Origin of the sequence: Microbacterium sp. H1-D42 (assembly GCF_022637555.1) — a bacterium.
Lineage (GTDB): Bacteria > Actinomycetota > Actinomycetes > Actinomycetales > Microbacteriaceae > Microbacterium.
Window position 1 is genome coordinate 1,070,406 of the sequence record NZ_CP093342.1, and the last position, 57,671, is coordinate 1,128,076.

At 67.9% G+C, this 57,671-nt stretch carries 46 protein-coding genes (2 of these 46 cut by a window edge); 28 read left to right on the plus strand and 18 right to left on the minus strand.

Annotation, left to right across the window (positions count from 1 at the left end):
- The 4 genes in view from MNR00_RS05105 to MNR00_RS05120 are tightly spaced (at most 1 nt apart) and all read left to right on the plus strand, a layout consistent with a single transcriptional unit that may run on beyond the window.
- Window positions 1–149, plus strand: the final stretch of a protein-coding gene (locus MNR00_RS05105) for a spermidine/putrescine ABC transporter substrate-binding protein (protein ID WP_241928087.1). 1,033 nt of this gene lie to the left of the window's left edge; only the last 149 of its 1,182 coding nucleotides appear in the window; its start codon lies off the left edge, out of view; its stop codon occupies window positions 147–149.
- Window positions 142–1,026, plus strand: a complete 885-nt coding sequence (locus tag MNR00_RS05110; protein ID WP_241928088.1) for an ABC transporter permease — start codon at window positions 142–144, stop codon at window positions 1,024–1,026. Before MNR00_RS05105 ends, MNR00_RS05110 begins: the two co-directional genes overlap by 8 nt.
- Window positions 1,023–1,886, plus strand: coding sequence for an ABC transporter permease (locus MNR00_RS05115; RefSeq protein WP_241928089.1), 864 nt, complete (start codon window positions 1,023–1,025; stop codon window positions 1,884–1,886). Before MNR00_RS05110 ends, MNR00_RS05115 begins: the two co-directional genes overlap by 4 nt.
- A 1-nt stretch (window position 1,887) precedes the next feature.
- The gene (locus tag MNR00_RS05120) at window positions 1,888–3,543 is read left to right on the plus strand and encodes an amidohydrolase (protein WP_241928760.1); all 1,656 of its coding nucleotides are present in this window, start codon (window positions 1,888–1,890) and stop codon (window positions 3,541–3,543) included.
- A 79-nt stretch (window positions 3,544–3,622) separates the two neighbouring features.
- Here MNR00_RS05120 and MNR00_RS05125 read toward each other — a convergent pair whose 3' ends face one another.
- The 3 genes from MNR00_RS05125 to MNR00_RS05135 all read right to left on the minus strand — a co-directional run bounded on the left by MNR00_RS05125 (window position 3,623) and on the right by MNR00_RS05135 (window position 7,528).
- On the minus strand, window positions 3,623–4,993 hold the full coding sequence (locus MNR00_RS05125) for an aspartate aminotransferase family protein (protein WP_241928090.1): 1,371 nt from the start codon (window positions 4,991–4,993) through the stop codon (window positions 3,623–3,625).
- Between the two features lie 96 nt (window positions 4,994–5,089).
- On the minus strand, window positions 5,090–6,265 hold the full coding sequence (locus MNR00_RS05130) for an acyl-CoA dehydrogenase family protein (RefSeq protein ID WP_241928091.1): 1,176 nt from the start codon (window positions 6,263–6,265) through the stop codon (window positions 5,090–5,092).
- Window positions 6,266–6,319: 54 nt separating this feature from the next.
- Window positions 6,320–7,528 (minus strand): MFS transporter, encoded by a 1,209-nt coding sequence (locus tag MNR00_RS05135; RefSeq protein ID WP_241928092.1) that lies wholly within the window; start codon window positions 7,526–7,528, stop codon window positions 6,320–6,322.
- Between the two features lie 421 nt (window positions 7,529–7,949).
- Between MNR00_RS05135 and nrdH the strand changes: the two genes are divergently transcribed.
- From nrdH to MNR00_RS05165, 6 genes are all read left to right on the plus strand, one after another.
- Window positions 7,950–8,183 (plus strand): glutaredoxin-like protein NrdH, encoded by a 234-nt coding sequence (nrdH, locus tag MNR00_RS05140; RefSeq protein ID WP_241928093.1) that lies wholly within the window; start codon window positions 7,950–7,952, stop codon window positions 8,181–8,183.
- A 22-nt stretch (window positions 8,184–8,205) separates the two neighbouring features.
- Window positions 8,206–8,640 (plus strand): class Ib ribonucleoside-diphosphate reductase assembly flavoprotein NrdI, encoded by a 435-nt coding sequence (gene nrdI / locus MNR00_RS05145; protein ID WP_241928094.1) that lies wholly within the window; start codon window positions 8,206–8,208, stop codon window positions 8,638–8,640.
- On the plus strand, window positions 8,622–10,781 hold the full coding sequence (gene nrdE, locus MNR00_RS05150) for a class 1b ribonucleoside-diphosphate reductase subunit alpha (RefSeq protein WP_241928095.1): 2,160 nt from the start codon (window positions 8,622–8,624) through the stop codon (window positions 10,779–10,781). Before nrdI ends, nrdE begins: the two co-directional genes overlap by 19 nt.
- Window positions 10,782–10,819: 38 nt before the next feature.
- Window positions 10,820–11,800, plus strand: coding sequence for a class 1b ribonucleoside-diphosphate reductase subunit beta (nrdF, locus tag MNR00_RS05155; RefSeq protein ID WP_241928096.1), 981 nt, complete (start codon window positions 10,820–10,822; stop codon window positions 11,798–11,800).
- Between the two features lie 213 nt (window positions 11,801–12,013).
- Entirely contained in the window at window positions 12,014–13,147 is a 1,134-nt protein-coding gene (locus MNR00_RS05160) for an acyl-CoA desaturase (RefSeq protein WP_347271932.1), read from the plus strand.
- 110 nt (window positions 13,148–13,257) lie between these two features.
- Window positions 13,258–13,761 (plus strand): GNAT family N-acetyltransferase, encoded by a 504-nt coding sequence (locus MNR00_RS05165; protein WP_241928098.1) that lies wholly within the window; start codon window positions 13,258–13,260, stop codon window positions 13,759–13,761.
- A 69-nt stretch (window positions 13,762–13,830) separates the two neighbouring features.
- Here MNR00_RS05165 and MNR00_RS05170 read toward each other — a convergent pair whose 3' ends face one another.
- Window positions 13,831–14,442, minus strand: coding sequence for a TetR/AcrR family transcriptional regulator (locus MNR00_RS05170; RefSeq protein ID WP_241928099.1), 612 nt, complete (start codon window positions 14,440–14,442; stop codon window positions 13,831–13,833).
- Window positions 14,443–14,509: 67 nt separating this feature from the next.
- Here MNR00_RS05170 and MNR00_RS05175 point away from each other — a divergent pair, with 67 nt between their 5' ends.
- Together MNR00_RS05175 and MNR00_RS05180 are read left to right on the plus strand one after the other, a co-directional pair.
- Window positions 14,510–16,945: a glycoside hydrolase family 3 C-terminal domain-containing protein gene (locus MNR00_RS05175; protein WP_241928100.1), complete on the plus strand. Its 2,436-nt coding sequence runs from the start codon at window positions 14,510–14,512 to the stop codon at window positions 16,943–16,945.
- Between the two features lie 3 nt (window positions 16,946–16,948).
- Entirely contained in the window at window positions 16,949–19,690 is a 2,742-nt protein-coding gene (locus MNR00_RS05180) for a glycoside hydrolase family 3 protein (protein ID WP_241928101.1), read from the plus strand.
- 87 nt (window positions 19,691–19,777) lie between these two features.
- On the opposite strand, the gene MNR00_RS05185 is transcribed toward MNR00_RS05180, so the two are convergent.
- A complete protein-coding gene (locus tag MNR00_RS05185) occupies window positions 19,778–20,158 on the minus strand; it encodes a VOC family protein (RefSeq protein WP_241928761.1) in 381 nt (126 codons plus the stop codon).
- Window positions 20,159–20,234: 76 nt separating this feature from the next.
- Complete coding sequence (pgi, locus tag MNR00_RS05190) at window positions 20,235–21,914, minus strand: glucose-6-phosphate isomerase (RefSeq protein WP_241928102.1); 1,680 nt, start codon at window positions 21,912–21,914, stop codon at window positions 20,235–20,237.
- A gap of 61 nt (window positions 21,915–21,975) precedes the next feature.
- Here pgi and MNR00_RS05195 point away from each other — a divergent pair, with 61 nt between their 5' ends.
- The 5 genes from MNR00_RS05195 to MNR00_RS05215 all read left to right on the plus strand — a co-directional run bounded on the left by MNR00_RS05195 (window position 21,976) and on the right by MNR00_RS05215 (window position 26,196).
- On the plus strand, window positions 21,976–22,905 hold the full coding sequence (locus MNR00_RS05195; protein WP_241928103.1) for an aldo/keto reductase: 930 nt from the start codon (window positions 21,976–21,978) through the stop codon (window positions 22,903–22,905).
- A gap of 28 nt (window positions 22,906–22,933) precedes the next feature.
- A complete protein-coding gene (locus MNR00_RS05200) occupies window positions 22,934–23,761 on the plus strand; it encodes a sulfurtransferase (protein WP_241928104.1) in 828 nt (275 codons plus the stop codon).
- Window positions 23,762–23,803: 42 nt separating this feature from the next.
- A complete protein-coding gene (locus MNR00_RS05205; RefSeq protein ID WP_241928105.1) occupies window positions 23,804–24,205 on the plus strand; it encodes a PLDc N-terminal domain-containing protein in 402 nt (133 codons plus the stop codon).
- Window positions 24,206–24,328: 123 nt separating this feature from the next.
- Window positions 24,329–24,943, plus strand: a complete 615-nt coding sequence (locus MNR00_RS05210) for a helix-turn-helix domain-containing protein (RefSeq protein WP_241928106.1) — start codon at window positions 24,329–24,331, stop codon at window positions 24,941–24,943.
- Window positions 24,940–26,196: an MFS transporter gene (locus tag MNR00_RS05215; protein ID WP_241928107.1), complete on the plus strand. Its 1,257-nt coding sequence runs from the start codon at window positions 24,940–24,942 to the stop codon at window positions 26,194–26,196. The genes MNR00_RS05210 and MNR00_RS05215 overlap by 4 nt, the downstream gene beginning before the upstream one ends.
- 9 nt (window positions 26,197–26,205) lie before the next feature.
- On the opposite strand, the gene MNR00_RS05220 is transcribed toward MNR00_RS05215, so the two are convergent.
- The 3 genes from MNR00_RS05220 to MNR00_RS05230 are packed head-to-tail and all read right to left on the minus strand — an operon-like array spanning window position 26,206 to window position 29,005.
- Window positions 26,206–27,168, minus strand: a complete 963-nt coding sequence (locus MNR00_RS05220) for a DUF1731 domain-containing protein (RefSeq protein ID WP_241928108.1) — start codon at window positions 27,166–27,168, stop codon at window positions 26,206–26,208.
- Entirely contained in the window at window positions 27,165–27,782 is a 618-nt protein-coding gene (locus tag MNR00_RS05225) for a DUF4166 domain-containing protein (protein WP_241928109.1), read from the minus strand. Before MNR00_RS05225 ends, MNR00_RS05220 begins: the two co-directional genes overlap by 4 nt.
- A 35-nt stretch (window positions 27,783–27,817) precedes the next feature.
- Window positions 27,818–29,005: an ROK family transcriptional regulator gene (locus MNR00_RS05230; RefSeq protein ID WP_241928110.1), complete on the minus strand. Its 1,188-nt coding sequence runs from the start codon at window positions 29,003–29,005 to the stop codon at window positions 27,818–27,820.
- A gap of 114 nt (window positions 29,006–29,119) precedes the next feature.
- Between MNR00_RS05230 and MNR00_RS05235 the strand changes: the two genes are divergently transcribed.
- The 9 genes from MNR00_RS05235 to MNR00_RS05275 all read left to right on the plus strand — a co-directional run bounded on the left by MNR00_RS05235 (window position 29,120) and on the right by MNR00_RS05275 (window position 38,852).
- Complete coding sequence (locus MNR00_RS05235) at window positions 29,120–30,226, plus strand: Gfo/Idh/MocA family oxidoreductase (RefSeq protein ID WP_241928111.1); 1,107 nt, start codon at window positions 29,120–29,122, stop codon at window positions 30,224–30,226.
- On the plus strand, window positions 30,223–31,779 hold the full coding sequence (locus MNR00_RS05240; RefSeq protein ID WP_241928112.1) for a sugar ABC transporter ATP-binding protein: 1,557 nt from the start codon (window positions 30,223–30,225) through the stop codon (window positions 31,777–31,779). Before MNR00_RS05235 ends, MNR00_RS05240 begins: the two co-directional genes overlap by 4 nt.
- A complete protein-coding gene (locus MNR00_RS05245; RefSeq protein WP_241928113.1) occupies window positions 31,776–32,888 on the plus strand; it encodes an ABC transporter permease in 1,113 nt (370 codons plus the stop codon). Before MNR00_RS05240 ends, MNR00_RS05245 begins: the two co-directional genes overlap by 4 nt.
- Window positions 32,885–33,970, plus strand: a complete 1,086-nt coding sequence (locus MNR00_RS05250; protein WP_241928114.1) for an ABC transporter permease — start codon at window positions 32,885–32,887, stop codon at window positions 33,968–33,970. Before MNR00_RS05245 ends, MNR00_RS05250 begins: the two co-directional genes overlap by 4 nt.
- A complete protein-coding gene (locus MNR00_RS05255) occupies window positions 33,970–35,181 on the plus strand; it encodes a substrate-binding domain-containing protein (protein WP_241928115.1) in 1,212 nt (403 codons plus the stop codon). Before MNR00_RS05250 ends, MNR00_RS05255 begins: the two co-directional genes overlap by 1 nt.
- Window positions 35,182–35,268: 87 nt before the next feature.
- The gene (locus MNR00_RS05260; protein WP_241928116.1) at window positions 35,269–36,120 is read left to right on the plus strand and encodes a sugar phosphate isomerase/epimerase; all 852 of its coding nucleotides are present in this window, start codon (window positions 35,269–35,271) and stop codon (window positions 36,118–36,120) included.
- Window positions 36,121–36,162: 42 nt separating this feature from the next.
- The gene (locus MNR00_RS05265) at window positions 36,163–37,170 is read left to right on the plus strand and encodes a sugar phosphate isomerase/epimerase family protein (RefSeq protein WP_241928117.1); all 1,008 of its coding nucleotides are present in this window, start codon (window positions 36,163–36,165) and stop codon (window positions 37,168–37,170) included.
- A gap of 52 nt (window positions 37,171–37,222) precedes the next feature.
- On the plus strand, window positions 37,223–37,825 hold the full coding sequence (locus tag MNR00_RS05270) for a TetR/AcrR family transcriptional regulator (RefSeq protein ID WP_241928118.1): 603 nt from the start codon (window positions 37,223–37,225) through the stop codon (window positions 37,823–37,825).
- Between the two features lie 160 nt (window positions 37,826–37,985).
- Complete coding sequence (locus MNR00_RS05275; protein ID WP_241928119.1) at window positions 37,986–38,852, plus strand: sugar phosphate isomerase/epimerase; 867 nt, start codon at window positions 37,986–37,988, stop codon at window positions 38,850–38,852.
- Between the two features lie 76 nt (window positions 38,853–38,928).
- Here MNR00_RS05275 and MNR00_RS05280 read toward each other — a convergent pair whose 3' ends face one another.
- The 7 genes from MNR00_RS05280 to MNR00_RS05310 all read right to left on the minus strand — a co-directional run bounded on the left by MNR00_RS05280 (window position 38,929) and on the right by MNR00_RS05310 (window position 48,210).
- Window positions 38,929–40,710, minus strand: coding sequence for a serine hydrolase (locus tag MNR00_RS05280; RefSeq protein ID WP_241928120.1), 1,782 nt, complete (start codon window positions 40,708–40,710; stop codon window positions 38,929–38,931).
- A complete protein-coding gene (locus tag MNR00_RS05285; protein WP_241928121.1) occupies window positions 40,707–42,011 on the minus strand; it encodes a DUF1343 domain-containing protein in 1,305 nt (434 codons plus the stop codon). Before MNR00_RS05285 ends, MNR00_RS05280 begins: the two co-directional genes overlap by 4 nt.
- Window positions 42,012–42,015: 4 nt before the next feature.
- Complete coding sequence (locus MNR00_RS05290; protein WP_241928122.1) at window positions 42,016–43,803, minus strand: glycoside hydrolase family 3 protein; 1,788 nt, start codon at window positions 43,801–43,803, stop codon at window positions 42,016–42,018.
- 106 nt (window positions 43,804–43,909) lie between these two features.
- On the minus strand, window positions 43,910–44,878 hold the full coding sequence (locus MNR00_RS05295) for an NYN domain-containing protein (RefSeq protein ID WP_241928123.1): 969 nt from the start codon (window positions 44,876–44,878) through the stop codon (window positions 43,910–43,912).
- Window positions 44,879–44,880: 2 nt separating this feature from the next.
- Entirely contained in the window at window positions 44,881–45,870 is a 990-nt protein-coding gene (locus MNR00_RS05300; protein WP_241928124.1) for a Gfo/Idh/MocA family oxidoreductase, read from the minus strand.
- Window positions 45,871–45,898: 28 nt separating this feature from the next.
- The gene (locus tag MNR00_RS05305; RefSeq protein ID WP_241928125.1) at window positions 45,899–47,203 is read right to left on the minus strand and encodes an aminotransferase class V-fold PLP-dependent enzyme; all 1,305 of its coding nucleotides are present in this window, start codon (window positions 47,201–47,203) and stop codon (window positions 45,899–45,901) included.
- Between the two features lie 62 nt (window positions 47,204–47,265).
- Window positions 47,266–48,210, minus strand: a complete 945-nt coding sequence (locus MNR00_RS05310; RefSeq protein ID WP_241928126.1) for an NADP-dependent oxidoreductase — start codon at window positions 48,208–48,210, stop codon at window positions 47,266–47,268.
- Between the two features lie 104 nt (window positions 48,211–48,314).
- Here MNR00_RS05310 and MNR00_RS05315 point away from each other — a divergent pair, with 104 nt between their 5' ends.
- Window positions 48,315–51,338 carry a hypothetical protein gene (locus MNR00_RS05315; RefSeq protein WP_241928127.1) on the plus strand — a complete coding sequence of 1,008 codons (3,024 nt, stop codon included), beginning with the start codon at window positions 48,315–48,317 and terminating at the stop codon, window positions 51,336–51,338.
- Between the two features lie 354 nt (window positions 51,339–51,692).
- Here MNR00_RS05315 and MNR00_RS05320 read toward each other — a convergent pair whose 3' ends face one another.
- Together MNR00_RS05320 and hrpA are read right to left on the minus strand one after the other, a co-directional pair.
- Window positions 51,693–53,195, minus strand: a complete 1,503-nt coding sequence (locus tag MNR00_RS05320) for an HNH endonuclease signature motif containing protein (protein ID WP_241928128.1) — start codon at window positions 53,193–53,195, stop codon at window positions 51,693–51,695.
- 252 nt (window positions 53,196–53,447) lie between these two features.
- A complete protein-coding gene (gene hrpA / locus MNR00_RS05325) occupies window positions 53,448–57,392 on the minus strand; it encodes an ATP-dependent RNA helicase HrpA (protein WP_241928129.1) in 3,945 nt (1,314 codons plus the stop codon).
- Window positions 57,393–57,453: 61 nt separating this feature from the next.
- On the opposite strand from hrpA, the gene MNR00_RS05330 reads away from it, so the two are divergent.
- Window positions 57,454–57,671, plus strand: the 5' portion of a protein-coding gene (locus MNR00_RS05330) for a heparan-alpha-glucosaminide N-acetyltransferase domain-containing protein (protein ID WP_241928130.1). Its footprint extends 874 nt past the window's final position; the window shows 218 of its 1,092 coding nt (coding positions 1–218); it begins with the start codon at window positions 57,454–57,456; its stop codon lies off the right edge, out of view.

A 57,671-nucleotide genomic window follows, 5' to 3' on the forward strand; every position in this document is an offset into this window, starting at 1 on the left:
CCGCTGCAGAGGACGCGGAGCTCGAAATGCTCGACATGGTGTTCTTCACTCCTGAGCAGATCGCCACCATGCACGAGGGCAAGGTCACCGAGGCGCAGGGTCGCATCGTGGAGATGTGGAACAAGACGAAGGCCGCAGCAGGTGCGTAGCCCCCGCTTCGGGCTGGCCGTGCCCGCGTGGGTGTGGCTCGCCATCTTCTTCATCGCCCCGATCGGGATGGTCGTGTGGTTCAGCTTCGGTTACAAACCGGGCATCTTCGGCACCCACGCGAACGACGTGCTCTCGCTCGACCGCTACGCCGAGGCGATGTCGCCGACGTTCTTCGCGACCTTCCAGAACACCCTTTGGGTCGGCGTGCTCGGCACGCTGCTGTGCCTGGTGATCGGTGCGCCGGTCGCGTACTGGATGGCCGTGAAGGCGCCGCCGTCACGGCGCGGTCTGCTGCTGGCACTGGTCATGGTGCCGTTCTGGACGAACTTCCTGGTGCGCACCCTCGGCTGGCAGGTGATCCTCTCGCCCGACGGCTGGCTGTCGTCTGGTCTGCAGGCGATCGGGCTGCTGGACGGTCCGATCGACATCCTCTACACCCGCGGTGCCGTGCTGATCGGCGTCGTCTACAACTACCTGCCGCTGATGATCCTGCCGCTGTACGTCGCGTTCGATCGCGTGGGCACACCGCTGCGCGAGGCGAGCAAGGACCTCGGCGCCAGCTCGGTCAGGACCTTCCTTCGGGTCACCGTTCCCCTGGCGCAGCCTGGCATCATCGCCGGCGTCCTGCTGGTGTTCATTCCGCTGATGGGCGACTACATCACCGCGACCGTCCTCGGCGGCGCGCAGGGCAACATGATCGGCCAGCTCGTGGCCAGCCAGTTCGGCACCGCGCAGAACTGGGCGCTTGGTTCGGCCATGGCCGTGATGCTCATCCTCATCATCATGCTGACGATCGTGGTCGCGGCCGCGATCCTGTGGCTGATCTCGCTGCCGTTCCGCAACCGCAATCGTCTTGTACTGGAGAAGGCATCATGAGCGACGCACGCGTCCGCCGCCGCGGCCCCGGCGCCGGGAACACCGTCCTCACGATCTGGTCGGTGCTGGTGTTCGCGTTCCTGTTCCTGCCGATCGTGGTGATCATCTTCGCGTCGTTCAACTCGGGTCGACTGCTGGTGGCCTGGGAGAGCTTCAGCCTGGCGCCGTTCGCCGCGATCGTCGAGAAGCCCGTCGTGCGCGAGGCCGTGCTGGTCTCGCTGCGCACCGGCCTGATCGCCGCGCTGTTCGCGTCGCTGGTGGGAACGCTCGCCGGCGTCGCCATGGCGCGCCGCCCCGGCAAATGGGTGTGGTGGTTCCTCGGACTCCTGCTGCTGGTCTCGGTGACCCCCGAGATCGTCGACGCGGTCGCGCTGCTGCCGTGGCTGGTCTTCCTCGGTCAGGACCTCGGGATGTCGATCTTCAACGACGGCACGGTGCGGCTCGTGATCGGCCATTCGCTGTTCTCGGTGGCGATCGTCTCGTACATCGTGCGAGCCAGACTGGTCGGGCTGGATGCCCGGCTGGAAGAGGCCTCGGCCGACCTGTTCGCCCCGCCGCTGCGCACGTTCCTGAAGGTGACGCTGCCGCTGGCGATGCCGGCGGTACTGGCCGGCTTCCTGCTGTCGTTCACGCTCAGCCTCGACAACACGGTCGTCTCGGCGTTCGTGCAGGTGTCTGGAACGACCCCATGGCCGGTGTACGTGCTCAGCTCGCTGCGCAGCGGCCTGCGGCCCGAGATCGCGGCCGTCTCGACGATCATGCTGCTGCTCACCCTGGCATCCCTGGCGCTGGTGGCGTACGTCCTCAAGCGCGCCGGCGACTCCGCCTCGGAGATTGCCCGCACGATGGCAGGTGGGTGAGTTGGCGTCCGCGGATCTCGTCTTCACCGGCGGCTCATACGGCGGCCGGGTGTTCCTCTCGGACGCCAGTCGGGGTCGGGCCGACGCCGTCGCCGTCTCCGGCGGACGCATCGTCGCCGTCGGAGCGGATGCTGCCGAGCTGATCGGACCGGCGACCTCGGTCGTGGATCTCGACGGCCGGATGCTGCTGCCCGGCTTTCAGGATGCGCACGTGCATCCGCTCTGGGGCGGCCTTGACCTGCTGCGCTGCGATCTGTCCGACCTGTCGACCGCCGCGCAGTATCTCGAGCGCATCCGCGACTACGCGGTCGCACACCCCGCAGACGAGTGGCTGCTCGGCGGCGGATGGCAGATGTCGGCCTTTCCCGGGGGCACTCCGACGGCGGAGGCGCTGGATTCCGTCGTGCCCGACCGGCCTGCCTTCCTGCCCAACCGCGACGGTCACGGCGCCTGGGTGAACAGCAGGGCACTCGAGCTCGCCGGCATCACCCGCGACACCCCGGATCCTGCGGACGGGCGCATCGAGCGCGACGCCGATGGCAACCCCAGTGGCACGCTGCACGAGGGCGCGATGACGCTCGTGAACCGGCTGCTGCCGACCGAGCCGCACGAGCGGCTGCGCGAAGCACTCGCCGTCGGGCAGCGCCACCTGCACTCGTTCGGCATCACCGCGTGGCAGGACGCCATCGTCGGCACGCAGTACAGCGACGCCGGCGACCCGCTGCCGGTGTATCTGGCCGCGGCCGCCGCCGGGGAGCTGACCGGACGAGTGGTCGGGTCGCTGTGGTGGGATCGCACCCGCGGGCTCGAGCAGATCGACGACCTCGTCGCGCTGCGCGAGACCGGGCGGGTGGGCCGCTTCGCGGCGACGAGCATCAAGATCATGCAGGATGGCGTGGCCGAGAACTTCACGGCATCCATGCTCGAGCCGTACTGCGACGGCCACGGGCATCCGACTGAGAATGCGGGCATCTCGTTCGTCCCTCTGGAGATCTTGAACGAGGCCGCCGCGCGGTTGGACGCGCTGGGCTTCACGCTGCACTTCCACGCCATCGGCGACCGCGCCGTGCGGGAGTGCCTCGACGCGGTCGAGACGGCTCTGCGGCGCAATGGCCCTCGCGGCAACCCGCACCACATCTCGCACATCCAGGTGGTCCACCCCGACGATGTGCCGCGGTTCCGCCGGCTCGGCGTCACCGCGAACATGCAGATGCTGTGGGCGACGCTCGAGCCGCAGATGGTCGACCTCACCCTGCCGTTCCTGGGGGATGAGCGCTCGAGTTGGCAGTACCCGTTCGGCGACCTGTTGCGCGCAGGTGCCGCGCTCGCCGCAGGCAGCGATTGGTCGGTGTCGACGCCTGACCCGATGGCGGCGATTCACACCGCGGTGAACCGGCGCTCCGCGCCCTCGGAATGGGAGGGCGACTACCCGCCGTTCCTGCCCGAGCAGGCGATCGACCTCGGCACGGCGCTGCACGCGTACACCGCGGGGTCCGCGCGGGTGAACTCGCTGCCAGAGACCGGCACGATCCGCGTCGGGATGCTGGCCGACCTCGCCCTGCTCGACCGGGACCCGTTCGAGGGGCCGGCATCCGAGATCGGCGACACCAGGGTGCTCGGCACCTGGGTCGAGGGGGAGCAGGTCTACGAGGCCTGATCGCCGACACCCCGTGTAATCGCCGACACCCCGCGCTGCAGACGACTGCAGCGCGGGGTGTCGGCGGGATCCGGGGGTGTCAGAGGATCGTGGACGCCTCGGTCAGCACACCTCGCAAGATGCTGCCGATCTCGCGGAACTCCGACGCGCCGATGGTCAGCGGCGGCGCGAGCTGGATGACGGGATCTCCGCGGTCGTCGGCACGGCAGTAGAGTCCTGCGTCGTACAGCGCCTTCGACAGGAAACCGCGCAGCAGACGCTCGGACTCGTCGTCGTCGAAGGTCTCCTTGGTGGCTTTGTCCTTGACGAGTTCGATGCCAAAGAAGTAGCCGTCGCCGCGGACATCGCCGACGATCGGCAGGTCGAGCAGCGTCTCCAGCTCAGCGCGGAACAGCGGCGAGTTCTCGCGCACGTGCGCGTTCAGCCCCTCCTCCTCGAAGATGTCGAGGTTGGCGAGCGCCACGGCCGAGGAGACCGGATGCCCGCCGAAGGTGTACCCGTGCGGGAAGTAGGTCTGCCCCTTCGAGAACGGCTCGTAGATGCGGTCCGAGATGATCGTCGCGCCGATGGGGGAGTACCCGCTGGTCATGCCCTTGGCGCAGGTGATCATGTCGGGCACGTACCCGTACGCGTCGCACGCGAACATGTGGCCGATCCGCCCGAACGCGCAGATGACCTCGTCGGAGACCAGCAGTACGTCGTACCTGTCGCAGATCTCGCGCACGCGCTGGAAGTAGCCGGGAGGGGGCGGGAAGCATCCGCCGGAGTTCTGCACGGGCTCGAGGAAGACGGCGGCGACGGTGTCTGGTCCTTCGAACTGGATCATCTCCTCGATGCGGTTCGCCGCCCACAGCCCGAAGGTCTCAGGGTCGCTGGTGGGACCGTTCATCTCGGCTGCACGGTAGAAGTTCGTGTTCGGCACCCGGAACCCACCGGGGGTCAGGGGCTCGAACATCTCCTTCATCGCCGGGATGCCGGTGATCGCCAGCGCTCCCTGCGGGGTGCCGTGGTAGGCGACTGACCGGGAGATGACCTTGTGCTTGCCCGGCTTGCCCTGCAGCTTCCAGTAGTGCTTGGTGAGCTTGAAGGCCGTCTCGACCGCTTCGCCGCCACCGGTGCTGAAGAACACTCGATTCAGGTCACCGGGTGCGTAGTCGGCAAGTCGGTCGGCGAGCTCGATGGCGGCCGGGTGCGCGTAGGACCAGAGCGGGAAGAAGGCCAGCTCCTCGGCCTGCTTCGCGGCGGCCTCCGCCAGGCGACGGCGACCGTGACCGGCGTTGACGACGAACAGGCCCGCGAGCCCGTCGATGTACTTCTTGCCGTCGGAGTCCCAGATGTGGTGTCCCTCGCCCTTGACGATCACCGGCACTCCAGAGGACTCCATCGTCGACTGACGGGTGAAGTGCATCCAGAGGTGGTCCTTCGCTTTCTGCTGCAGATCCGCGTTCATATGTCGATATTGACACCGAACTTATTGTTCCGCAACAGAATTCGTAGGGATCCACGCGGGAACGCTACGGATTCAGCATCCGACCTGTCGCCGGCGTCAGCTCTCCAGGGGGCCGAGCCAGGCGCTCGCCGCCGTCGAGTGCGCCGATTCGGGGTCGGAGGGGTGGAACATGCCGGCCAGCACGTCGCGGTACAGACGCGAGAGTTCGTTCGAGGAGAAGTACGAGCCGCCGCCGGCGACGAGCATCGCATCATCGACAACCTGCTTCGCCATCACCACCGCGCGGTGCTTGACCCCCGACAGCAGCGTGAACCAGCGCGGGCCATGGTCGGCGAGCTCATCTACGTCGCGCGCGAGCATCGCGATCTGCGGCGGCAGGGCGTCGTAGGCGAGCGCCATGTCGGCGATGCGCCAGCGGATGTCTGGGTCCTGACTGTACGTCGTGCCGCTCTTCTTGGACTTGCGCTTCTGCGCTGTCGCCACCGCGAGCTCGAGGCCGCGGCGGGCGATGCCGGTATACACGGATGCCAGCAGCAGCTCGAAGACGCTGAAGATGCCGAACACGATCGGGTCGGGGTTGGGCCCTGGGTCGATGCGTCGGACGATGTGCTCGGGGCTTGCGACCGCGCCGTTCAGCCGGGTGGTGCGGCTCTGCGTGCCGCGCATGCCGAGCGTGTCCCAGTCGTCGCTGGTGACGACGGCATCAGTGCGATCGATGAATGCGAAGACGAGCTTCGGGGCATCCTCGCTGGTGGTGTCGAGGCCGTGCAGCCCGAGCTGCGTCCACACCGGCGCGAGCGAGGTGAAGATCTTGGTGCCGGTGAAGGCGTAGCCGCCGTCGGGCTGAGGGGCCGCGTCCGTGTCGCTGCCGAACAGCACCAGGTCGTTGCCACCCTCGCTGATCCCGAAGGCGAACACGTCTCCGGCCACTGCGCCGTCCTGCACGAACTCCAGCCCTGGCACGCCGCGGTCGCTGAACACCTTGGTGACGCCCGTCCAGACCAGGTGCATGTTGATCGAGAGGGCGGTGGCGGGGGATGCTGTCGCCAGGCGCTGCTGCAGGATGGCCGCCTGCTCGAGTCCGAGGCCGGCGCCGCCGCGCTCGGCGGGTACCAGGATCGACAGGTAGCCGGCTGCGCGCAGCTCGTCGAGGTCATCCTGCGGGAACGTGTTCTCCCGGTCGTGCACGGTCGCGCGCTCGCGGATCCGCTCGAGCAGGTCGTCGGGAAGGTGAACGGTGGGATCGAACTGGGTGGGATCGAGCTGTGGCATGTCGGCGCCTCCTGAGACCAGCGTATGGGTGGGTGAAGACGTCGGGTGGCCGATTCAGGGCATGGCGGTGGTGATGGGCTCGGTGTCGGGGTGCGGCGATGGGTCGCGATCGCGCAGGTCGGGGAACGCGCGGACGAACAGCACCGCGACGACGAGTCCGACGAAGGCGAACAGGGCGGCAGCCAGGTAGGCGCCGGTGGGGCCGCTCTGGTCGATGAGGATGCCGGCGATCGCCGAGCCGGCGGCCGCGCCGATCAGCTGGCCGGTGCCCGCCCAGCCGAACGCCTCGGCGGTCTCGCTGAATTTGACGCTGGCCGTGGTGATGGCGAACAGCACGGCGAGGGCGGGGGCGACGCCGATGCCGGCGAGCAGCAGGGTTCCGCCCAGCCAGAACATGTTCAGGGACACCATCGTCAGGCACAGGCCGACGGTGACGATGAGCATGCGACGCGCCATCGCCCACGGCCCGATCGGGATGTGGCCGAGGGCGAGGCCGCCGGCGAGGCTGCCGACCGAGAAGATCGCGAGCACGAACCCCGCCTCGAGCCCGTCGTGTCCGAACGTGGCGACCACGCCGACCTCGACGGCCGAGCAGGCACCGATCAGCAGGAAGCCGATGACCGTGGCTAGCATCACGGGCGGCTTGAGCACGACCCGACCGAAGGCCCGACGGCTGCGCGGGATGCGCACCCGCCCGACCTCGGGGGAGAGGATGAACCAGGCGCCGCCGCCGGCGAGGATCGCGGCGACCAGCAGCAGCCCCTGCACGGTGCCGACCTGGGTCGAGACGAACGTGATGACCACGGGGGCGACGATCCAGATGATCTCCTGCAGCGAGGCATCCAGAGAGAACAGCGGCGTGAGCTGGCCGGAGTTCACCAGCTTCGGGTAGATCGTGCGCACCGCCGACTGCACAGGCGGAGTGGACAGGCCGGCGACGAGGGCCAGGGTCATGTAGCCGGGAAGGGTCAGCGGCAGCAGCGCGAGACAGAGCACGGCGACCACGCACACCGAGAGGGTGAGGGTCAGCACCCGGCGCATGCCCCAGGCTCCCATCCAGCGACTCGTCACCGGACCGGCGATGGCCTGCCCGACCGATGCCGCGGCCAGCACGAGGCCCGCCGCACCGTATGAGCCGGTCTGCTGCTCGACATGCAGCAGGATCGCCAGACTCATCATCCCGTTGGGGAATCGCGCCACGAGCTGTGCCGCGATCATGCGCGCCACGCCTGGCGTGCGAAGAAGGTCCCGATATCCCGCCACCAGAAGAGGCTATCGGGTCGCGCGCGTGCGCGCGTGAGCGCGTGGAGTGGCGGTATCCGGGCATCCGATCTCGCTCTTCCGGAGCCGACGGATTCCGACACGCCGCGACACGCCGAGGGGCGTTCTCCACAGGAAATCCGATGTCGGTGGCCCGGTTTAGTGTGCTGCCTGTGGATGGATTCCGGAGGGGGCGCCGAAGCCGCGGGAATCCGCGGTTCGGGGGCTCTCGCGGGCCCCGTCGACCTGTGGAAGAAACGGTGGAGAAGCTGTGTTGAAACTGGGGAGGACGGTGGAAAACTACACGGATGTAACTACTAGCCCTTGTGGTCACCCCCAATGTCCGTCCCCATATGTAGTATTGGTACTCCCGGTGGGGGGTCTACCGGAGAACATCGGATCTGAGGGGAAATCAGTCGTCATCATGTCGATCACGGTCTACACAAAGCCTTCCTGCGTTCAGTGCAACGCCACCTATCGCGCCCTTGACGCGAAGGGCATCGAATACGAGATCCACGACCTGTCCGAGGACGCCACTGCACTCGAGCAGGTGAAGGCGCTCGGCTACATGTCAGCACCCGTCGTCGTGACCGACGAGGGACACTGGTCGGGCTTCCGCCCCGACAAGATCGACGAGCTCGCAGCTCGCCTCGCCTGAGCGCAGATGAAGCGGGTGGATCATGAGCGCGGTCGCCACCGAGGTGCCGCTGCTGGTGTACTTCTCGAGTATCTCGGGCAACACCGCACGGTTCATCGAGAAGCTTGATCTGCCCTCCCGACGCATCCCCCTGCACCGCTACGAGGAGCCGCTCGTCATCGACGAGCCGTTCGTCCTCGTCACCCCGACTTACGGGGGTGGTCAGGGGAGAGGCGAAGAGAAGGGCGCAGTGCCCAAGCAGGTCATCCGGTTCCTCAACGATGAGCGCAACCGGCGGAACATCCGCGGAGTGATCTCCGCGGGCAACACCAACTTCGGCGAGGCGTTCTGCCTGGCCGGCGAGGTCATCAGCCGTAAGTGCCGCGTGCCGCACTTGTATCGGTTCGAAGTATTCGGCACGCAGGACGATGTCGATCGCGTGAGCGACGGATTGGAACGATGGTGGAAGCTACAGTGACAGACGCAGTCGAGTTCAAGGTGAACGCCGCGTTCGAGGGCATGGACTATCACGCCCTCAACGCGATGCTGAACCTGTACGACGCGAACGGCAAGATCCAGTTCGACGCCGACAAGCGCGCGGCGCGGGAGTACTTCCTGCAACACGTGAACCAGAACACGGTGTTCTTCCACTCGCTCAAGGAGCGCCTGGACTACCTGGTCGAGAAGCAGTACTACGAGGGTGCCGTCCTCGACCAGTACTCGTTCGAGTTCATCGAGAAGCTCAACAACTTCGCCTACTCGAAGAAGTTCCGCTTCGAGACCTTCCTCGGCGCGTTCAAGTACTACACGAGCTACACGCTGAAGACGTTCGACGGCAAGCGCTACCTCGAGCGCTTCGAGGACCGCGTCGTGATGACCGCACTCGCGCTCGCCGAGGGCGACGAGCAGGTCGCCCTCGACCTCGTCGACGAGATCATCTCTGGCCGCTTCCAGCCGGCCACCCCCACCTTCCTCAACGCGGGCAAGGCACAGCGCGGCGAGCTCGTCAGCTGCTTCCTGCTGCGCATCGAGGACAACATGGAGTCGATCGCCCGTGGCATCAACTCCTCGCTGCAGCTCTCGAAGCGCGGCGGCGGCGTCGCGCTACTGCTCAGCAACATCCGCGAGTCGGGTGCGCCGATCAAGCAGATCGAGAACCAGTCCTCTGGCATCATCCCCGTGATGAAGCTTCTCGAAGACAGCTTCAGCTACGCCAACCAGCTCGGTGCTCGTCAGGGCGCCGGTGCCGTCTACCTCAACGCGCACCACCCCGACATCATGCGCTTCCTCGACACCAAGCGTGAGAACGCCGACGAGAAGATCCGCATCAAGACGCTCTCGCTCGGTGTCGTCGTCCCCGACATCACGTTCGACCTCGCGAAGAAGGGCGAGGACATGTACCTGTTCTCGCCGTACGACGTCGAGAAGGTCTACGGTGTGCCGTTCGGCGACATCTCGGTGACTGAGAAGTACCACGAGATGGTCGACGACTCGCGCATCAAGAAGACGAAGATCAACGCGCGCGAGTTCTTCCAGACCCTCGCCGAGATCCAGTTCGAGTCGGGATACCCGTACATCATGTTCGAGGACACGGTGAACAAGGCGAACCCGATCAAGGGCCGCATCAACATGTCCAACCTGTGCAGTGAGATCCTGCAGGTGAACACCCCGACGACGTACAACACCGACCTGTCGTACGACCAGATCGGCAAGGACATCTCGTGCAACCTCGGCTCGATGAACATCGCGCTGTCGATGGACTCGAACGACCTGGGCAAGACCGTCGAGACGGCGATCCGCGCGCTGACCGCAGTCAGCACGCAGAGCCACATCAACTCGGTCCGCTCGATCGAGGACGGCAACGACCGCACGCACGCCATCGGCCTCGGCCAGATGAACCTGCACGGCTACCTGGCTCGCGAGCACGTGTTCTACGGCTCGGAAGAGGGCATCGACTTCACGAACATCTACTTCTACACGGTGCTGTTCCACGCGCTGAAGGCGTCGAACAAGCTCGCCATCGAGCGCGGCGAGACGTTCGAGGGCTTCGAGGACTCGAAGTACGCGTCGGGGGAGTTCTTCGACAAGTACATCGAGCAGGCGTGGACGCCCGAGACCGAGAAGGTCAAGGAGCTCTTCGCCGGCCACAGCATCCCCACCCAGCAGGACTGGGTGGAGCTGAAGGGCAGCATCCAGCAGCACGGCATCTTCAACCAGAACCTGCAGGCGGTGCCGCCGACCGGGTCGATCTCGTACATCAACAACTCGACGTCGTCGATCCACCCGATCGCGTCGAAGGTCGAGATCCGCAAGGAAGGCAAGCTCGGGCGCGTCTACTACCCGGCGCCGTTCATGACGAACGACAACCTCGAGTACTACGAGGACGCGTACGAGATCGGCTACGAGAAGGTCATCGACACGTACGCCGCGGCAACGCAGCACGTCGACCAGGGCCTGTCGCTGACGCTGTTCTTCAAGGACACCGCCACCACGCGTGACATCAACCGCGCGCAGATCTACGCCTGGCGCAAGGGCATCAAGACGATCTACTACATCCGCCTGCGCCAGATGGCCCTCGAGGGGACCGACATGAGCGAGTGCGTCAGCTGCATGCTCTGATGCGCTGGCCTGAGTTTTTTTAGAATAGGAACTGTGAAATGACTCCCTCTCCGAAGCTTCAGCTGGTCGACCACGTGCAGGCGATCAACTGGAACCGCATCGAGGACGAGAAGGACCTCGAGGTCTGGAACCGTCTGACCGGCAACTTCTGGCTGCCTGAGAAGGTGCCGCTGTCGAACGACATCCAGTCGTGGAACACGCTGACACCAGACGAGCAGCTGCTGACCATGCGCGTGTTCACCGGTCTGACGCTGCTGGACACCATCCAGGGCACGGTCGGCGCCGTCTCGCTGATCCCGGACGCACTGACCCCGCACGAGGAGGCGGTGTACACCAACATCGCCTTCATGGAGTCGGTGCACGCGAAGAGCTACTCGTCGATCTTCTCGACCCTCGCGTCGACGAAGGAGATCGACGAGGCGTTCCGCTGGTCTGTCGAGAACCAGAACCTGCAGAAGAAGGCGCAGATCATCGTCGACTACTACCGTGGTGACGACCCGCTCAAGCGCAAGGTCGCCTCCACGCTGCTGGAGTCGTTCCTGTTCTACTCTGGCTTCTACCTGCCGATCTACTGGTCGTCGAAGGCGAAGCTGACGAACACTGCCGACCTCATCCGCCTCATCATCCGTGACGAGGCCGTGCACGGCTACTACATCGGCTACAAGTACCAGCGCGGACTCGAGACCGAGACGCCGGAGCGCCGCGAGGAGCTCAAGGAGTACACGTTCAACCTGATGTACGAGCTCTACGAGAACGAGGTGCAGTACACGCAGGACCTCTACGACGGCGTCGGCCTGACCGAGGACGTCAAGAAGTTCCTGCACTACAACGCCAACAAGGCCCTGATGAACCTGGGCTATGAGGCGATGTTCCCCTCGACCGTCACCAACGTGAACCCGGCGATCCTCTCGGCCCTGTCGCCGAACTCCGACGAGAACCACGACTTCTTCTCGGGCTCGGGCTCGTCCTACGTCATCGGCAAGGCCGAAGCCACCGAAGACGACGACTGGGACTTCTGAAGCCCATCGGACAGACGAAGAATCCCCCGGTGGCCGCTCGAGAGGAGCGGCCACCGGGGCATTCTTCGCTGAGCGTCGGCCGGCCCGGCGGAGACTGCCGCGGTGTCCCTCGACGTATGCCTTTCGCCGTATGTCGCCCCGCGTACGCTGGGGTCAGCGATCGGCATCTGCCCTTGGCTTCCAAAGCTCAAGGGCTCCGATCGGCAGGAGAACATCATCTCCCAGACGCAAGTCGACGCGACAACTCAGATTGACGCGACGGAAACGACACAAGGTCCGATTCGACAGACCTACTCCGGCAACGCGGACTTCCCTCCCATGGCGAAGGCGTACAAGGACGTACTGAACGTCGTCCGTGACACCGGCCTCCTGGGCCGCACTCCGGTGTTCTACGCGCTGGTGGGCGTCGGGATCCTGCTCGGTTTCGGTGGCGTGATCACCGGCTTCATCCTGCTGGGCGACAGTTGGCTCCAGCTGCTCATGGCAGCGGCACTCGGCATCCTGTTCACGCAGGTCGCCTTCCTCGCGCACGAGGCGGCGCACCGGCAGATCCTCAGTTCGGGACCCGCGAACTTTCGGCTCGCCAGGATCCTCGCGGGCATCGTCGGCATGAGCTACTCCTGGTGGGACTCCAAGCACACCAAGCATCACGGCAATCCGAACATGGTCGGCAAGGACCCTGACATCGAGGTCGACACGATCTCGTTCCTCGATGAGGACGCTGCGCGCTCTCGCGGTGTCATCCGCTGGATCACCCAGCGCCAGGGCTGGCTTTTCTTCCCACTGCTGACGCTGGAGGGACTGAACCTGCACCGGCTGAGCTTCGCGCATCTGTTCTCCCGCCAGCCGGTCAAGGGCCGTTGGACAGAACTTGCCATCATCACCGTGCGCTTCGCCGTGCTGCTGGTTCCGCTGTTCCTGCTGCTTCCGCTCGGCATGGCCTTCGCCTTCTACGGCGTGATGGTGGCAGTGTTCGGCGTCTACATGGGCGCGTCGTTCGCGCCGAACCACAAGGGGATGCCGATCATCGCCCCCGGAGCACGCCTGGACTTCTTCTCGAAGCAGGTGCGCACCTCGCGCAACGTGACCGGTGGCTGGTGGGCGACATGGATGTTCGGTGGCCTGAACTACCAGGTAGAGCACCACCTGTTCCCGAGCATGTCGCGCCTGCACCTCTCACGAGCCCGTGAGATCGTGCGCGACTACTGCGTTGCCAACAACGTGCCCTACACCGAGACCACGGTGCTGCGCTCGTACGGCATCGTCATCCGGTACCTCAACCGGGTCGGGCTCGCGGCCCGCGACCCGTTCGACTGCCCGATCACCGCGCAGTACCGCCCCGCCTGAGCGTCTGCACAGACCCTTGACCGCGCCGGAATCGGTCATGAGGTGCGGGCCGCACTGAACTGATCATGATCGCGGCCTGGGATGTCCGAGGTCCGTGGCATTGTGCAGGTATGGACTCGCTGCGACTGCGCCGGTGGACGGCTGATGACATCGATCTGCTGCACGCCGCTAACACTCCTGAGATGACGGTGAACCTGAACGGACCCGAGACGGAGCAGCAGATCGACGAGCGCAACGCTCGTTACCTGCGGTTGGGGGATGCCGGCGAGGCGAGGATGTTCGTCATCATCGATGACGACGACCACAGGCTCGGGTCGATCGGGTACTGGCACGTGGATTGGCGCGGTGAGCCGTCGCTGGAGACGGGATGGTTCGTGCTGCCCGAGGCGCAGGGGCATGGCGTGGCCTCCAGAGCACTCGCGCTGCTCATCGACGACGTTCGCGAGCACCGGAGAGCACGGCGATACCTGACGGCGTTTCCCGCAGTCGGCAATGCCGGCTCGAACGGTGTCTGCCGTCGTGGCGGGTTCGCCCACGTCGGTGTCCTGACCGAGACTTTTCGCGAGGCCGATCTGATCGTCAATGAATGGGTGCTGGATCTGACCGAGGGATGACGTGCCGAACGCCGACCGGTTCGACTACCTGAGCACCGCTGGCATCGCCGGGCCTGTGTGCCTGAAAGCTCAGCTCAACCCGAGCGCGTGACGCAGGGTTCGCTCGACGATCGCAGGCACGTCGAGCTCGCCGGGGTGCAGCGCGCTGTAGACCTGCAGTCCCTCCCAGGTGGCGACGGCGACGGCAGCGCTCTGTTCGGGGGTGAGGCCGTCATCGGCGACAGCGCCGGCGTCGCGCTGCGCACGGATCGCCGATCCGATGATGCCGACGATGATCTCGTGGCGCTCGCGCAGCGCCGCGCGCGCAGGATGATCGGATGCCCCTGCCTCGGCGGACAGCGTGGAGAGCAGCGCGACCAGTCCCGGTGTCTGCTCGTTCTGCCTGGCTACGGCAGCGAACCCGGCGACGATCACCTCGGCGGTGACCTCGTCGGGCAGATCAGCGGGCATGCTCTGTGTGTCGTGCCACTCGAGCACGGCCAGCAGCAGGGCCACCTTGCTGCCGAAATGATGCAGCAGCGTCGAGTGGTCGACGCCCGCTTCGCGGGAGATGGCGCGCAGGGAGGTGCCGTAGAAGCCGGTCTGCGCAAACGCCTCAGCTGCTCGCGCGACGATCAGCTGCTTTGTCGCGTTGCCGGTGGCGTAACCGCGCGCACGCACCGACTCGGGAATCTCGATCACGGAACGCTCCTTCGCTGCCTACCGCTCAAGTTCCACCACGTGGTGGAACTTGAGATAATCTAACAGGATGGGCACTCCAGGCAAAGACGACGCGCGCATCGCGCAGATGACGCTGGCCGAGAAGGCATCCCTCACCTCCGGCGCGAACTTCTGGAACACGAAGTCCATCGACCGTCTCGACGTGCCTGGCATCATGCTGACGGACGGTCCGCACGGGCTGCGCAAGCAGGGTGGCGCCGCCGACCATCTCGGCCTCAACGCCAGCATCCCCGCCACGTGCTTCCCGACAGCCGCCGCGCTTGCAAACAGCTGGGATCGCGAGCTCGTGCACACCGTCGGCGCCACTCTCGGCGCTGAAGCGGCCGCAGAGCACGTGAGTGTTCTGCTCGGCCCCGGCCTGAACATCAAGCGCAACCCGCTCGCCGGGCGCAACTTCGAGTACTTCTCGGAGGACCCGCTGCTGGCAGGCTCGCTGGCCGGTGCTCTGGTGCGGGGCATCCAATCTCGAGGCGTCGCGGCGAGCGTCAAGCACTTCGCCGTGAACAGCCAGGAGACGCATCGCATGAGCGTCGACGAGATCGTCGACGAGCGCGCCCTTCACGAGATCTACCTCGAGGGCTTCCGCATCGCCATCAACGAAGGCGATGCGTGGACCGTGATGAGCGCGTACAACCGCGTCAACGGCGAGTACGCCAACGAGAATGCGCATCTGCTGGACGAGATCCTGCGCAGGCGCTGGGGCTTCGACGGCTTGGTGGTCACCGACTGGGGCGGCAACAACGACCGCATCGCGGGCCTCAGGGCCGGCAACGCACTGGAGATGCCCTCGACCGACGGCGTCACCGATCGCGAGGTCATCCGGGCCGTCGAGAGCGGCGCGCTGGATGAAGCCGTGCTCGACGCCCGAGTAGGCGAGCTGCTCACTCTCATCGAGCGCACCACCTCAGCCGCGGTCGAGGCAGTCGACGACGACGCGCACCACGAGCTCGCTGTCGAGGCCGCGCGGCGCTCGATCGTGCTGCTGAAGAACGACGACGGCATCCTGCCGCTGCGATCGGATGCCCGGCGCATCGCCGTCATCGGCGACTTCGCCGCCCACCCGCGCTATCAGGGCGCCGGCAGCTCGCTCGTGAACCCGACCAGGGTCGACTCGGCACTGGATGCGCTGCGGACTTCCGGTCTCGACGTCATCGGATACGAGGCGGGCTTCAGGCGGATGGACCGCAAGTCCAGCGGCCGCCTTCGTCGTGCCGTGCGGCTCGCGCAGCGCGCCGACACCGTGCTGCTGTTCCTCGGCCTGGATGAATCGGCCGAGGCTGAGGGCGTCGACCGTGCTCATATGCGTCTCGCCCAGAACCAGCTCGCCCTCGTGCGCGAACTCACCGCGCTCGACGTGCCGATCATCGTGGTGCTCGCCGGCGGTGCTCCGGTGGAGCTTCCGTTCGCAGATGACGTCGCCGCGCTCGTGCACTCCTCACTGGCAGGTCAGGGCGGCGGCCGTGCCGTCGTCGACGTGCTGACTGGCGCAGTGAACCCCAGTGGACGCCTCGCCGAAACCTTCCCGGTGAGGTACGAGGATGTGCCGTCGGCGGCATCCTTCGGCAGGACCGAGGCCACCAGCGAGCACCGCGAGCACATCTACGTCGGCTACCGCTATTTCGACAAGGTCGGGATGCCGGTGCGCTTTCCCTTCGGGCACGGGCTGAGCTACACGACGTTCGAGTACACAGCGCTCGCCGCGGGGCCATCTTCCGCCCGGGTCACGGTGACCAACACGGGCGACGTCGCGGGAACCGAGACGGTGCAGCTGTACATCGAGGCGCCGAACCTGGCATCCGACGTCATCCGCGCGCCGCGAGAGCTGCGCGGCTTCGCCCAGGTCGCGCTCGCCCCTGGCGAGACGATGACCATCGAGATCGCGTACGCCGAGCATGCCTTCCATGTCTTCGACGCCGCAGCGGGGGACTGGCGCGTGATCGGCGGCGACTACGCGGTGCTGGTCGGTGCGTCCTCGCGCGACATCCGGCTGCGCTATCCGCTCGCCGTCGCCGGAGAGCGGATGCCCGATGCGGTGGCATCCGACCTTCCGCACTACGTGACCGGCCACGTCGCGAACGTCGACGCCGACGAGTACGCCGCACTGCTCGGCCGCGAACTGCCAGACACGAACTGGCGGGCCGATCGTCTCCTGACCCGCGACGACATCGTCGCGCAGACCAGAGGCCGCGGCGGATTCGCGAGCGTGCTGTACGGACTCATCGACGGCACGAGCCGCCTGCTCATGCGGCTCGGCCGCCCGCTGGCCGCCAACAACACCCGCTTCGCGCTCGACCTGCCGTTCCGCTCGATCGCGCGCCTCTCAGGCGGATCGGTCACCGACGACATGATCGACGGACTGCTGATCGCCGTCAACGGCCGATTCTGGCGCGGTGCGAAGCACTTCATCGGCGCCTGGCGCACCCACAGACGAACCGCGCGGACGCGGACGAAGAAAGAGGACTGAGACGTGGCGACACGCAAAGAGATCAAGCAGGAGGCTGTCGCGCGCGTGAAAGCGGAGCGCGAGGCGAAGCGCGCCTGGCAGGCAGACCTGAAGGCGATGCCTGCGGAGGATCGCAAGGCTGCGAAGGCCGCATACCGCGCCGAGGCAAAGGCCGCGAAGCGCGAGGCGAAGCAGCAGCGCAAGACCGCGCGTGCCGGGATGACCAGGGCCGAGCGCCGTGAGGACAAGCGCCGCGAGCGCGTCCACCGCAAGGTGAAGCACCGTCCCCGTCGGGCGATCGGCTGGACGGCAGCGGTCGCCATCATCGTGGTCATCGCAGTGATCGCGGCGCCGACCGTCGCGGACATCAGCCGGCTGCTCTCGATCAAGGTCGACACCACCACGGCCGAAGGGGCAGCCGCGCGGGAACACGGCGCTGTCGTCGCCGAACAGATCTCCGACGAGGGGATCGTGCTGCTGAAGAACGACGGCGCACTGCCCCTGGCAGCACCGAAGGTCAACGTCTTCAGCTTCGCCTCGTTCAACCTGCGCTACGGCGGCAACGGCTCGGGTGGCTCTGACCAGTCCAGCGCGGTCAGCCTCTACGACGCACTCGAGCAGCAGGGCGTCGAGTACAACCCTGACCTGTACGCGAGCATGCAGGATGCCGGTGCGAAGACCGAAGAGGGATCCAACGGCCTGTTCGCGATCCTCGCCATGTTCGCCGGTGCCGGCGACAAGGGGGAGCCCGCGCCGGACTACCTGACCGATGATGTGATGGCAGCGGCCAACGACTACTCCGACACCGCCATGATCGTGATCGGCAACGACGGCGTCGAGAGCACCGACATGACCGCCGAGCAACTGACGCTGACCGACGAGCAGAAGGCGCTCTTCGAGCGGGTGACCGGCACGTTCGACAACGTCATCGTGGTGGTGAACTCGGGCAACCAGATGGAGCTCGGCTTCCTCGACGAGTACCCGCAGATCACCGGCGCCGTCTGGATCGGCACCCCAGGGCCCCGTGGCGCCGTGTCGCTCGCGAAGGTTCTCACCGGCAACGTCAACCCGTCCGGCCACCTGACCGACACCTACGCGTACGACGTGGACAGCGCGCCGGCGACCGTCAACTTCGGCGACTTCCGCTACAAGAACGCCGATCGCGGATTCCTCGACTACGCGGAGGGCATCTACGTCGGCTACCGCTACTACGAGACCCGCTACGTCGACGACGAGGCCGGCTACCAGGCGGCCGTGCAGTACCCGTTCGGCTACGGGCTGAGCTACACCGACTTCGACTGGACCGCGAGTGCGCCCGTCGTCGCAGACGGCACTGTCAGCGTCGATGTCACGGTGCGCAACACCGGCGACGTCGCAGGCAAGGACGTCGTGCAGGTCTACGGTTCGGCGCCCTACACGCCTGGCGGCGTGGAGAAGTCGGCGATCGAGCTGGCCGGATACGCCAAGACATCGGAACTCGCCCCAGGGGTATCCGAGACGGTGACCGTGAAGTTCGCGCTGCGGGACCTGGCGTCGTGGAACACCGACCAGGGCGCATACGTGCTCGACGCCGGCGACTACGAGTTCTCGGTCTCGACGGACGTGCACTCGCCGATCGCCACATTCACGCACGCGGTGGCCGAGTCTGCTGTGTACGACACCGACGAGACCACCGGCGAGAAGCTGCAGAACCGCTTCGGCTACGCCGAGGGTGACGTGACGTATCTGTCGCGCGCCGACTGGGATGGCACGTACCCCGCAGCCGAGGACCGCGACTACATGGCATCAGAGGCCGTGCTCGAGGCGATGGACCCCGAGATCGAACCCGCCAAGGGCGAGGAGCCGACCTATGGCGCTGACAACGGTCTGAAGCTCGAGGATCTCAAGGACCTCGACTACGACGACGCGAAGTGGGACGAGTTCCTCGACCAATTCACACTCGACGAGCAGATCGAACTCTTCGCGAAGGGATCGTACGAGACCGCGGCCGTCGAACGACTCGGCGTGCCGGCAGCGACCCTGTTCGACAGCCCCTCGGGTCTGAGCTTCTTCTTCGGCAACGTGACCGCTGCCGCCTACCCGACCGAGGTCGTCGTCGCGGCGACGTGGAACGACGCGCTCGCCGTCGCACTGGGCGAGTCGGTCGGCGCCGAGGCCAACGCCTACGGCGTCGAGGGCTGGTACGCCCCGGCGATGAACCTGCACCGCACCCCGATGGGCGGCCGCGACTTCGAGTATTTCTCGGAGGACCCGCTGATCTCGGGCAAGATGGCCGCCGGCATGATCTCTGGAGCACAGAGCAAGAACGTGCTCACCTTCATGAAGCACTTCGCGCTCAACGAGCAGGAGATCAACGCCCGCCTCCCTGGAGTGAACGTCTTCGCCTCGGAGCAGGCGCTGCGGGAGCTGTACCTCTCACCGTTCGAGATCAGCGTGAAGGAGGGCGGCGCCATGGGCGCGATGTCTTCGTTCATCAACATCGGCGGAAGCTGGTCGGGCGGCAACGAGCAGCTTCTGCAGGAGGTGCTGCGCGGCGAGTGGGGCTTCGACGGCGTCGTTTCGACGGATGCTGTCATCGGCGGCTTCATGGACCCGGCGCTCGCCGTTCGGCACGGCAACGACCTGATGCTCGCGATGCTGCCCAGCGCGACCGAGAAGGCGGTCAAGAAGGCGCACGACGAGGACCCGGTGGGCATCGGCAACGGCCTGCGCGACCGGGTGCACGCGGTGATGTACGCCGTGCTGCAGACGGAGCTGTTCCGCTGAGCCGTGACGCGTGACGCCTGACGCCTGACGATGGGGCGGATGCCGACTGGCATCCGCCCCATCATCGTCTCAGTTCTGCGCGGTGTCCTACTGCTGGGCGCTGTAGTCCGGCAGCTCCTGGAGCGTCCAGGTGTTGCCGTCGGGGTCGTCGAACGTGACGAAACGGCCCCACGCCTGCTCGTCGACGCCGTTCGCCTCGACACCCAATCCGCGCAGATGCGCGAGCGCCTCATCGGCGTCCGGCACCACGACCTGGATCGTGTTCTGCTGCCCCGGCTCGAGGCCCTCGCCGAGACCGGTGCCGAACGCGATCGAGCAGGCTGACCCAGGAGGCGTCATCTGCACGAACCGCAGCTCGTCGGTCACTTTCTGGTCATGGTCGGCGTTGAAGCCGATCTTCACGTAGAAATCCTTCGCCCTGTCGACATCGCTGACCGGCACGAAGATGAGTTCGATCTTCCAATTCATCACTTCTGGACCTCCCGATTCGCTCCCCGTGCCGCAACGGTACGCCCTGGCACCGACATTGCAAGGGGCCGGGGCGTCAGCGGCGGTGCGCGGCGTAGTACGCCAGGAGCGCCTTCGTCGACGCGTCCTGCGCGGCGACAGCATCCGCATCGCCCTCGATAGCGGGGGCGATCTGAAGGGCGAGCTGCTTGCCGAGCTCCACACCCCACTGGTCGAACGAGTTGATTCCCCAGATCGTGCCCTGCGTGAAGGTGATGTGCTCGTACAGCGCGATCAGCTGGCCCAGCACCGCCGGCGTGAGCGCCGGGGCGAAGATCGACGTCGTCGGACGGTTGCCCGCAAAGGTGCGTGCCGCGACCAGCGCGCCGGTCGTGCCCTCCGCCTCGACCTCGGACGCCGTCTTGCCGAATGCCAGCGCCTTCGTCTGCGCGAGGAAGTTCGCCAGGAACAGCGCGTGCACGTCCTGCCCGTCGTCCTTCAGCGGGTATGCGGGGTTGACGAACGCGATGAAGTCCGCCGGGATCAACCGGGTGCCCTGGTGGATCAGCTGGTAGAACGCGTGCTGACCGTTCGTGCCGGGCTCACCCCAGAACACCTCGCCGGTGTCGGTGGTGACCGCAGAGCCGTCCCAGCGCACGGACTTGCCGTTGGACTCCATGGTCAGCTGCTGCAGGTATGCGGGAAAGCGGCTCAGCTGCTGCGCGTACGGCAGCACCGCGTGCGTCTGCGAGCCGAGGAAGTTCACGTACCAGACGTTCAGCAGCCCCATCAGCACCGGCACGTTGCGCTCCAGCGGCGTCGTGCGCACGTGCTCGTCGACGGAGTGGAAGCCGGCCAGCAGCTCGCGGAGCGCGTCGGGGCCGAGGGTGATCGCCAGCGACAGGCCGATCGCCGAGTCGACCGAGTACCGGCCGCCGACCCAGTCCCAGAAGCCGAATGCGTTGGCCGGGTCGATGCCGAAAGCCGCGACCTTGTCGAGGGCGGTCGAGACGGCGACGAAGTGATGCGCGACAGCATCGGTCCGGCTCTCGTCCGAGCCGTCGATGGCGTCGGATGCTGACAGGCCGGCCCACAGCCAATCACGCGCGAGGCGCGCGTTGGTGAGCGTCTCGAGGGTTGTGAACGTCTTGGACGCCACGATGAAGAGCGTCGTCTCCGGATCGAGGTCGGCGGTCTTCTGGGCGATGTCGGTGGGGTCGATGTTCGAGACGAAACGCGCTTCGATACCGGCATCCGCATAGGGCTTGAGGGCCTCGTAGACCATGACCGGCCCGAGATCGGATCCGCCGATGCCGATGTTCACGACGTGCGTGACCTTCTTGCCCGTGACGCCCAGCCAGCCACCCGAGCGGACCCGATCGGCGAAGACCGAGAGGGAAGTCAGCACCTCGTGCACGTCGTGATCGATGTCCTGCCCGTCGACGACGAGGGCAGGGGAGGCGCCGGCCGGCCGCCGCAGCGCGGTGTGCAGCACCGCGCGATCCTCAGTGGTGTTGATATGCGCGCCGGCGAGCATCGCGGCGTAGCGCTCCGCGACGCCGGTCTGCTCGGCGAGCCGCACGAGGGCTGCGCGGATCTCTTCGGTGACCAGGTTCTTCGAGAGATCGACGTGCAGGTCGGCCATTGGCAGCGAAAGCCGCTCGACGCGTGTCGGATCACTGTCGAACCAACCCCGCAGATCGGGGGAGAAGCTCTCGCGGATGGCCGACAGCTCGGCCCAGGCGGACGTGGTGGTGGGATCGATCGGCGCGCTCATGTTCTCACGTTAGCGCCGACCGGCGGCGCCGTCGTCGGTGTTGCGCACTAGCGTGGAGAGCATGAAGACCATCCCCTTCGGCCAGAGCACCGCCCCCGCAGTCGTCGCCGGAATGATGCGCATCCCCGACAAGACCGATGCCGAGGTGCGCGAACTGTACGACACCGCCCGCACTGCCGGCATCGACTTCTTCGACCATGCCGACATCTACGGCGGGGCGATGCACGTCTGCGAGGACCGCTTCGCCTCGGCGCTGCAGCTCAGCGCCGCAGAGCGGGCCGAGATCACCCTGCAGACCAAGTGCGGCATCGTGCCGAAAGACCAGATGTTCGACTTCTCGTACGAGCACATCATCACCCAGGTGAACGGCTCGCTGAAGGCGCTGCGCACCGACTACATCGACGTGCTGCTGCTGCATCGCCCCGATGCCCTCGTCGAGCCGGAAGAAGTAGCCCGCGCCTTCGACGAGCTCGCGGCGGCAGGCAAGGTGCGCGCGTTCGGCGTCTCTAATCACACGCCACGGCAGATCGATCTGCTGCGCACCGCTGTGAGCCAGCCGCTGATCGCCAACCAGCTGCAGCTGTCGATCACGCACTCGCCGATCATCGCGCAGGGGATCGCGGCGAACATGTCGGGACAGGAGCAGAGCGTCGTCATCGACGGTGGCGGCATCGTGGAGTACTGCCGCATCAACGGCATCACCATCCAGGCGTGGTCGCCCTTCCAGGCCGGGTTCTTCGACGGCGTCTTCCTCGGCAACCCGAAGCACCCAGAGCTGAACGCCGTCATCGACCGTCTCGCGGCGAAGTACGACGTCGCGCCGATCGCGATCGCGACGGCGTGGATCACGCGTCACCCCGCGCGCATGCAGGTCGTGCTCGGCACCACGACGCCGCAGCGGGTGTCGGATGCCGCCGCCGGCGCCGACATCGAACTGACCCGCCCTGAGTGGTACGAACTGTTCCGCACTGCCGGCCACATCGTCCCCTGATCAGCATCGTCCCCTGAAAGGACCTGTGATGAACCCGCTCATCTCCATCGTCGAGCTGCAAGCCAGCCTCGGTGAGGTCCACGTGCTCGACGCGCGCTGGCAACTCGGCCGCGACGACGGCCGCGAGCAGTTCCTCGCCGGCCACATCCCAGGGGCCGTCTTCGTCGACGTCGAGAACGAGCTGTCGCGGCACGGCGAGCCGCACGAGGGTCGGCATCCGCTGCCGTCCGACGACACGCTCGCCGCCGCGGCCCGACGCTGGGGCCTGCGCACCGGGGTGCCGGTGGTCGTCTACGACGATCATCGGATGCTGGCCGCGTCGCGCGCCTGGTGGGCGCTGCGACGCGCGGGACTGACCGATGTGCGCGTGCTCGATGGCGGCTGGCAGGCATGGCAGTCCGCGGGCGCGGACATCCAGACCGAGGAGGCCGCCATCGCCGAGGGGGACGTCGAGCTCGGCGCCCCGGGCGACCGGGGGATTCTCGACACCGACGCCGCAGCGACCTGGGCGGATGACGGCGTGCTCATCGACGTGCGCGCCGCCGAACGCTACCGCGGCGAGACCGAGCCGCTCGACCCCATCGCTGGACACGTGCCAGGGGCGACGAACCTGCCCATCGCGGGACTGCTCACCGACGATGGGCGCTTCCGCGCAGCATCCGACATCGCCGCCGCGTTCGACAGCGTCGGCGCGACGGACGGCGCCCCCATCGCGGCCTACTGCGGCTCCGGCATCACCGCCGCTCAATTCGCGCTCGCCGGCGCCGTCATCGGGCGTGACGTCACGGTGTATCCAGGGTCGTGGAGCGCCTGGTCGAACACGGACGGCGCCAGGATCGCCACCGGCGAGGGGTGAGAATCGAACCGGGGTGCTCCCCGGCCGGACTACCCTGAGAACATGCCGTTCCTGTTCACTCTGCTCACCATCGGACTGATGGTGTTCGCCGTCGTGGACATCATCCGCCGCGACGATTCGCAGGTGCGGTACATGCCGCGATTCGTCTGGCTGCTGCTGGTCGTGCTGATCCCGCTGCTTGGCGGCATCCTGTGGTTCGCGCTCGGGCGGGAGTACCCGGAGGGCGGCATCCGACTCGGGCGTCCGTCGCGCCGCGACACCACGCAGACGCGGCCATCCGCTCCCGCCGCTCCAGTCGTGCCGCTGGACACGCGCACCACCGAGCAGCAGATCGCCGACCTCGACCGCGAGATCGAGGAGTGGCGACTGCGCGACGAGATCGAGAAGCGCAAGAAGGAGCACGGCGGCGACTCCGCGGCGAACTCCGGAGCCCAGGAGGGCTAGCCTCCGGGGTGGTCCACGTTCCGTGCGGCGGGGCCGAGTGCGGTGCTGCTGGTTTGTTCCGGTATGCACAATATCTATGCAAAGGACTTGTGCACACTCGATCGACGTGTCACGCTGGTGCACATGACCGAGGAGAAGCCCCAGGGGATCAGGCTCGATGAGCGCCAGCTTCGGGTGCTCGCGCACCCCATGCGCGCCCGCATTCCAGGGCTGCTGCGCATCGGCGGCCCCGCGACGGCCACCGACCTCGCACGCCTGCTCGACACGAACTCGGGTGCGACGAGCTACCACCTGCGACAGCTCGCCGAGGTGGGGCTGGTGATCGACACCGGTGAGGGAGTCGGGCGGCGCCGCGAGTGGCGGGCCAGCAGTGACTTCCATTCGTGGGTGCCCTCCGACTTCGATGACCGCCCCGATGCGGCCGCGGCCGTGGGCTGGCTGCAGCGTGCCTACCTGCGCGAGTTCGTCGAGCGTGCGGAGCGATGGGAGGATGCTGCGCCGGAGTGGTCGAAGTCCTGGCGCGACAGTCTCGGCCTCAGTGACTCCTTCGTCGAGGTGACGCCGGCACAGGCGCGGGCGCTCCGAGACGAGATCGACGCGCTCTTCGAGCGGTATCGGCACGCCGGCGCCGGTTCCCCCGACGCGGTGCGGCTGCACGTCACGACGCACGCAGCGCCGCTGTCTCTGACGACGCCTGGCACTCCGTCAGGTGCGTCCGACCCGCACCCGAGCGCATGAACAGGTCACCTCTCACCAGGCGCCAGGCCGAGCGACGCTTCGTGCTGCTCTCGGTCGTGCGGTGGCTGCCGGTCGGCCTGACCATCGGCATGACGGTGCTGCTGCCACTCGAGCGCGGCCTGAGCCTCGCCGAGATCGGCGTGCTGCTCTCGGTGCAGGGCTTCGTCGTGCTCGGGCTGGAGCTGCCCACCGGCGGTCTGGCGGATGCCATCGGCCGGCGCCCGCTGCTGCTGGCGGCATCCGCGCTCGCCGTCGCATCTACGATCGTGTTCCTGACAGCCGAGTCGTTCGCCGTCTTCGCGCTCGCGCTCGTGCTGCAGGGGGTGTTCCGCGCGCTGGACTCCGGTCCGCTGGAGGCCTGGTTCGTCGATGTCGCGCTCGCGGATGATCCCGACGCGCCCTTGGACGTGCCGCTCGGGAGGGCCGCTGCCGCCCTCGGCATCGCGATCGCGGCGGGAGCTGCGGCCGGCGGCGGGCTGGTCGCCTGGCATCCGATCGAGGGCATGTCGGCACTCGTGCTGCCCTTCATCCTCGCGGCCACGCTGTACGCGGTGTCCGGAGTGCTCGTGGCCGTACTCGTGCGCGAGCCGGTGAGGGGACGCGTCACGCTCGCGTTCGCCGTGCGCGAGACGCCGCTCGCCGTGAAGGGCGGCCTTCGGCTGCTCAGACGCTCAGGCGTGCTGCGCGCGCTGGTGATGGTGGAGGTGTTCTGGAGCGTCGCGATGATCGCCTTCGAGTCGCTGACGCCCATCCGCCTCGCCGAGCAGCTCGGCACCGAGAGCGCGGCGGCAGCCGTGTTCGGACCGGCCTCGGCCGTCGCATGGGGACTGTTCGCCGTCGGATCCTCGTCGGTGTCGCTGCTGCGCAGACGACTGGGCACCGCGGGAGCCGCGATCGCCATGCGGGTGGTGAACGGCGTGTTCGTCGTGCTGATGGGGCTGGCCGCCGGCCCAGTCGGGCTGCTGATCGGCTACGGCCTCGCCTACCTCACTCATGGCGCTGCCGGCCCAGTGCACAACGCGCTGCTGCACCGGCAGAGCGGCTCCGAGACCCGCGCCATGGTGCTGTCGATGAACTCGATGATCGCCGGGGGTGCGTACAGCCTCGGACTGCTCGTGCTTATGCCGCTCGCCCAGGTCACGAGCCCTGCCGTCGCGATGGTCGCCGCCGGGGCGTTCAGCATCGTCGGGGCGCTCGGCTACCTGCCGGCGCTGAAGCAGGAGCGCGGCGGCGAGGCCGTCGCGACGGCCTGAGCGGCGCGGTCAGGCCGTGGCCGGCTCCGTGAAGGCGGCGCGCAGCGCCTCCTCGAGCTCCGGATGCCGGAACGCGTATCCCGCGGTCATCAGCCTCTCGGGGAGCACCCACCGGCTCTTCAGGATCAGCTCGGTCTCGGTGCGGATGCCCATGGCGCCGATCTCCAGCATCCACCGCGGGGTCGGCGGGCCGAAACGCACGCCGAGCACGCGCCGCACTGTCGCCATGAAGGTGCGGTTGTCGACCGGGTTCGGCGTGGCGGCGTTGACCGGTCCGTCGAGCTCCGGGTGCTGCTCGAGGAAGTCGATGATGCCCAGCACGTCGTCGACGTGGATCCAGCTGAAGCGCTGACGCCCGCCGCGTGCGCCGGGCCGATGCGCGGTGCCCGCCGCCACTCGCGCTTTCGTCATGGGCCACCAGCCGTCGAGCTGCGTGCCGCCGAGGCCCAGTCGCGCGAGCACCCGAAGTGGGCCGAGCACGCCGGCGTCACCGAGCACGATCGCGGTGCGCAGCGCGACTCGCCGGGTGTGCGGCAGCTCGCGTGCGTACAGCGCGTGCTCCCACGCCTGCGCGACCTCGACCGAGAAGCCGCTGCCGATCTCGCCCTCGGCCTCGGTCATCGGGCGGTCCTCGGCATGCCGGTAGATCGTCGCGGTCGACGAGTTCACCCACAGCGGTGGGGGAGCGGATGCCCGTGCGATCGCCGTGCCGAGCGCAGCCGTGGTGTCCAGACGCGAGCGGAAGATCTCGGAGCGGTTCGCCGGCGTGTAGCGGCAGCTGACGCTCTTGCCCGCGAGGCCGATGACCAGTGCCGCGCCGTCGACGGCCGCATCGATGCCTGCTTGGTCGTCCCAGGTGAGATCGGCGCCCGAGCGCGAGATCGTCACGACCTCGCGACCCTCGGAACGGTACTTGCTCTGCAGGTGCCGCCCGATGAAACCGGAGGATCCGCCGATGACGACGCGGCTCACGACGCGCTCTCCAGGCGGTAGGTGAACACGCCCTGATACTCGTAGAGGCGCCCGAGCAAAGGGGCATCCACGGTGAGTGAGACGCGCTGGCGGCCGGCCTGCTTCTCGGCGCTCTCGCGCAGCCGCACGACCGGGGCGATCAGCCGCGGTATGCGCACGCGCAGTCTTCCGACTCGCAGACCCACCGAGCGGCTGCGCAGCGCGAGGGCATCGCCGTCGACCGACACGTCGAACACGACCGCGAGCGTCACCGGCTCGCCGAGCTGATCGAGCACCCGACCGTGCGATCCGGCGCTCACGGAGTCGCGCATGGTCCAATCCCCGGCGGAAAGGTGCAGAGTCCGTTCGCTGATCGAGCGGCTCGCGACGCCGAGGTTGCGGATCGTGAAGGGCACGTCCTGCTGCCACCCCGCGTACACGACGCCGAACCGCTGCAGGTGACGCAGCACGGGCCACAGCCAGCGTCGCGGTGTGCCGACCTTCTCGAAGACGCCCTCGCCGATCCCGACCTTGCCCCTGGGGACCGCCGAGAAGTACGTCCGCAATGCCGGGTGCAGCTGGCTGCGCTGGCCGCCCAGCGCTCGCAGATAAGGCGACTGCGGGACGTGTTCCATGCTTCGAGGTTATCCCGGAAGGGAGGCCGCGAGAGTCAGTGCCCGGCGGCGGCGATCCTGGCGTCGACGTTCGCGGCAGAGAGCACGTGGCGAGAGACCATGATCGCGGCTCCCAGCACGCCGGAGTGCTCTCCGGCTTGACTCTGCACGATGGTGAGATGCTGCGTGGCCAGCGGGATCGAACGCTGGTAGACGACTTCTCGCACACCGGCGAGCAGGTGCTCTCCGGCGCGGGCGACGAGGCCGCCCAGCACGATGACCGACGGGTTGAGCAGGTTCACGACGGTGGCCAGCACCTCGCCGACGTCCCGTCCGGCCTGCCTGGTCGCCTCGATGGCGGCGGCGTTCCCTGCCCGGACGAGATCGGCGACGTCGGCGCTGCCGGCCGCGTCGACACCCTGGTCGCGCAGCGCCGCGGCGATCGCCGTGCCGCTGGCGATCGCCTCGAGGTCGCGGTCATCGTCGATGGGGCGGATGCTGCCCGCTGCGCGGGGTACCTGCACGTGACCAAGATCTCCGGCGGAGCCCTGCGCGCCGCGCTGCAGCTGTCCGCCGCTGATGAGGCCAGCGCCGATGCCGGTGGCGACCTTGATGAAGATGAGGTCCCTGGTGTGCGGCCAGGAGGTCGCCTGCTCGCCGACGGCCAGGATGTTCACGTCGTTGTCGACGAGCACGGGGACGTCGAAGCGACGCTGCACGTAGCCCGGCACATCGAAGCGGTCCCAGCCAGGCATGATCGGCGGGTTCGTGGGGCGCCCGGTGGAATGCTCGACCGGACCTGGAACGCCGATGCCGACGCCGAGAAGGGGCAGATCGATGCCCTCCAACAGCGTCGTGCCGTCATCGAGCAGGCGGTCGAGCAGCGGCTCGGGTCCGTCGCCGATGTCGATCGGGCGGGTGCTGGCGTCGAGGATGCGCCCTGCCAGGTCGGCGATCGCCACTGTCGCGTGGGTGGCGCCCAGATCGACGGCGAGGCAGACGCCGGCGCGCGGGTTGAAGGCGACCCTGGCAGGCGGACGGCCTCCGGTGGAGGTCGCCTCTCCTGCCGCGTGGATGAGGCCGGCGGCGAGCAGCGCATCGATGCGCGTGGCGACGGTCGAGCGGGAGAGGCCGGTCGATTCGGCGATCTCGGCTTTGGTGCGCGCGCGACCGTCGAGGAACAGCTGGAAGATCTCGCCGGCGCCCGCTGTGCCCGGCGTCGCGGAGCGCATCACGTCGACCATTTCGCCAGTAAACCACACCCCTTAGGTGCAACGCCAAGCATCTTCTGCATGTCAAGAGCATAACTTCTGCATAAGTGCTGGCATAAGTCCGAAATCTGTGTCAGACTCACCGACATGACAACGGATGTCACTCACACCGGCATCGGGACGATCCGATCCGGCATCCTCGGCGGAGGATTCATGGCCCGCGTGCACAGCACCGCGTCCCGTGACGCTGGCGGCGATATCGTCGCCGTCGCGACGTCGACCGCGGCCGGCGGAGCGCGCGCAGCCGCCGCCCTCCGCGCCGAGCGCTCCGCGAGCGACGCGGACGAGATCCTGCACGCCGCAGATATCGACCTCGTGCACATCTGCACACCCAACGCGACGCACGCGCCGTTCGCACTGGCCGCGCTGCGCGCCGAGAAGCACGTCGTGTGCGAGAAGCCGCTCGCGACGACAGTGGCGGATGCCGAAGAGCTGGTCGCCACGGCGAGCGCATCCGATCTCGTCGCCGCCGTGCCGTTCGTCTACCGCTACCACCCGATGGTCCGCGAGGCACGCGCCCGAGTGCGACGCGGCGAGCTCGGCGCCTTGCTGACCCTGGACTGCGCGTACCTGCAGGACTGGATGCTGCTGCCGACCGACGACGACTGGCGGGTCAGTGCCGAGGGCGGCTCCTCCCGCGCGTTCGCCGACATCGGGTCGCACCTGTGCGATCTGATCGAGTTCGTCACCGACGAGCGCATCGCGCGGTTGAGTGCCCGCACCCGCACGGTCTACGCGGACCGCGCAGGGCACGCCGTCGACAACGAGGACATCGCCGCAGTGCTCGTCGAGACCGAGTCCGGGGCGCTCGGCACCCTGCTCATCTCGCAGATGGCCGCAGGGCGCAAGAATGCCCTGGTCATCGAGCTGCACGGCTCGCAGCGTGCGCTGCGCTTCGAACAGGAGCGGCCGGAGCAGCTGTGGCTCGGCGCCCGCGAGGAGACTCTGATGCTGTCCAGGGATCCGGCGACGACCGCCCAGGACTCCGCACGCCTGCAGCGGGTGCCCGCCGGGCATCCGATGGGATATCAGGACGCGTTCAACGGTTTCATGGCCGACGTGCACGCCGCGATCGCAGGCGCAGCGCCGGAGGGGCTGCCGACGTTCGCCGACGGTCTGCGCGCCACGCGCGTCACCGAGGCCGTGCTGCGGTCGGCCGCTGATGGCGGCAGCTGGGTGGAGGTGTCGTCATGAGCGATGTGCTCGACGCGACCAGCGAGGTCGCCGGTGCCGAAGATGAGGTGGTGCTCTCGGTGCGGAGCGTGGGGAAGTCGTTCTTCGGAGTCGAAGTGCTCCGCGGAATCGACTTCGACGTGCGCCGCGGTGAAGTGCACGGTCTGGTCGGTGAGAACGGCGCGGGCAAGTCGACGCTGATGAAGATCATCGCCGGAGTCCAGCCCGCCGACACCGGCACGATCGAGTACCGCGGCCGCGAGGTGCACTACACACACCCGCGGCAGGCGATGGATGCCGGCATCGTCACCGTCTTCCAGGAATTCACCCTGCTGCCGGAGCGCACTGTCGCCCAGAACGTGTTCCTCGGGCGGGAGCCGCGCCGGGGCGGACTCGTCGACAACCGGGCGATGGTGGCTCGCACCCGCGAGCTGCTCGAAGAGCTCGGGGTCGACTTCATCGACCCGCAGGAGCGCGTGCGCTCTCTCACCGTGGCCGAGCAGCAGATCGTCGAGATCGTCAAGGCACTGTCGTTCGACGCGCAGGTGATCTCGATGGACGAGCCCACCGCCGCGCTGAGCGACCGCGAAGTCGAACTGCTGTACGCCATCGTGCGCCGCCTCACGTCGCGCGGCGTCGCCGTGATCTACGTCTCGCACCGCCTCAAGGAGATCTTCGACCTCTGCGATCGCATCACCATCCTCAAGGACGGCAGCCTCGTCTCGACCGATGATGCCGTGGACCTCACGACCGACGAACTCGTGCGGCGCATGGTCGGCCGGTCGATCCAGTCGTACTTCCCCGAACCGTTGGAGGGCACCCAGCGCGGTGCGGCTCGCCTCGAACTGGACGGCAGCGGCAACGCCTTCGTCGACGGGGTGTCGCTCACGCTGCACGCCGGCGAGATCGTCGGCATCGCCGGTCTGCAGGGCTCCGGACGGACCGAGCTCGTCGAGGGCATCTTCGGCGTCCAGGGCTTCACCCGCGGCACGATGCGCGTCGACGGCACCCCGGTGCGCTTCCGAAGCGCCCGCGCCGCGGTGAAGGCAGGACTCGCCCTTGTCACCGAGGATCGCAAGGCGCAGGGACTCGCCCTCGGCCAGTCGGTGCTCGACAACACGCTGCTCGTGATGCGCAGCGTCTTCGCAGGGCGCTCGCGCGCCGCAGCGGTCAACGCCCCCGGCATCCTGAGTGCTCTCGAGATCAGCTCGCGCGGCACCTCGCAAGAGGCGCGGTTCCTCTCCGGAGGCAACCAGCAGAAGGTCGTGCTGGCCAAATGGCTGCTCACCGAGCCGCAGATCGTGCTGTTCGACGAGCCCACCCGAGGGATCGACGTCGGCGCGAAGTACGCCGTCTACATGCTGATGAGGCAGCTGGCGGCAGAGGGGAAGGCAGTGCTGATGGTCTCCAGCGAGCTTCCCGAGGTGATCGGAATGAGCGATCGCATCCTCGTCATGCAGGACGGCGAGCTCGCCGCAGAACTGCCGGCCGGTTCGGCCGAGCACGAGATCCTCGCCGCCGCCACAGGGGCAGCGGGCCACGACAGTCACCGGACGCAGGGAGGGGACCGATGAAGAAGCTCCGCATCGAGGCGCCGGTCATCGTGCTGGCGATCCTCATCCTCGTGCTCATCGTCGGTGCGATCCTCACCGCGAGCGTCGGCCGAAACTTCTTCAGCGACGGCAGCATCCGTGACATCCTCACCGGCATGAGCGTGCTGGGCCTGGTCGCCATCGGTCAGACGCTGGTGATCATCGGCGCCTCCCTGGACCTCTCGGTGGTCTACGTCGTGAGCCTGGCGAGCCTGATCGCCGCGACCACGATGAACGGCAAGGCCGGCAACATCCCGCTCGCTGTCGCGCTCACCTTGGTGGTGTGCGCCGGCATCGGCCTGCTCAACGGCTTCATCGTCACGGTGCTGAAGGTCAACGGATTCATCACGACGCTCGGCGTCGGCCTCATCCTGCAGGGCATCCTGAACACGAACTTCCAGGGTTCGGCGGGCAAGGTGCCTTGGGAGTTCCAGCTGCTCGGCGCGACCGGCATCGGGCCGGTCCCACTGTCGACCATCATCATGATCGCGCTCGCCGCGGTCGTCTGGTTCCTGCTCGGGCGCACGCGCACGGGGGCCCACCTGTTCGCCGTCGGCGGTGACCCCGAGATCGCGCGCCTCTCCGGCGTTCGGACCCGCCCACCGCTGATCGTCGCTCACACCCTGTGCTCGATCTTCGCCGGACTCGCAGGTCTGCTGCTGGCCAGCCGCCTCGGGGTGGGCACGCCGACGGTGGGGCAGCAGGGCGGCTACGACCTGCTCTCCATCGCCGCGGTGGTGCTCGGCGGCACGCTGCTGCTCGGCGGTCGCGGTTCGGTGTGGGGCACGATCGGGGGCGTTGCCATCCTGTCGGTCGTCGACAGCGTCATGAGCGTCATGCAGGTCAATCCGTTCCTGAAGGACGTCGTGCGCGGCGTGGTCATCATCGCCGCCGTCGCCGTCTACAGCCGCCGCGCGGTGATCCGCCGCCGCACGCGCTTCGGACCAGACGGCATACGCAGTGGGTCGGATGCTGACGCCAGAGCCGCGGAACCGGCGATGGCCGCAGCGGCCGCCGACCTCGCCGGCGGCATCGGATCCCTCGAAGGCACCAGACCCACCGACGTCACCAGTGAAGGAGAGAGCCGATGAGCTTCCTGCGCACTCTCGTCAGCCCACGCGGCGCGGTGTTCCTGCTGCTCGTGCTGCTGCTCGTGGCGGTCATGATCCTGAACCCCAACTTCGCAGAGCCCGGCCAGCTGATGCGCTTCATCCAGCGCGTCGCCCCCATCGCGATCGTCGCGATCGGGCAGTACTTCGTCATCGTCGCGGGGGAGTTCGACCTGTCACAGGGGTCGCTCATCACCGCTCAGGTGATCATCGCCGGCAACCTAGTCGGCGACGACGACGCGAAGACGATCCCCGTGCTGCTGCTGATGGTGGTCTTCGGCATCCTCGTCGGTCTCGCCAACGGCGTGCTTACCACGCTGCTGAAGGTGCCCTCCTTCATCGTCACCCTCGGCATGATGCTCGCCCTGCTCGGCGGGGCGATGTGGTGGACAGGGGGAGCGGCCACCGGCAACCCGGCTGACAGCTTCCGGCAGATCGGTCGCGGCGGCATCCGCGATGTGCCCATCCTCGACTTCATCCCGTGGTCTGCACTGATCCTGATCGGCTGGCTGGCGCTCGCCATCTGGATCACCAAGCGCCCACTCGGCAAGCTGATCATCGCGATCGGCGACAACGCCCGCTCGGTCGACTACGCGGGTGGCCGCCGCTCGTGGGTGACCACGCAGGCATTCGTCATCTCGTCGGTGTCGGCCACGATGTCGGCCGTGCTGCTGGTCGGATATGCCGGCGTGCACCCGTCGGTCGGACAGGGCTACGAGTTCATCGCGATCACCGCGGTGGTGCTCGGCGGCGTGGTGCTCGGCGGCGGACGCGGCTGGGTGGTCGCCGCGGCGGCCGGCGCGTTCGTGCTCGAAGCGCTGTTCATGCTGCTGAACATCCTCGGCGTCCCCTCGACGCTGCGCGACGCCGTGCAGGGCGTCATCATCATCGCCGCAGTGGCGTACTCGGCCGTCGCCTTCCGGGCGCGTCGACGGGGCCGCCCCGCACAGTCTTCTCCCGATCAGGGGAAGGAGCCGGATCCGTCGCCCGACGATCCTGCTCGACAGTCCGCGACACCTGCCCTCACCTCCGAGGGATCCACACAGAACAGAGGAGAACAGTAATGCGTCGATCAATGAAGATCGCCACCGCGGGGGTGGCCATCTTCGGTCTCATCGCGTTGGCCGGGTGCACGACCGACCCGTCTGTCGCGCCACCCGAGACCGAAGAGTCCGCAGCGCCCGAGACGCCCAGCGATGAGTGGTTCGACCAGGCGCTGTTCGACAAGCAGTTCGCCGAGCGCGACGTCACCCCCGAGGGTCCGTCGACGGAGCCGTATCTGCAGCACATCAACGCCGAGATGGTCGACACCTCGAAGTTCAAGAGCGAGGGGGCCAAGAAGGCGTGCTTCGCGAACGCGTCGATCTCGAACCCATGGCGCCAGACCGGCTGGATCACCATGAACCAGCAGCTCAAAGTGCTGCAGGACTCCGGCGTCATCAGCGAGATGGAGACCCGCGACGCGCAGGACTCCGACGACACGCAGATCGCCGATATCGACTACTTCATCGCTGAGGGCGGCTGCGACGTCTTCCTCATCTCGCCGAACAGCACGGCCGCCATGACACCGGCCGTGGAGCGGGCCTGCGAGACGGGCAAGCCGGTCGTCGTCTTCGACCGCGGTGTGAACACCGACTGCCAGGTCACGTTCATCCACCCGATCGGCGGCTTCGCCTGGGGCATCGACACGGCCGAATTCCTCATCGACAACCTCGAGAAGGGTGACAAGGTCGTGGCACTGCGGGTCCTGCCCGGCGTCGACGTGCTCGAGCACCGCTGGGCTGGGGCGAAGAAGCTGTTCGAAGAGGCCGGCATCGAGGCCACCGACCACTTCACAGGGGCCGACCCGGCCGAGATCAAGAACATCATCAGCGATGAGCTCGCCAAGGGTGACGTCGACGGAGTCTGGATGGATGCCGGTGACGGTGCCGTCGCGGCCATCGAGGCGTTCGAGGATGCCGGCGTCGACTACCCGGTGATGACCGGCGAGGACGAGATGAGCTTCCTGCGCAAGTGGAAGGAGACCGGCATGACGGCGCTCGCACCGGTGTATTCGAACTTCCAGTGGCGCACGCCGCTGCTCGCCGCGCAGAAGATCTTCGCAGGCGAAGAGGTGCCGAAGGAGTGGGTGCTGCCGCAGAGCCCGATCACCGAGGCGGAGCTCGACGACTACCTGCTGGCCAACGAGGGCATGCCCGACGGGCACTACGCCAAGTTCGGCGGCGAGAACCTGCCCGGCTACCCGCAGGTGTGGCAGGACCGGGTCATCCCGTAAACCGCAGTATCGTGTCCGGCAGTCGGTGGGGGTCGACTGCCGGACACGCCAGCGCACGATAGGACAGCTGACAGGAAGAGTGATCGGATGCCACACGCATTGGCCGTCAACACGTGGGTGTGGACGTCGCCGCTGACAGACCAGACGCTCGAGCCGCTGGCGGCGAAGGCGGCCGCGATGGGCTACGACGCGCTCGAGCTGCCGCTGGAGAACGTCGGCGACTGGGATCCGTCACGCGCCCGTGACGTGCTGGATGCCCGTGGACTGCGGGCTGTCGTGGTCGGCGCCATGGGCCCAGGACGTTCCCTCATCGCCCGAGCCGGCGACGTCTCCGCCACGGCGGACTACCTGCGGGCCTGCATCGCCGCGGCCGCGGATCTCGGAGCGGGCGCGGTCGCGGGCCCGTTCTACGCCCCGACAGGTGTGACGTGGCGGATGGATGCTGACGAGCGCGCCGCGGTCATCCGCGAGCTGCGTGAGAACCTCGCCCCGCTGGTGGAGACGGCCGCCGAGTCGGGCATCGCGCTCGCCGTCGAGCCGCTGAACCGCTACGAGACCAGCGTGATCAACACCGTCGCGCAGGGTCTTGAGGCACTCGAGCCGCTGCTGGGTGCGGGGCTCGGGCTGGCGCTGGACACCTATCACCTGAACATCGAGGAGAAGAAGCCCACCGAGGCGATCCGCTCGGCGGCAGGGCACATAGCGCACGTGCAGGTGTGCGGCAGCGACCGCGGTGCGGTCGGCGATGATCACACCGACTGGCCAGCCACACTCGCGGCGCTTGCGGATGCCGGCTATCAGGGCATCCTTGGTCTGGAGAGCTTCACCGGCGAGAACGCGACCATCGCGGTCGCCGCTTCGGTGTGGCGACCGCTGGCGGCTTCGCAGGACGAGCTCGCCGAACGCAGCATCCGAGCGCTGCGCGCCCTGGGCGCCTGACTCGACACGTCACGACCCACCCACGTAACGCGAAGGAGCGACATGGCACACCACCCCGTCACCCTGTTCACCGGCCAGTGGGCCGATCTGCCGTTCGAGGAGGTCGCGCGGCTCGCGGCATCCTGGGGGTATGACGGCCTCGAGGTCGCAGCCTCCGGTGACCATCTCGATCTGAAGCGCGCCGACGAGGACGACGCGTATCTGGCATCCCGCAAGGAGATCCTCGATCGGCACGGGCTGAAGATCTTCGCGATCTCGAACCACCTCGCCGGTCAAGCCGTGTGCGATGCGCCGATCGACTTCCGCCACCAGGCGATCCTGCGCGACTACGTGTGGGGCGATGGCGACGCCGAAGGGGTGCGGGAGCGCGCCGCTGAAGACATGAAGCGCGCCGCGCGGGTGGCGCGCAAGCTCGACATCGACACCGTCGTCGGATTCACCGGCTCGTCGATCTGGCAGTATGTGGCGATGTTTCCGCCGGTGGCCGCATCGGTCATCGAGGGCGGTTTCGAGGACTTCGCCGCACGCTGGAATCCGATCCTCGACGTGTTCGACGGTGAGGGCGTGCGCTTCGCGCACGAGGTGCACCCGAGCGAGATCGCCTACGACTACTGGAGCTCGGTGCGCGCGCTGGAGGCGATCGACCACCGCAGTGCCTTCGGCTTCAACTGGGACCCGTCGCACATGATGTGGCAGAACATCGACCCGGTCGGCTTCATCTGGGACTTTCAGGACCGCATCTATCACGTGGACTGCAAGGACACCAGGATGCGCCCGCAGAACGGCAGGGCAGGCGTGCTCGGCTCGCACCTGCCGTGGGGAGACCCGCGCCGAGGGTGGGATTTCGTCTCGACAGGGCACGGAGACGTGCCCTGGGAGGACGCGTTCCGCGCGCTGGACGCGATCGGCTACGCCGGACCCATCTCGATCGAATGGGAGGATGCCGGCATGGACCGCCTGCACGGCGCGGCCGAGGCCGTCAAGTACGTGCGCTCGCTGCTGTGGTCGGCACCCGAGGCCGCGTTCGACTCGGCCTTCAGCAATCAGTGATCTGTGAGCACCGTGCCATACCCGCTAGTATGGCACGGTGTACTGTGGCGGCATGACTCTCCGCGCCACCACAGAACCCGCAAAGGCGGAATCGCTCGCGATCGCCGCTTTCGAGCTCTTCTCCACGCGCGGCATCGATGGCGTGAGCATGGACGATGTCGCCGCTCGCGCCGGGGTCACCAAGGGCAGCCTCTATTGGCACTACTCGTCGAAGAAGGAGATCATCCTCGCGGCCTGCGTGCAGTACTACGCCCGCTGGCGCGTGCAGATGGCCGAGGCGACCGAGCAGACATCAGCGCCCTGGGATCGTGTGGTGGCGGCGGTGGAGTTCTCCGTGCACAGCTGTCTTCTCGATGAGGCCAACCGGGTCTTCACCACTGAGATCGTCGCGCTGGCGCTCTACGACACGGAAGTCCGTGCGAGCTGGTCCGGATTCCTGGACGAGACCGAGCGGCTCTTCCTCGGCCTCACCCACCGCGCCGTCGGAGCGGGCCAGCTCAAGTGCGACGACGTCGATCGCGCAGTCGAGCTCCTGTTGGCGGCCATGGAGGGTGTGAAGCAGCTGACGCTGTTCCGCCCGCGGTACGCCGCCGGCGACAGTGCGGAGCGCACGACCCGGTCGCTCCTGTCCCTGTTGGGTGCGCCCACGGCCTGATTGCTTCCCTTGCCGCGCGCAACGGTGCTAGAGTCAGGCCAACACCATACCGGCGAGTATGGAGAATCTCGGCTCTGAACACCCGGAAACGCGGAAGAGTACCCCGCAGGGTGTACGGCCGCGTATGTGAATCGGCGTGACATCCAATGGAGGAGAAGCAATGAAGATCGGTTTCCACACAGACGCATTCAACTCGGCGTTCTGGTCGTTCGAGAACTCGCTGCAGTGGGCGCAGAAGAACGACGTGCACTTCATCGAGTGCGGGTTGATCGATGGTGTGAGTTGGATCCACGGCCTCGGCTATCAGCCGCACGTGGCGCTCTATGAAGACCCGATGCTGCTGCGCCGCAAGATGGACTCCTACGGCGTGAGCTTCTCATCGGTGGATGCTGCATTCCCGCTGTCCGGCCTGGACGGGCCGCTGCGCGGGGTGCCCTACATCATGAAGTCCATCGCCTGGGCGGCTCAGGTCGGGGCGCCATTCGTGGACACGACCGACGGCCTGCACAAGCCGGAGGGCCTCAGTGACGACGAGGCGATGGAGCAGATGAAGCGCAGCTACGGGCAGATCATGGAGGTTGCAGAGGCGCACGGTGTCGGTGTGAACATCGAACCGCACGGGTACTTCACGACGAACCCCGACCAGATGGAGCGGATGCTCGACTTCGTTGACTCACCGTTGCTGGGGATGAACCTCGACACGGGCAACACCTTCATCGCCGGCCAGGATCCGGTGGCATTCACTGCGCGCTTCGTCGACCGCATCCGCCACGTCCACATCAAGGACGTCTCGCAGGAACTGGCGGATGCCGTCCGCGGCGGCCAGACCGGAATCGCCCTGAGTCACTGTGCGATCGGTGATGGCGTGAACGCCGACAACATCCGACAGATCCTCACCCTGCTGCATGAGAACGGCTACGACGGCGGACTCGCAATCGAGTGCGAGGGTCAGGCGGGTCCCATGCTCGAGAAGTCCGTCGCCTGGCTCCGTGCCACTCTCGACGATCTGGGCATTCCGCACGAGTGAGCCGGACGAGCTCGACAGGTCGCAGATGACGCGGGCGCCGGAGAGGCTCCGGCGCCCGCGTCATCGTGTGGCGATGTCAGCGGCTCACCTCGGTGAAGCCGTCCGCGGTGAATGCGGCTCGATCGGCCTCGCCGTTGACGACGACGCGTCGGCCGTCTCGCAGCATCACGCTGTCGACGAAGGCGCCGCGCCCCTGAGTATTGGCGTCGGTCGTGTACCGCCAGCGGAGCGAGTCCACACCCTCTGGCAGGGTCGCCTCTGCCTGACCCCAATCACGGTTGCCCTGGTTGTTGAACGTGCCGTCGGTCTCGACGACGCGCCCGTGATGGGCATGGCCGTGGCCGAAACGAACAGTGAAGGGCACGAGCGACCAGGTCTCACCGCGGTCTGTCGATGCCTCCAGAGCGAACACGTCGGTCGATTCGAGGTCGGCGAACACATCGAACGAGACGGACCTGTCGGTCCCGGCCGGCAGGGCCACCGAGAGCGTGTGCTCGGCAGCATCCTGCGTGCCACTGAACCACTCCGTCCGGCCTCGCTGCGCCGAGACCGACATCGACGCTGCGAGCCCCTGAGCGATCGCCCGACGCGACGGGTTGTTCGAGCCCCAGCTGCGGCTCGGATGCACCCGGTTCGTCAACAGCACCGCGAACGAGCGGGACGTGAAGTCGATCACCAGTGACGTGCCGGTGTAGCCGGTGTGCCCGGCCGTGGAACCGGCAGCGAGCCCGCCCATGTACCAGAGCTGGTTCAGCTCGAAGCCGAGCCCGTGGGAGTCACCGGGAAACGCCGTGTTCTCATCTGTGATCATCGCCTTCACCGACTGCTCTGACAGGATCCGCTTCCCACCGTAGATTCCGCCGTTCAGCATCGTCTGCGCGAGGATCGACATGTCACCGGCCGTGGAGAACACGCCGGCGTGGCCGGCCACGCCGCCAAGGCTCCACGCGTTCTCGTCGTGCACCTCGCCCCACACCATGCCCCGATCGGGGGAGGTCTGGTATTCGGTGGCGGCGATGCGCGGCTTCAGTCGCGGATCCGGGTTGTACCCGGTGTCGACCATCTGCAGCGGATCGGTGATTCCCCGCTCGACGAGCACATCCAGAGACCGACCGGTGAGGTGCTCGGCCAGCACGCCGAGCGCGATCAGGTTCAGGTCGGAATACTCGTACACCGTGCCAGGCGGGTTCTTCACCGGCACGTCCATCACTGCATTGATGCGGGCGTCCTTGTCGGGATACGCGCTCCACAGTGGCAGCCATGACACCAATCCTGAGGTGTGCGTGAGCATCTGACGGATGGTGATGGACTCCTTGCCCCCGTTCGCGAACTCGGGCAGATAGCTGCCATAGGTGGCGTCGAGATCGACGTCGCCCTTCTCCACCAGCTGCATGATCACGATCGAGGTGAACAGCTTGCTCACCGACGCCATGTCGTAGATGGTCTTCTGGTGCGCCTCGATCTGCTGGTTCTCCGGCAGCTTGGTGCTGCCGTCGACGTAGAGCAGTGAGTACCCCGTGCTGTGCTCGCTGACGATCCGGCCCTGGTGGCCCATCACGCCGACCGCGGAGGCGTACATCGGCTTCACCCCCGGACCGGTCGGCGCGGCGAAGCCGTCGATCGCCGCCCAGGCAGCTTCGATCGGTGCCGGATCGAGGCCGAGCGCCTCGGGGGAACTCGTCCGCAAGGTGGTCGATCCCTTCATGAACCCTTCGAAGGGGGCATCGAACTGTCCGGTGCGTCCCTGCCCGGTGGCATCCGCGACGGCCGGTGCCATCGAGCCCGTCGCCAGCAGCCCCGCCGTGGCGAGCCCGACGAGGGTGAGGCCGATCCGGCCACTCGTGACGCGGCGCGTCATCGCGGTCCGCCGTACAGCAGGTACGGCCGGGTGTCGGCCACGAACTTGCGCAGCTCCGGCTGCCAGGCGGCGATGATCTCCTCCGCCGAGGCGCCGGCCTCCAGCTGCTCCTGGAACCGGCCCGAGCCCGTGAGCAGGCCGATCCACCGGCCGCCGTCGCCGCGCCAGGCGAATTCCGGATATATCCGGCGGGCCTCGACGAGCATGTGCGTCGCGACCTCGATGGCGTCGACCTTCTCAGCATCCATGATGTGCACCTGCACACCGGCGCACACCTTGCCCGAGTTCTTCGAGAACGTCGGCGTGAAGTACGCCTCGCGGAACTCGACGCCGGCAAGCTTTCGCGCATTCAGCGCCTCGGCCCATCGATGGTCGAGGTAGGGGGCGCCGATCAGCTCGAACGGGCGGGTGGTGCCGCGCCCCTCCGACCAGTCCGTCGCCTCCACCATGCCGGTGCCCGGATACAGCACGGCCGTCTGCGGGGTCGGCATGTTGGGCGACGGTGGAATCCACCGGTCGGCCTGATCGGGGCCGACCATCTCGCGACGCCAGCCCTTGACCTTCACCACCTGCAGGTCGCTGAGCTTCTGCTGTCCGGCACGCTCCATGAAGGTGGCGTTGAAGAACTGCGCGAGCTCACCCACCGTCATGCCGTGCTGCTGCGAGATCTCCAGCAGTCCGACCCCTGAGGTGTATCCCTGCTGCAGCACCGGGCCTCGTGCCCGTCCGCCGAGCGGGTTGGGGCGGTCGAGCACGACGAAGCGCAGATCGCCGACCTGCGAAGCCGCCTGCATGGCCGTCCACATCGTCCAGATATAGGTGTAGAAGCGCACGCCGACATCGCGGATGTCGAACACGATCGTGTCGACACCGGCCGTGGTGAAGAATCCGGCCAGCTTGGTCACCGTCGCGCCGTACGCGTCGTAGACGGTGACCCCTGTGCGCGGATCGGTGAACGTCTCCTCGGCCTCGCCGGCCTGCGCGGTACCGCGGAAGCCGTGCTCGGGACCGAACACGGCCGCGAGGTCGACGCCCTTGGCGTGCATGTCGTCCACGATGCTGGTGAAGTCCTGCAGCACCCCGGTGGGGTTGGTGATGACGCCGACCTTGCGGCCGGCGAACATCCGCCAGTCGTCTGCGGCGGCGAGGTCGGCGCCGGTGCGCAGACTGCGGCCGCGGCCAGTGGATGCCACGTTCGAGCCGTTCGCGAAGGTGGCGCCTCCTGTGGTCGCCACACCCGCGGCGGCGGTGGCCGCGGCGACACCCGCGGCGCGGAAGATTCCTCGTCTGCTGATGCTCATGACCTCACCACCCCAGTCCGTGGCCGAAGGGGTAGAGGATGCCACCCGAGCCGTCGGCGGACTCGATGTCGACCGGCAGCTTGCCCTGCGGGCTGACCTCGCCTGTGATGACCTTGGCGAGCGAGGCCAGCGCCGGCGTCGCGTACGAGTACGTCGCGATGAAGTTGTCGACCTCGGGCAGCTGGTTGATGTCGTATGGGTTGCGTACGCCGGCGACCACCAGGTGGGTCTGCGTGGCATCCAGCGCCGCGACCAGTTCCTTCTGCCTGCTCGTGGCGGTGACGCCGTTGGTGAGCACGACCGTGACGTCGCTGGCTGCCGCCGCGGCGGCCGCCTGCGCGATCAGGGCTGCAGACGGTGCGGTGCCGGTGGGGAGAGCGGTGACTTCTGCTCCGCGGGCGGTGAGCTCGGCGGCCAGGGTGCGACCGGTGACCTCGCCGTAGCCGGTCACGAGCACCTTCTTGCCCTCGACGGCGACGGGCAGCGACTCGTCGTCGTTGCGCACGAGCGTCGTGGTGCGATCGGTGATCTTCTCGGCGGCCCGCAGGCTGGAGTTCTTGCCGACGACGTTCATCACCTTGTCGACTCTGACCGTGGGGTGCTTGATCACGCCCTGGTTGTACTTCATCTTCAGGATCCGCTCGACGGACTCGTCGATGCGCTGCTCGGTGAGCCGGCCAGTGTCGAGGGCCTCATCGATGGCGGCGTACGCCTCCTGAGGGGCGGCGGGCAGCAGCAGCTGGTCGACGCCTGCTTCGATGGCGCGCACGGCCACCTCGCCGTCGCCGTACTTCTGCCGGACTGCTGCCATCTCGAGGCCGTCGGTGACGATGACGCCGTCGAAGCCGAGTGCTTCACGCAGCTGCCCCGTGACGATCTTGTGCGACAGGGTCGCCGGGTCGCCGCTGTCGTCGAGCGCCGGCACGACGATGTGCGCGGTCATGATCGAATCCACGCCGGCGGCGATGGCCGCCTCGAACGGCGGCGCGTCGATCTGCTGCCATTGCTCGAGGGTGTGCGTGATCACCGGCAGACCCGAGTGCGAGTCGGTGGCGGTGTCGCCGTGGCCGGGGAAGTGCTTGGCGGTGGCGATGATCCCGCCATCGTGCTGGTATCCCTGCACGGCGGCGGCAGTGAGCTCTGAGACCAGTGCCGGGTCGGACGAGAAGCTGCGCACCCCGATCACGGGGTTGTCCGGGTTGATGTTGACGTCGGCGTCCGGCGCGTTGTTCTGGTGGATGCCCATCGCCAGCAGCTCCTGGCCGGTGATGGCCGCTGCCCTTCTGGTGTCCTTCGCGCTGCGTCCGGCGCCGAGCGCCATGCTGCCGGGGAACAGAGTGGCGGGGGAGCCGATGCGGGTCACGATGCCCTGCTCCTGGTCGGTGCTGACCAGCATCGGGATGCCCGCGCCGGTGTCCATCGCGGCTTCCTGGAGTCCGTTCGAGAGCGTGGCGACCTGAATCGGGTCGGTGATGTTGTCGCGAGCGGAGAACAGGATGAATCCGCCCGGCTCGTACTCGGAGATGATGTCGGATGCTGTGGCCTGGCCGTACAGGGCGGTGTTGCGAGCATCCACGGTGTCGGCGCCGGGGCCGTAGGCGAACAGGATGAACAGCTGCCCGACCTTCTGCTCCAGCGTCATGGACTGCATCGTCTCGTCCGCATACCTCTGCGCGGCGCGTTCGTGTCCAGGTGGCGTTCCTGCGGCGGATGCCGCCGCGGGCGCAAGCGTCGCGGTCAGCGACAGCGCCGCGGCGAAGGCCAGGGCGCGATGGGCGGGTCTGTTCAGCATGACGTTCTCCTCTTCGAGATTCGTCCCCAGCTGCGTCCCCAGACGTGCAGGTCAGCCTAGCAACGCGTCAGCGTTCTGAATAGGGTCTTAACTATTCCGGAGAGAGTCAGTCGGTCTCGCGCAGGCGGATCATCCGCTCGTGCCCGCTCTCGGAGAGCTCGGCGACATCGTCGCGCGAGCGCAGGAAGTCGTTGAACGAACGGAAGCCGAGCGCCTTCTCGCTGAACGAGGGGTCCATCCGACGCATCTGGGTCTTCACTGCCGAGGCGTGCAGCCACTCGTCGGCATCCGCCTTGTCGTGCCCGAGGCGCAGCGCACGCTCGAGCAGTTGGGTCGCCTCGGTCTGCTCGTCGGTCTTGACCGGCTCCTCGGTCTTCGCGGCGGATTGCGCCCTGCGGGGCTTGGTCGCCCGCTTCGGCTTTTCCTTTTCCTTCTCGTCCTTGGTATCGGCGGTGTCCTTCGTCGCGATGACGGGCTCTGCGGGGGCGGTAGCCGGCGGCGTCTTCGTCGGCCGCACCACACCGGGGAGCGAGTCGTACGATTCGAACTCGTCGCAGGCGGCCGCGAGTGACTTCGCAGTGGAACCCGCGACGCCGACGCCGATCACGTATCGGCCGAGCCGCTTGCAGCGCTGCGCGAGCGGCACGTAGTCGCTGTCACCCGCGACGATCACGACGTGCGTGAGGTCGGGCAGGCGGAACATGTCCTCGACGGCATCCACGGCCAGGCGGATGTCGGCGCCGTTCTTCGCGTACGCCGCTGCGGGGAACAGCTGCACCAGGTCGACGGCGCGGGCGACCAGCTGCGAGCGGTACTCGGCGTTGACAGGCGACGACCAGTCGGCGTACGCGCGGGTCAGTACGAGCGTGCCGAACGACGACGCATAGTCGATGATCGCGCCGACTTCGATGACGGCCTGCTGCAGACGCTCGACGACCTCGGGGTCGTTCGGGTTCTCGGCGATGCGCTGGCGGTCCTTGCCGTAGGCGTTGCGGCCGTGAACCCGGTCGTACCAGCTGATGACGATGTTGTCGAAGTCGAGGTAGACGGCGACGCGCCCCGTGGTGTCGGCCATGATCAGCTCTCGGTCGGGTAGCTGACGCCGATCTGGCGTCGAATCTCGTCGAGCGTGCCCATGATGCCGACCGACTCGGCGACGGGCAGTGCGAGCAGCGCTCCGGATGGGTCGCCGTGCGCGACGGCGCCTTCGGCGGCGAACGCCTGGTACTGCATGCCACGCCCCTCGACCGACGAGGTGTACTCCTCGAGCACCGTGCCGTGCGCGTCGACGACGCGGAACGAGGTGGGTGCGTACCAGACCCGGTCGATCTCGATCCGCGCCGCGGTGCCCAGCACCACCGCCTGATTCGGGCCGGACGTGCGCGACGACGAGAGGCTCGTCGAGATCGCGCCTCCGGCGTGCGTCATGATCGTCGCGACCTCGGCATCCGCTCCGGTTTCGATCAACCGGGCCGTCGCCTGGATCGTGGCCGGTTCGCCCAGCACGTCCCAGATGAACGAGATCGGGTAGACGCCGAGGTCGAGCAGGGCGCCGCCGCCGAGCTCGATGGCGTTCAGTCGGTGGGTGAGGTCGGTGGGCAGGTTCTGCGTGTGGTCGGCCGAGACGGCGCGGATCTCGCCGAGCGTGCCTTCGGCGATGATCTCGCGGATGCGCACCATGTGCGGCAGGTAGCGGGTCCACATCGCCTCCATGACGATGAGGCCCTTCTCGGCGGCGAGTCGCTGCAGACCCTCGGCCTCGTCGCGGTTGAGGGTGAACGACTTCTCGACCAGCGCGTGCTTGCCGTGCTCGAGGGCAAGCCGGGCATCTTCATGGTGCATCGGATGCGGCGTCGCGACATAGATGATGTCGACGTCGGGGTCGGCGACCAGCGCCTGGTACGAGCCGTGTGCGCGGGGGATGTCGAACCGCGCCGCGAACGCGTCTGCCGATTCCTGACTGCGTGAGCCCACCGCGACGAGGTCGAGGCCCGCGGTGCGCAGGTCGGATGCGAATGCGGCGGCGATGCCGCCCGTGGCGAGGATGCCCCAGCGAAGTCCGGTCATGTGTTCAGCGTACCGGGGCCCCTCGCGCTCAGAGCGCGAGCGCCCGATCGAGGTCGGCGATCAGGTCGGCGGGATCCTCGAGCCCGGCTGAGACGCGGATCGTCGTCAGCGAGATGCCGGCGGCGGCGCGCTGGTCGGCGGTGAGGTGGCCGTGGGTCATGGATGCCGGGTGCGCGACCAGGCTGCGCGCGTCGCCGATGTTCGCCACGAGACGGAACACGCGCAGCGAGTCGAGCACGGTGGCGACGCGGTCGAAGGCGGCGTCGTCCTGGGGACCTGTCAGGTCGAAGGAGAACACCGACGGCACACCGTGCGGCAGATAACGCTCGGCGAGCGCATGCCACGGGTTGCCGACGAGGCCCGGATGATGCACGGCGGCGACAGCCGGGTGCCCGGAGAGGTGCTCGGCAACCCGCAGCGCGGTGGCGCTCTGCCGCGCGACCCGCAGGTCGAGCGTCTCGATGCCCTGCAGGATCTGCCAAGCGTTGAACGGTGAGATCGACGGGCCGAGATCGTGCACGTACTTCGACTTCACGAGGGCGGCGAAGGCATGCCCCTGGCCGAACTTCTCCCACAGCACCATCTCGCCGAACCGGGTGTACGCCGCGGTGAACTGCGGCCAGCGCGCAGCATCCGCCCCGAAATCGAAGGTGCCGAGATCCACCACCACGCCGCCGAGCGAACTGCCGTGCCCGGAGAGGAACTTGGTCGCCGAGTGCACCACGAAGTCGGCGCCGTGCTCGCCGGGCCGGATCAGGTGCGGCGTGCCGACGGTGCTGTCGATCACGAGCGGCACCCCCGCCTCGTGCGCGATGTCGGCGACGGCGCGGATGTCGAGCACCTGGGCGATCGGGTTGGCTACGGTCTCGGCGAACACCACCCGTGTCTGCGGGGTGATCGCGTCGCGCCAGGCGTCGAGGTCGTCCTGATCGACGAACGTGACGCCGATGCCGAAATCGTCGAGCGTCTCCTGCAGCAGGTCGATCGTGCCGCCGTACAGCTGGTGCGCGGCGACGATGTGCCCACCGCGGTGGGCGAGTGCGAGCAGCGTGACGGCGACGGCCGCCTGACCGGATGCCACGGCGACGGCGCTCACGCCGCCCTCCAGCAGAGCCACCCGCTCTTCGAGGATCTGCTGCGTCGGATTGGCGTTGCGGCTGTAGATGATGCCCGCCTTGCGCAGCGCGAACAGGTCGGCCGCCTCTGCCAGTGACGAGAATTCGTACGCAGCCGTCTGATGGATCGGCGGCACTGCGCCGACGGCATCGGATGCCCGGTAGCCGGCCTGCACCTGCGCGGTCGAGAAGCCCGGTGTGGGATCAAACGTCGTCATGCGTCCATACTCGCGTTCAGCGGGGCAGGATGCCGTGGAATGTGTCGAACTGTTGCGCGGGCTCAGGGAACCAGGATGACCTTGCCTCGGGTTGCGTTCTGCTCGATGAGCTCGTGCGCACGGGCCGCCTCAGCGAGCGGAAGCTCCGGACCGAGCTCGATCTGGAAGTCACCGGCTTCGATGAGGTTGACGGTCAGCGGCACGGCTTCGTCGCGCCACGCCTTCTCCTGATCGGTGAGCGGGATCGGGCTGCCGCCCGAGAAGGCGCGGATGCCGAATTCCTCAGCATCGGGGCCCCGCACGATCGTCGCGATGCGGTTCCTGTCGGCCACCAGCTCGAGGGAGGTCTGGATCGCCTCGTCGGTGCCGATGCAATCCAGCGCGACCGTGACACCGTCGGGGGCCGCCTCGCGCACGCGGTCGGCGAGCCCGTCGCCGTAGGCCACCGGGATCGCCCCCAGCGCGCGCAGCTGTTCGAATCGGGCCGGACTGCCGGTGGCGATGACCTTCGCGCCCCACAGCACGGCGTACTGCACGACGGCCTGTCCCACGGCGCCCGATCCGGCGTGCACGAGCAGGGCGTCGCCCTGGCCGACCTTCAGTGAGCGGAGGCACTGATAGGCGGTGCCGATCGGGATGCCCAGGGCCGCGCCCTCTGCCATCGTCACGCCGTCCGAGAGGCGAACCAGCCGCGATACCGGGACGGTCAGGGCGGTGGCGTAGGTGCCGAGCACGTTGTTGATGGCGACGCGATCGCCGACGGCGAATCCGGTCACTCCCTCGCCGAGCTCCGAGACCACGCCGGCGCCATCGAACCCGACGCGACGCGGTTCGACGATGGGAGGTGAAGGGCGGGCGCCGCGGCGCAGCTTCGCATCGAGAGGGTTGACACCCGCTGCCTCGATGCGCACGACGACTTCGCCGGGCCCTGCTACGGGATCCGGGATGTCGACGAGATGAAGGACGTCAGGTGTGCCGAGTTCCGTATACACGATCGCGCGAGCCATGTGGCCAGGCTACCCGGACGATGGGGGCGAGAGGCCAGCAGCCAGGGGTCGAGGGCTGTGCTGCCGGGGCGGCCAGCCCCACCCGCCGGCTCTATGATCAGAGGATGACGATGGCGCGGCGACGAGGAGTCGTCGCTGTCGTCGCATCGATCGTGCTGATCGCCCTCGGAGCAGGGGCCGCACTCGCGGTCGGCGACGCTCTGGGCATCCGCACCGAACCCTCAGCGCCGATGCAGCACGAGGTCGTCGTCGCGGGCGCCGTCGCGGAACCGGTCGCCCCGCCGAAGATCACCACACTCGACGCGCCCCGCTCGGAGCGGATCGGCGTCGCGCTGGATGAGCTGCGCGACGCGATCACCGACGCCGGTGCGACAGCGGGAGAGGCTGCTCTCACAGTCCCCGACACCGCGCCGGGGCCGGGTGGCGATGACGCGTACGCCCTCGAAGGGGATGCCGCGAACCTGACCATCAGGGCGTCGACCGAGGCGGGAGCCGTGCGGGCGATCTACGATCTCGCGGGTCAGGTGCGAGCCGCGCGGCCGCTGAGCGACCTGATCGGCGCGCATGCCGCATCCGCACTTCCGCTGCGGATGACCGACCTCGGCGCGGTCGGGGTGAAGCCCGACCCGGCCGAGTGGGAGACCGGCACCGACTACTCACACGCCTCGAAGGCGTTCGCCGACGTCTTCCAGACAGACGCGCCGTACATCGACCAGACCGCGCTGGCGGCGGCGTACGACGATTTTGACGTCTTCCTGCGCCATTCACTCGCAAACGGGTTCAACGCGGTCGCGTTCCCCGGATTCGTCGAATTCGTCACCTTCGACGACGCTCCGGGCGGCCCCGTCTACAGCGAGGGCGACGAGCACCGTGCGAAGGCGCTGGCCATGCGCGAGGCGTTCGCGCCGTTCTGGGAGCGGGCAGACGAGCTCGGGGTCAAGGTCTTCCTCCGCACCGACATGCTGGCGCTGACAGGTCGGCTCGAGCAGTACCTGCAGGACCGCTTCGGTTCGCTCGACACCGAGAACCCGGAACTCTGGGACGTCTACACCGCCGGCCTCGACGAACTGTACGACGCGGTGCCGGCGCTGGATGGCGTGCTGATCCGCATCGGCGAAGCAGGCACCGTGTACGACGTGGACGGCTGGGACTACTACTCCTCCCTCAGCGTCACGACCGTCGATGCCGTCCGGGCCATGCTCGAGGCGTTCACCGGGCAGGCGGAGGCATCCGCGCGCGAGGTCGTCTTCCGCACCTGGTCGGTGGGGGTCGGCGGCGTCGGAGACATGCACACCAACGCCGACTCGTACGAGGCGGTGCTCGGCGGCATCGACTCTGCGGCCCTGATCGTGTCGACCAAGTACACCCTGGGTGACTTCTACACCTGGCTGCCGCTGAACGACACGCTCGCGCAGGGCACGCAGCGGCGCATCGTCGAGCTGCAGAGCAGACGCGAGTTCGAGAACTTCGGCGCCTTCGCGAACGACCTCGGCGCCGAGTACCAGTGGGCGCTGCAGCGGCTGCTCGCCGCGAACGAGAACATCGAGGGCATCTGGGCGTGGACGCAGGACGGCGGTCCGTGGCGCGCCGGCCCGATGACCCTGTACCTGAAGGCCGGGTTCTGGCAGCTGTACGAGCTGAACACGCAGGTGGCCGGGGCGCTCGCGCGTGACCCGTCCGCCGACGTGGCGGCCGTCACGGCGGACTGGGCGCGGGAGTGGTTCTCGAGCGACCCTGAGACGGTCGGGGCGATCACGGCGGCGATGGCGGACTCCCGTGACGCGATCGCGCACGGCCTGTACATCGCCCCGTTCGCACAGCAGCGGGTGTTCGCGATCGGGCTGGAACCGCCGCCCATGATGTGGATCTTCGAGTGGGACATCCTCACCGGAGACTCCGCGGTGCTCGATGTCATGTATTCGATCGTCCGCGATGCCGAGGGCGGCATCGATGCGGCGATCGCCGAGGGGGCGCAGGCCGTCGAGACCGCGCAGACCATGCTCGACACGGTGGTGGCGACGGATGCTGAGACCTGGCGTTCGCCCGAGGTCCGCGATGCGTTCGTCGGGGCGCTCGAGTACGAGGTCGACACCCTGCGTCTACTCGCGTCGTACCGGTCGCTGCTCCTGCACCAGGGGCAGTGGCATGACACGCGCGCGCCAGCTGCGCGTGCGGCGTGGGATGCGGACCGCGCGACGTTCGAGAAGCTGGCCGCCGCGCATCTGGAGACGTACGAGGGTGACGTCGCGCATCCGGCGATGAATCTCACCGCGGCGCAGTTGGGCATCGAGCGAACCGCACGCGACGACGTGATGGCCTGGCTCGCGCGGGGGCTGCTGGCGTTGGCTGTGGCGTGGGTCGTCATCGGGATGCTGGCAGCGCGCACTCGGCTGGTGCGCCGACCAGGTGCCGTCGCGGCGGGGGCGAGTTGGGTCGCGTCGACCAGGCCCTGGCGCGCACGGGAATCCACCCTCGGCATGCTCGACCTCGACCGCTGGCTGCTGCTGGTTGTGCCCGCCGCGCTGCTGGTCGCGACGCGGGCCGTGCAGACGTCGTTCCTGTCGTGGACGCATCTGGCTGTCATCATCGGCTCGTGGGTCGTGTTCGCTCTCGTCATCCGGCTGTTCGTGCGGAAGCGTTCGCCGTGGCCGGTCATCGCGGCCGTCGGGGGTGTCGTGGTGCTGCGGTGCATCCTCACTCTCTTCGCGCTGTCGTTCACCGGACCCGGTGGGTATTGGTACGCGTTCTGGACGGAGCCCGCGCCGCGCACGGTATACATCGCCGTCGCCTTCGGACTGTTCCTGTGGGTGTTCGTCGCTGCCGGATGGGCGCTGTCGACCCAGATCGGCGCTCGCCGTGCCACCGGGGCTGTGCTCGCCTCGGTCGGCGCGGGACTCCTCCTGCCGGCGGTCGTGATCGGCGCCATCGGGCTGGAGGCCGCGCTCACGGTCTGGAACGACCAGATGGGCCTGTTGCCCTGGGGTCTCGCCCGCATCCTCGGCATCACCACCTACCTCGACATCCCGACGGCCACGCCGTGGGCGGCTGCCGGCTTCGCAGTGGTGCTGCTCGTGGTCGGTGTGCTGCTCGCGCTGCCCGGGCGGCGAGAGCGCGCCGGTTCTCACTGAGTCGGACGAGGCGCTCCACCGTGGCGGTGACGGGGCAGAACGAGATTCCGGGTAGGCCGTTCGGTGGCGAGGGCGTTCCACCACTTCGACGCGCTGCGCTTGCTCAGTGCGTTTCGTCACTTCGACCCGCTCCGCCCGCTCAGTGCATCGCTCGCGTAGCGGTCGCTGAGCGAGCGCAGCGAGTCGAAGGGCGCTCAACGACCCGGGCGTGCTCATCACCAGAGAGGGCGGAGGGATCGTCGCGGAGCGAGCACCGGGAGGGGCCGCCGGAGCGCCAGCGGAGGCGGAGGGTCCCGCTCTGCGAGCGCAGCGACGGTCCCCGCCAGCCTGCCCCCGACCCGCCCGCAACATCGACTAAGTGAACGCGAAGTCGGGGAGTGAGAGTCGTGGGGTGCGCCAGTGGTGTTCGGGGTCCCACCATGCGGGTCCGCGGATTTCGGGGAGTCCGTGGTTCATGCGGATCTCCCACCCGGAGTAGTCCAGGGAGCGGTGGTGCCACCAGCACAGCGGGACGCCGTTGTCGGTGCTGGTCGGTCCACCTCTGGCATGTTCGGTGACGTGGTGAATCTCACACCACGTGGCGGGAACGTGACACCCGGGGATCAGACACTCCCTGTCGCGCAGGGTGATCGCCCGGCGCTGGTGGACGGTGAAGATCCGGTCGGTGACCGTGATCCCCACGATCCGGCCCTGCTCGGTGAACACCCGCTGGATCGCCCCCGTGCACCCGGTGTGCCGGGCGGCGGCCGCGTGCACCGGGGCTTCGACGCCGGGGATGGTGGCCCAGGAGCTGTCGGCGGAATCCAGGTGCACCACCAGCGTCGGCGCCGCACCGCCCAGCGACGGCATATCCGCATGCCGGGCCGCGATGCCCAGGGCCGCGGCGAGGGCGTCGTGCTGCTTCTGCCCCCGTGTACGCGTGTCGAGCACGCTGCGCGGGTCGGTGTTGAACGGGTCCCCGTCACCGGCGTTGTCCCCGTCGTCGTCAGCATCGTCGGCGCGGTGGTCGTCTTCCTCGTCGGATGGGCGGAAGGTGACACCTTCCGGAACGGGTGGCCCGTCGGTCTTCGGGTTCAGCTGCGCATCCAGCAGCAGCTGCAACTGCGCGTAGGTCTCGGGCAGCAGGTTCCCCCGCAGTGGATACACCCCATCCTGCATCCGCCCGATCGACAGGAACCGACGCGTCATCGCCCGCTGCTCGGTCGGCTCCGCGCCATCAGGGTCCAGCCGCAGAGCGATCGCATGCGCGATCGCCTTCACATCCTCCGGCGTCGCCGGGGGCACCCTGTCCCGCTGCGCCGCGTCATCGGCATCCGCCCCATCATCGGCATCCGTATCTCCACCGTCTGCATCCGCGCCCTCCGTGGCCGTGTACCCGCGCACCACCTCCGCGAGCACCGCGTCGGCCTTCCACCGGTCCGCGGCGCCGATCCGGTCGCCAGCGGATTCGACCGGGCCGGTCGCGGCCAACAGCCCGGTCACACCGATCGCCCCGTCCAGCATCGCCTGCCGCAGCGCCGGCCACCGCGCCGGGAGCGGCGCCCCGGACGTGAGGACCGTCTCCCGGTGCACCGCCTTGCCGGCCTTCACCAGCTGCCCGGCGGTGCGGGCGTCCACCCGCAGAGTGCGCTGGAGCAGGTCGTTCATGTTCCGACATCCGGCATTGTGCGGCAGGTCGACCGACTCGGACGTCGCGACCGTCTCCACGATCACCGCCTCCACCCGGCGCAGGGCATCCCCGGCCACGCTCAGCAACTGCAATCGCTCCGTGTCAGACAGGCCAGTGAACTCGTCCGCGCTCAGCACCTGATCGAGGTCGGCGACGACCCGATCCAGGAGAGCGGCGGTGCTTTTCATACCTCTATTCAACAGGGGGCCACCGACATTGACAGGGCAGAATCCGGCTGATCAGAGAAACTTTTTTGAAAAGTTCCAAACCCTGGACTTGTCCCTCTCCCCGGCCACCCGGCCGGGGAGCCAAAAGACGCTCATGCACCCCTCAGAACCGACATCTGGCTCCCCGCCACGCAGCATCGGGCCTCGGGTTTCGGCGTTTCGACACTTCGTCTCGCTGCACTCGATCAGCGCACCGCTCGCACTGTCGCTCGCTCAACGACCGGGCGAAGAGGCGAGCGCCTTCATGATCCGCTGCGGTGAGACCGGCTGCGCGGTGCCGAGGCGCTGCGCGAACACGCTGACGCGATACTCCTCGAGCAGCCAGCGCACCTCGACGAGCTGCGCCGGTGCGCCTGCCGTCAGGGGGATCGTGCCGCCGGCATCCTCAAACGCCTTCGCCATCCGCTCGTATTCGGTCATGCGCGTGCGGTCCTTGCCGGGTTCGCTGGCCAGCGTCTTCAGGCGATCCAGCATCCCGTCCAGGTAGCGGGGGAGATGTGCCAGACGGTCCACCCCGGTCGCAGAGATGAATCCGGGATGGATGAGCCCCGACAGCTGAGAGCGGATGTCGTTCAGTGGGCCGAGCAGCGAGAGCGAGTTCTGCGACTTGATGCCGCGCTCGACGTCACGGCTCTTGGTGAGGATGCGGGCGACCAGCGACACGCACGCGAACAGCTGGTCGACGAGCTCGCTGTCGACAGCATCCCGTACCCGCTGGAACTCGTCCCGGCCGCGGATCACCCCGTCCGGAACCTGCTTCTCGATCAGCGCACGCACGACGGCGGTGCGGGCATCCTCGATCAGTGCGGCCACGTTCTGGTACGGCGACGCGGCGAGGGCGAGCTTCTCGGGGGAGGTGAGGTGGCTCTGCACATACGAGGCGGGGGATGGCACATTCAGCAGCACCAGGCGCAGCACCCCATCGCGGATGGCCGCAGTCGCAGCATCCGCCGTCGCCTCCAGCCGCACCGACACCGACGTGCCGCGGTCGACGATCGCGGGGTAGCCGCGCACGACACCGCCGGCGACCTTCGTGTCGAGCACGGCGGGCAGGTCGTCGAAGCTCCAGTCGGTCAGGCCGTCGCGTTCGATCGGGCCTCGGGTCGATGCGGCGGCGACGGCGGCAGCATCCGGTCTGCGCCCGCCCTTCGCGGACTCGGGTCGCGCCAGCGAGCGCGTGACGCTCTGCCGAGACCGATCCGACAGCTTCTGCTGCAGCTCGGCGAGGTGACGGGCTGAGCCGGCCACGCGCCCGCGTTCGTCGACCGCACGGAAGTTCATCAGCAGATGCCCCGGCACGCGGTCGTCGTCGAAGTCCGCGTCCGAGACGGGCTGGTTCGCGAGTGGCTGGATCAGCTTCGCCAGCGCTTCCTTCAGTGACCGCTCCGGCACCCCGGCGTGACGCTCAGGGCCGTCGGCGGCGACTTCGGCACCGAACTTCTCCGCCCAGTCCGCGGCAGGCACGACGTGACGGCGGATCGCCTTCGGCAGCGCGCGCAGCAGCGCGGTGATCAGCTCGGCACGCAGACCAGGCACCTGCCAGTCGAAGCCCGTGTCGCGGATCTGCTGCAGCAGTGCAAGCGGCATCACGACGCTGACTCCGTCATCCTCGGCACCTGGCTCGAAGCGATAGGCGAGGCCGAGTACCTGATCTTCCTGCGTCCATCGCGTGGGGAACTCGCTCTGGTCGGCACGCTCATCGTCCTCGATCAGATCGCTCTCGCGCATCACGAGCAGCTTCGGCGTCGTCGTCAGCGCCTCGCGCCACCATTTCTCGAACGAGCGCACGTCGAAGACATCCTTCGGGATGCGCTCGTCGTAGAAGGCGAACACCGCCTCGTCCCCGGCGAGGATGTCGCGGCGACGCTCGCGCTCCTCGAGCTTCTCGAGCCGCTTTCGCAGCTCGGCGTTCGCGCGCCAGAACGCACTGACCCGCTTGTCGATCCGGCTGGGATCCCACTCGCCGTCGACCAGTGCGTGCCGCAGGAACAGCTCTCGCGCGCCCGCCCGATCGATCCGCGCGAACTGCACGCGGCGGCGGGGGATGATCTCCACGCCGAACAGCGTCACCTTCTCGAAGGCGACCGCCGCCCCGGCATCCTTCGACCAGTGCGGCTCCGAGACCTGCCGCTTCGCGAGGTCGCCGGCGAGAGCCTCCGCCCAGGCGGGGTCGATCGCGGCGACCGTGCGCGCGAAGGTGCGTGAGGTCTCGACGATCTCGGCCGCCATCACCGCTTGCGGAGATTTCTTGCGCAGGCCGGAACCAGGGAAGATCGAGAAGCGGATGCCCCTGGCGCCGCGATACTCGGTGATGCGGCGCTTCTGGTCCTTCGACGGGGTCTTGTTCACGCCCTTCGCGGCGGTGCGCTCGTCGAGGATGCCGATCTGCGAGAGCAGGCCGGCCAGGATCGCCCGATGGATGGCATCCGGGTCCGTCGCGCCCTCGCCCCGGTCGTTCGTCTTCGGCACCTTCACCAGCGTGCGCAGCTGCCGGTGCACGTCGAACCACTCCCGGACTCGCACGTAGTTGAGGTGCTCGCTGCGGCACATCCGCCGGAACGCGCTCGACCCCAGTTCGCGCTGCTGCTCGCGCAGATGGTTCCAGAGATTCAGCAGCGTGAGGAAGTCACTGGTCGGGTCCACGAAGCGGGCGTGCGCGCGCTCGGCAGCATCCCGTACCGACTGGGGTGCGTCGGCGCTGGGGCGCTCTCGCACATCCTGGATCGACAGACCGGCGACGATCGGCATGACATCCGCCGAGACCTGCGATCCGGCGCGGGCGGCCTCCACCAGCATCCGGGCGAAGCGGGGATCCATCGGCATCCGCGAGATCTCGCGGCCGATCTTGGTGAGCCGCGGCTCCGCCCCGCGAGTGACGTCGACCGCGCCGATCTCGGTGAGCAGGTCGAACGCCGCCTTCACTCCGCGGGAATCCGGGGGAGTGAGGAAGGGGAATGCGGTGATGTCGCCGAAGCCGAGCGAGAGCATCTGCAGCACGACCGAGGCGAGCGAGGTGCGCAGCACCTCCGGCTCGGTGAACTCCGCTCTCTTGTCGAAGTCCTCTTCGCTGTACAGGCGGATCGCGATGCCGTCGCTGGTTCGGCCGGCGCGACCCGATCGCTGATTCGCGGATGCCTGCGACACGGCCTCGATGGGCAGGCGCTGCACCTTGGATCGGGCGCTGTACCGCGAGATGCGCGCGGTGCCGGTGTCGATGACGTACTTGATGCCGGGAACGGTGAGGCTCGTCTCGGCGACGTTGGTGGCCAGGATCACCCGGCGGCGGACTCCGGCGACCTTCGACGGCTCGAACACGCGGTGCTGCTCGGCGGCCGACAGTCGGCCGTACAACGGCAGCACCTCGACGGGAGCGGTGGATGACCGGTACGCACCCCGCACTGCCTCGGCGGCGTCGCGGATCTCCGCCTCACCTGGCAGGAAGACCAGCACATCGCCGGCGGGTTCCCGATCGAGCTCGCGCAGCGCCGTGACGATCGCCGAGACCTCGTCCTCGGGCTCTTTGCCCTTGGCATCCGCCTCTTCTTCGGCGTCATCGACGAGCGCCCGGTACCGGATCTCGACGGGATACGTGCGGCCGGACACCTCGATGATCGGGGCGGGTTCGCCTGCAGCATCCGCGAAGTGCGCCGCGAAGCTCTGCGGATCGATCGTCGCCGAGGTGATGATCACCTTCAGGTCTGGGCGCTCCGGCAGGATCCGCCGCAGATAGCCGAGCAGGAAGTCGACGTTCAGCGAGCGCTCGTGCGCCTCGTCGATGATGATCGTGTCGTAGCGCCGCAGCAGCCGGTCACGGTGGATCTCATTGAGCAGAATGCCATCGGTCATCAGCGCGATGCGCGTGGCGTCCGACACCTGATCGGTGAACCGCACCTTGTACCCGACGAGGTCGCCGAGTGGGACGTGCAGCTCTTCGGCGACGCGCTCGGCGATCGTGCGCGCTGCGAGCCGGCGCGGCTGGGTGTGCGCGATCTTCTCGCGGCCGAGTTCGAGGCAGATCTTCGGCAGCTGTGTCGTCTTGCCGGAGCCGGTGGCGCCGGCGACGATGACGACCTGATTGTCGCGGATGGCATCGGCGATCTCCTCGCGCGCCGCGCTGACGGGCAGCTCGGGCGGAAAGGTGATGACCGGCGTTGACATAGCCCTCCATCGTATTCCGATTCGGTCCTTGCTCGATCCGCTCTCTGTCTAGGATCGGCTCATGACGTCCGACGACGCGTTCTCCTCGTGGTGGCGCTCGTTCGGGCGGCCGCCGCGGGTGATGGGGCTCGACATCGCCCGTGCCGTCGCCATCATCGGCATGATGGGCGCGCACGTCGCGGGGATCGAAGACCGATTCGCGCTGTTCGACCCGTCGAGCTGGGCCGGGATCGTGCACGGCTATCCATCGCTGACCTTCGCCCTGCTGGCAGGGTTCTC

Coding starts and splice junctions, on each gene's coding strand:
- MNR00_RS05115 (WP_241928089.1), top strand. CDS start 1,023: ATGAGCGACGCACGCGTCCGCCGCCGCGGCCCCGGCGCCGGGAACACC.
- MNR00_RS05125 (WP_241928090.1), bottom strand. CDS start 4,993: ATGAACGCGGATCTGCAGCAGAAAGCGAAGGACCACCTCTGGATGCAC.
- MNR00_RS05130 (WP_241928091.1), bottom strand. CDS start 6,265: ATGCCACAGCTCGATCCCACCCAGTTCGATCCCACCGTTCACCTTCCC.
- nrdH (WP_241928093.1), top strand. CDS start 7,950: ATGTCGATCACGGTCTACACAAAGCCTTCCTGCGTTCAGTGCAACGCC.
- nrdI (WP_241928094.1), top strand. CDS start 8,206: ATGAGCGCGGTCGCCACCGAGGTGCCGCTGCTGGTGTACTTCTCGAGT.
- nrdE (WP_241928095.1), top strand. CDS start 8,622: ATGGTGGAAGCTACAGTGACAGACGCAGTCGAGTTCAAGGTGAACGCC.
- nrdF (WP_241928096.1), top strand. CDS start 10,820: ATGACTCCCTCTCCGAAGCTTCAGCTGGTCGACCACGTGCAGGCGATC.
- MNR00_RS05165 (WP_241928098.1), top strand. CDS start 13,258: ATGGACTCGCTGCGACTGCGCCGGTGGACGGCTGATGACATCGATCTG.
- MNR00_RS05175 (WP_241928100.1), top strand. CDS start 14,510: ATGGGCACTCCAGGCAAAGACGACGCGCGCATCGCGCAGATGACGCTG.
- MNR00_RS05185 (WP_241928761.1), bottom strand. CDS start 20,158: ATGAATTGGAAGATCGAACTCATCTTCGTGCCGGTCAGCGATGTCGAC.
- pgi (WP_241928102.1), bottom strand. CDS start 21,914: ATGAGCGCGCCGATCGATCCCACCACCACGTCCGCCTGGGCCGAGCTG.
- MNR00_RS05195 (WP_241928103.1), top strand. CDS start 21,976: ATGAAGACCATCCCCTTCGGCCAGAGCACCGCCCCCGCAGTCGTCGCC.
- MNR00_RS05200 (WP_241928104.1), top strand. CDS start 22,934: ATGAACCCGCTCATCTCCATCGTCGAGCTGCAAGCCAGCCTCGGTGAG.
- MNR00_RS05205 (WP_241928105.1), top strand. CDS start 23,804: ATGCCGTTCCTGTTCACTCTGCTCACCATCGGACTGATGGTGTTCGCC.
- MNR00_RS05210 (WP_241928106.1), top strand. CDS start 24,329: ATGACCGAGGAGAAGCCCCAGGGGATCAGGCTCGATGAGCGCCAGCTT.
- MNR00_RS05215 (WP_241928107.1), top strand. CDS start 24,940: ATGAACAGGTCACCTCTCACCAGGCGCCAGGCCGAGCGACGCTTCGTG.
- MNR00_RS05225 (WP_241928109.1), bottom strand. CDS start 27,782: ATGGAACACGTCCCGCAGTCGCCTTATCTGCGAGCGCTGGGCGGCCAG.
- MNR00_RS05230 (WP_241928110.1), bottom strand. CDS start 29,005: ATGGTCGACGTGATGCGCTCCGCGACGCCGGGCACAGCGGGCGCCGGC.
- MNR00_RS05235 (WP_241928111.1), top strand. CDS start 29,120: ATGACAACGGATGTCACTCACACCGGCATCGGGACGATCCGATCCGGC.
- MNR00_RS05240 (WP_241928112.1), top strand. CDS start 30,223: ATGAGCGATGTGCTCGACGCGACCAGCGAGGTCGCCGGTGCCGAAGAT.
- MNR00_RS05245 (WP_241928113.1), top strand. CDS start 31,776: ATGAAGAAGCTCCGCATCGAGGCGCCGGTCATCGTGCTGGCGATCCTC.
- MNR00_RS05250 (WP_241928114.1), top strand. CDS start 32,885: ATGAGCTTCCTGCGCACTCTCGTCAGCCCACGCGGCGCGGTGTTCCTG.
- MNR00_RS05255 (WP_241928115.1), top strand. CDS start 33,970: ATGCGTCGATCAATGAAGATCGCCACCGCGGGGGTGGCCATCTTCGGT.
- MNR00_RS05260 (WP_241928116.1), top strand. CDS start 35,269: ATGCCACACGCATTGGCCGTCAACACGTGGGTGTGGACGTCGCCGCTG.
- MNR00_RS05265 (WP_241928117.1), top strand. CDS start 36,163: ATGGCACACCACCCCGTCACCCTGTTCACCGGCCAGTGGGCCGATCTG.
- MNR00_RS05270 (WP_241928118.1), top strand. CDS start 37,223: ATGACTCTCCGCGCCACCACAGAACCCGCAAAGGCGGAATCGCTCGCG.
- MNR00_RS05275 (WP_241928119.1), top strand. CDS start 37,986: ATGAAGATCGGTTTCCACACAGACGCATTCAACTCGGCGTTCTGGTCG.
- MNR00_RS05280 (WP_241928120.1), bottom strand. CDS start 40,710: ATGACGCGCCGCGTCACGAGTGGCCGGATCGGCCTCACCCTCGTCGGG.
- MNR00_RS05285 (WP_241928121.1), bottom strand. CDS start 42,011: ATGAGCATCAGCAGACGAGGAATCTTCCGCGCCGCGGGTGTCGCCGCG.
- MNR00_RS05290 (WP_241928122.1), bottom strand. CDS start 43,803: ATGCTGAACAGACCCGCCCATCGCGCCCTGGCCTTCGCCGCGGCGCTG.
- MNR00_RS05295 (WP_241928123.1), bottom strand. CDS start 44,878: ATGGCCGACACCACGGGGCGCGTCGCCGTCTACCTCGACTTCGACAAC.
- MNR00_RS05300 (WP_241928124.1), bottom strand. CDS start 45,870: ATGACCGGACTTCGCTGGGGCATCCTCGCCACGGGCGGCATCGCCGCC.
- MNR00_RS05305 (WP_241928125.1), bottom strand. CDS start 47,203: ATGACGACGTTTGATCCCACACCGGGCTTCTCGACCGCGCAGGTGCAG.
- MNR00_RS05310 (WP_241928126.1), bottom strand. CDS start 48,210: ATGGCTCGCGCGATCGTGTATACGGAACTCGGCACACCTGACGTCCTT.
- MNR00_RS05315 (WP_241928127.1), top strand. CDS start 48,315: ATGACGATGGCGCGGCGACGAGGAGTCGTCGCTGTCGTCGCATCGATC.
- MNR00_RS05320 (WP_241928128.1), bottom strand. CDS start 53,195: ATGAAAAGCACCGCCGCTCTCCTGGATCGGGTCGTCGCCGACCTCGAT.
- hrpA (WP_241928129.1), bottom strand. CDS start 57,392: ATGTCAACGCCGGTCATCACCTTTCCGCCCGAGCTGCCCGTCAGCGCG.